The sequence below is a fragment of the Methylobacterium sp. 88A genome, from assembly GCF_000376345.1.
In the GTDB taxonomy this organism is placed as follows: Bacteria; Pseudomonadota; Alphaproteobacteria; order Rhizobiales; family Beijerinckiaceae; genus Methylobacterium; species Methylobacterium bullatum.
This window is the reverse complement of the sequence record NZ_AQVT01000001.1, coordinates 2691077-2746601: the sequence shown is the minus strand read 5'-3', so window position 1 is coordinate 2746601 and position 55525 is coordinate 2691077. Positions and strand designations below refer to the sequence as shown.

Genomic DNA, 55525 nt, shown 5'->3' with positions numbered 1-55525 from the left:
AGGTGCGCGACGTGCACCCGACCCATTACGGCCGCATCTGCCCGATCGAGACGCCGGAAGGCCCGAACATCGGTCTCATCAACTCGCTCGCCACCTTCGCGCGGGTGAACAAGTACGGCTTCATCGAGACCCCGTTCCGTCGCGTGAAGGACGGCGTGGTGACGAAGGAGGTCTCCTACCTCTCGGCGATGGAAGAGGCGAAGTACTACGTCGCCCAGGCCAACGCCCAGATGGACGAGAGCTTCAAGCTGACGGAAGACCTCGTGGTCTGCCGTCGGGCCGGCGACGTCATCGTCGTGCCGCCGGACCGCGTCGATCTCATGGACGTGTCGCCGAAGCAGCTCGTCTCGGTGGCCGCGGCGCTCATCCCGTTCCTCGAGAACGACGACGCGAACCGCGCCCTGATGGGTTCGAACATGCAGCGCCAGGCGGTGCCTCTGGTCCGCGCCGACGCGCCGTTCGTCGGTACCGGCATGGAAGCCGTGGTCGCCCGCGATTCGGGTGCCGCCATCGCGGCGCGCCGCTCCGGCATCGTCGACCAGGTGGATGCGACCCGTATCGTCATCCGCGCCACGGAAGAGGCCGATGCCAACAAGCCCGGCGTCGACATCTACCGCCTGCAGAAGTTCCAGCGCTCCAACCAGTCGACCTGCATCACGCAGAAGCCGCTGGTCCGCGTGGGCGAGCAGGTGAAGAAGGGCGAGATCATCGCCGATGGTCCGTCGACGGAGTTCGGCGAGCTGGCGCTCGGCCGGAACGTGCTCGTCGCGTTCATGCCGTGGAACGGCTACAACTTCGAGGACTCGATCCTGCTCTCCGAGCGGATCGTGAAGGATGACGTGTTCACCTCGATCCATATCGAGGAGTTCGAGGTGATGGCCCGAGACACCAAGCTCGGTCCGGAGGAAATCACCCGCGACATCCCCAACGTCTCGGAAGAGGCGCTGAAGAACCTCGACGAGGCCGGCATCGTCTATATCGGCGCCGAGGTCCACGCGGGCGACATCCTGTGCGGGAAGATCACCCCGAAGGGCGAGAGCCCGATGACGCCGGAAGAAAAGCTTCTGCGCGCCATCTTCGGTGAGAAGGCCTCGGACGTCCGCGACACCTCGCTCCGGGTTCCCCCGGGCGTCACCGGCACCATCGTCGAAGTCCGGGTGTTCAACCGCCACGGCGTCGACAAGGACGAGCGCGCCCAGGCCATCGAGCGCGAGGAGATCGAGCGTCTCGCCAAGGATCGTGACGACGAACAGGCGATCCTCGACCGCAACACCTATGCCCGCCTTGCCGGCGTCCTGATCGGCCAGTCGCCGATCGCCGGTCCGAAGGGCTTCAAGAAGGAGACCACGCTCAGCCGTGAGCTCCTGAACGAGTACCCGCGCTCGCAATGGTGGCAGTTCGCCGTCGTCGAAGACCGTCTCATGACCGAGATGGAAGCGATGCAGAAGCAGTACGACGAGTCGAAGAAGCGCCTTGAGCAGCGCTTCCTCGACAAGGTCGAGAAGCTGCAGCGCGGCGACGAGTTGCCCCCCGGCGTCATGAAGATGGTCAAGGTCTTCGTCGCGGTGAAGCGCAAGATCCAGCCGGGCGACAAGATGGCCGGCCGTCACGGCAACAAGGGTGTCGTGTCGCGGATCGTGCCGATCGAGGACATGCCGTTCCTCGAAGACGGGACGCATGCCGACATCGTGCTCAACCCGCTCGGCGTGCCGTCGCGCATGAACGTCGGTCAGATCCTGGAGACCCATCTGGGCTGGGCTGCCGCAGGTCTCGGCCGCAAGGTCGGGCTCGCCGTGGACGCCTATCTCCGCAGTAACGACATCGCGCCCCTCAAGGCGGAGATGGAGGCGATCTACTCGCCGTCGGAGCTGGAAGGCCTCTCGGACGACGACATGGCGGAGGCGGCCAACAACGTCCGCCGCGGCGTGCCGATGGCCACTCCGGTGTTCAACGGCGCCAAGGAAGCCGACATCGAGACGATGCTGGAGTTGGCCGGGCTCGACCGTTCGGCGCAGTCGACGCTCTACGACGGGCGCACGGGCGAGCCTTTCGACCGCAAGGTGACGATGGGCTACATCTACATGCTGAAGCTCCACCACCTCGTGGACGACAAGATCCACGCACGGTCGATCGGTCCGTACTCCCTCGTCACCCAGCAGCCGCTGGGCGGAAAGGCGCAGTTCGGCGGCCAGCGCTTCGGCGAGATGGAGGTCTGGGCACTGGAAGCCTACGGCGCGGCCTACACGCTGCAGGAGATGCTCACGGTGAAGTCGGACGACGTCGCCGGCCGCACCAAGGTCTACGAGGCCATCGTCCGCGGCGACGACACGTTCGAGGCCGGCATCCCCGAGTCCTTCAACGTGCTCGTCAAGGAAATGCGCTCGCTCGGCCTCAACGTGGAGCTCACCTCCTCGAAGAAGCTCGCGAACGACCAGCTCGACCCGCCCGCCGAGGCGGCCGAGTAAGACCACACCATACGCTCCCGCGCCGGCACCTCGCCGGCGCGGTCCGAGCGGGGAGGGGAAGCGCCTTCCGGGACGACGGCCAGCGGCGACCCGACCGGTCACTGCGCCGACCTCACGTTTTCAGCACGCGGTAGCCCCTCGGCGGAGGGTGCGCCCCGTCAGCAGGAGTTGATCCATGAACCAAGAGGTCATGAATCTTTTCAACCAGCAGGCTCAGCCCCAGAGCTTCGACCAGATCAAGATTTCGATCTCGAGCCCCGAGAAGATCCTCTCGTGGTCCTTCGGCGAGATCAAGAAGCCCGAGACGATCAACTACCGCACGTTCAAGCCCGAGCGCGACGGCCTGTTCTGCGCGCGCATCTTTGGCCCGATCAAGGATTACGAGTGCTTGTGCGGCAAGTACAAGCGCATGAAGTACAAGGGCGTCATCTGTGAGAAGTGCGGCGTCGAGGTCACCCTCGCGCGTGTTCGGCGCGACCGCATGGGCCATATCGAGCTCGCCGCTCCCGTCGCCCACATCTGGTTCCTGAAGTCGCTGCCCAGCCGCATCGGCCTGCTGCTCGACATGGCGCTCAAGGACCTCGAGCGCATCCTCTACTTCGAATCCTACTGCGTCATCGAGCCGGGCCTCACCCCCCTCAAGGAGCGTCAGCTCCTCTCCGAGGAAGAGTACCTGCGCGCCCAGGAGGAGTACGGCGAGGACAGCTTCACCGCCATGATCGGCGCCGAGGCCATCCGGCGCATTCTGCAGGAGCTCGACCTCGACGGGATCGCGAACTCGCTCCGCGAGGAGATCGCCACAACGACCTCCGAGTTGAAGCCCAAGAAGCTCCTCAAGCGCCTGAAGATCATCGAGGCCTTCCAGATGTCGGGCAACAAGCCCGAATGGATGATCCTCACCGTGGTTCCGGTGATCCCGCCGGACCTTCGCCCGCTCGTCCCCCTGGACGGCGGCCGCTTCGCCACGTCCGATCTGAACGACCTCTACCGCCGCGTCATCAACCGCAACAACCGCCTGAAGCGGCTGATCGAACTGCGCGCACCCGACATCATCATCCGCAACGAGAAGCGCATGCTTCAGGAGGCGGTGGACGCGCTGTTCGACAACGGCCGCCGCGGCCGCGTCATCACGGGTGCCAACAAGCGTCCGCTGAAGTCGCTCGCCGACATGCTCAAGGGTAAGCAAGGCCGCTTCCGCCAGAACCTGCTCGGCAAGCGCGTCGACTATTCCGGCCGCTCGGTGATCGTGGTGGGTCCGGAGCTGAAGCTGCATCAGTGCGGCCTGCCGAAGAAGATGGCCTTGGAGCTGTTCAAGCCCTTCATCTACGCACGCCTCGACGCCAAGGGTTTCTCCGCCACCGTCAAGCAGGCCAAGAAGCTCGTCGAGAAGGAGAAGCCCGAAGTCTGGGATATCCTCGACGAGGTGATCCGCGAGCACCCGGTGATGCTCAACCGCGCGCCGACGCTCCACCGCCTCGGCATCCAGGCGTTCGAGCCGAAGCTGATCGAAGGTAAGGCGATCCAGCTTCACCCGCTCGTCTGCGCGGCCTTCAACGCCGACTTCGACGGCGACCAGATGGCCGTCCACGTCCCGCTCTCGCTGGAAGCCCAGCTCGAAGCGCGCGTGCTGATGATGTCGACGAACAACATCCTGCACCCGGCCAACGGTCAGCCGATCATCGTGCCGTCGCAGGATATCGTGCTCGGCCTGTACTACCTGTCGATCGTCGCCGAGGGCGCCATCGGCGCCTTCGATCCGACCAACAAGAAGAACCCGATGCAGGGTGTCTTCGGCACCATCGGTGAACTCGAGCACGCCCTCGCGGCCAACACCGTGAAGCTGCACTCGAAGATCCGCTGGCGGTGGAACGGCATCGGCCCCGATGGCGAGCCGCTGACCCAGACCTACGACACGACACCCGGCCGCGTGATCCTGTCCACGGCCCTGCCGCTGCACAAGAAGGTGCCCTACGACGTCGTCAACAAGCTGATGACGAAGAAGGAGATCTCCGCGATGATCGACACCGTCTACCGCCACTGCGGTCAGAAGGAGTCGGTGATCTTCTGTGACCGCATCATGGCGCTGGGCTTCAACCACGCATTCAAGGCCGGCATCTCGTTCGGCAAGGACGACATGGTGGTGCCGGACAACAAGTGGCCGATCGTGGACGACACCCGCGCGCTGGTGAAGGACTACGAGCAGCAGTACAACGACGGCCTGATCACGCAGGGCGAGAAGTACAACAAGGTGGTGGATGCCTGGGCCAAGTGCTCGGACAAGCTCGCCGCCGAGATGATGCTGCGCATTTCCACCGTGCAGAAAGACGAGAACGGCGCCGACAAGCAGATCAACTCGATCTACATGATGAGCCATTCCGGTGCCCGTGGTTCGCCGGCGCAGATGAAGCAGCTCGCCGCGATGCGCGGACTCATGGCCAAGCCCTCGGGCGAGATCATCGAGACCCCGATCATCTCGAACTTCAAGGAAGGCCTGGACGTTCTCGAGTACTTCAACTCGACGCACGGAGCCCGTAAGGGCCTCGCCGACACCGCCTTGAAGACCGCGAATTCCGGCTACCTGACCCGCCGTCTCGTCGACGTGGCACAGGACGCCGTCATCCGTGAGGTCGATTGCGGCACCACCAACGGCATCAAGATGCGCGCCATCGTCGATGCGGGCCAGGTCGTGGCTCCGCTGTCGATCCGCATCCTCGGCCGCGCCACGGCCGAAGATCTCGTGGCTCAGGACGGTACGGTCATCGTCAAGACCAACGAAACGATCGAGGAGAAGCACCTGCCCGCCATCCAGGCGGCCGGCATCCAGGAGGTGAAGATCCGCTCGGTGCTCGTCTGCGCCACCAAGAGCGGCGTCTGCGCCACCTGCTACGGGCGCGATCTCGCCCGTGGAACGCCCGTCAATATGGGCGAGGCGGTCGGCGTCATCGCGGCGCAGTCCATCGGCGAGCCGGGCACTCAGCTCACCATGCGTACCTTCCACATCGGCGGCGCGGCGCAGATCGCGGATTCGTCCTTCATCGAGTCGAGCTTCGAAGGCACGATCAAGATCCGCAACCGGGCGCTCGCACGCAACACCGACGGCGATCTCATCGCCACCGGTCGTAACGTGGCGGTGGTCATCGTCGGCACCGATGGAGCGGAACGTGCGGTCCACCGCCTGCAATACGGCGCACGCCTGCGGGTGGACGAGGGCGACACCGTCAAACGCGGCCAGCGCATCGCCGAGTGGGACCCCTATACCCGTCCGATCATCACCGAGACCGACGGTATCGTGGCCTACGAGGATCTGATCGACGGTCAGTCGATCACCGAGACCACCGACGAATCGACCGGCATCGCCAAGCGCGTCGTCATCGACTGGCGTGGTACGGCCCGCACGGCCGACCTCAAGCCGGCCATGCTGGTGCTCGACCAGGACGGCAAGCCGATGAAGCTGCCGCGCGGCTCGGACGCCCGCTACTTCCTCCCGGTCGACGCCATCATCGGCTACGACCCGGGCGGCACGGTGAAGGCGGGCGACATCCTCGCCCGTGTCTCCACCGACTCGGCCAAGACCCGCGACATCACCGGCGGTCTTCCGCGGGTGGCGGAGCTGTTCGAGGCCCGTCGTCCGAAGGACGCGGCGATCATCGCGGAGAAGTCTGGCACGATCCAATTCGGGCGCGACTACAAGAACAAGCGTCGCCTGACGCTGACGCCGCATGACGGTTCGGATGCGGTCGAGTACCTGATCCCGAAGGGCAAGCACATCCACCTCCAGGACGGCGACGTCGTGGAGCTCGGCGACTACATCGTCGACGGCAACCCGGCGCCGCACGACATCCTGGCGATCAAGGGCGTGGAGGAGCTCGCTGCTTACCTCGTCAACGAGATCCAGGAGGTCTACCGGCTCCAGGGCGTGTCCATCAACGACAAGCACATCGAGGTGATCGTCCGTCAGATGCTGCAGAAGGTGGAGATCACCGATGGCGGCGATTCGGAGATCCTGACGGGCGACCAGATCGACCGGACGGAGCTTGCGGACATCAACGAGAAGCTGCTCGCCGAGAACAAGAAGCCCGTGGTGGGCGTGCCGGTGCTGCTGGGCATCACCAAGGCGTCCCTGCAGACGAAGTCGTTCATCTCGGCGGCCTCGTTCCAGGAAACCACCCGCGTCCTCACCGAGGCGGCCGTCAACGGCAAGGTCGACCATCTCGAGGGCTTGAAGGAGAACGTCATCGTCGGCTCGCTCATTCCGGCGGGCACTGGGTCGATGGCAGCCGACATCCGCGCCGTGGCGCGGCGTCGCGACGCCATGATCCTGCAGCAGAAGGCAGCGGAGAGTGGCGCCCAGCCCCTCAGCGAATTGCCGCCTGCCGCCGAGTGATCTTCGACGACAGCGTTCGGAAGGAACAAAAGGGCGGCCAGCGATGGCCGCCCTTTTTCGTTGCGCTAATCCATCTTGCCGATGCCAGGACGAAGTAAATTTCCCGGCGGAAAGCCCTCGGGAATCGCCATCGCGGCCGCCTTCCGGCCCGTGCTCATGACCTTGATCCGATGCGGCGAACCTGCCATCCATCGCTTCTACGGGGCGACCGACTCCGCAGCGGGCCAATAATCGGGCGTTAACCGCCGGTCAGACCAAACTTTATCGTGCTTCGGGATTGACGTTCCGCCATCCCCCGCATAGAAGCACGCCACTCCGGCACAACAGCAGGACATAGCGAGTCGCGACCCTCGGGCCGAAAGACAATCGCTAATCCGGTTCCGGCACTCACATCGACTGACGTCCTTGTCAGATCAGTAGGTACGAGCGCGCTGCAAGGCGTGATCCTCTGCCGAACACGCGCCACGGGTCCTCACCGATCCATGGCGCATATTCGTTTTGCGGATCTTCTTATCGAGATCCGCGACAGCCTGGAGACAGGCTGCCTCGTGAAGCCGAACATGGGATCGCGTCTCAGCGGTCCGAATGAAGAGGGCAGAGTATGCCGACGATCAACCAGCTGATCGCGCAGCCGCGTAAGGCGCAGAAGAGCCGCAACAAAGTGCCGGCGCTCGACGCCTGCCCGCAGAAGCGTGGCGTTTGCACCCGCGTCTACACGACGACGCCGAAGAAGCCGAACTCGGCTCTCCGTAAGGTCGCCAAGGTCCGTCTGACCAACGGTTTCGAAGTCATCGGGTACATCCCCGGTGAAGGTCACAACCTTCAAGAGCACTCCGTGGTCATGATCCGCGGCGGCCGCGTGAAGGATCTTCCCGGTGTTCGCTACCACATCCTGCGCGGCGTGCTCGACACGCAGGGCGTCAAGGGTCGTAAGCAGCGCCGCTCCAAGTACGGCGCCAAGCGCCCGAAGTAAGAATTTCGCTCATCCCGTAAGGATGTCGCCGACCTCCATGAGGTTCAGGTGGCCTGCGCGGGGTGGTTTCAAGACCTTGATTTATAGACGGAGCGAGCGATGTCCCGCCGCCATTCTGCTGAAAAGCGTGAGATCATCCCGGACGCCAAGTACGGCGACATCGTGCTCACCAAGTTCATGAATTCCATCATGTACGAGGGCAAGAAGTCGATCGCCGAAGGTATCGTCTACGGCGCGTTCGACATCGTCGAGAACCGCGCCCGTGCGAACCCGATCGAGGTGTTCCGCGCCGCGCTCGAGAACGTCGCTCCGGCGATCGAAGTGCGGTCCCGTCGCGTCGGCGGCGCGACCTACCAGGTCCCCGTCGAGGTTCGCACCGAGCGTCGTCAGGCTCTTGCGATCCGCTGGCTCATCCAGGCCGCCCGTGGCCGCAACGACCGCACCATGGTCGAGCGCCTCTCGGCCGAACTCCTCGATGCCGCGAACAACCGTGGCAACGCGGTCAAGAAGCGGGAAGACACGCACCGCATGGCTGAAGCCAACCGCGCCTTCTCGCACTACCGCTGGTAAGCGGCCCCGGACCCTTTCAGGAGCAATCCGATGCCCCGCACGCATGCGATCGAGGACTACCGTAATTTCGGCATCATGGCTCACATTGATGCTGGAAAAACCACGACCACTGAGCGGATCCTCTACTACACCGGCAAGTCCCATAAGATCGGCGAAGTCCATGACGGCGCCGCGACGATGGATTGGATGACGCAGGAGCAGGAGCGTGGCATCACGATCACCTCCGCCGCGACCACCTGCTTCTGGCGCGACAAGCGCCTGAACATCATCGACACGCCCGGCCACGTGGACTTCACCATCGAAGTGGAGCGCTCGCTTCGCGTCCTCGACGGCGCCGTCTGCGTGCTCGACGGCAACCAGGGAGTCGAGCCTCAGACCGAGACCGTCTGGCGTCAGGCCGACAAGTACGACGTTCCGCGCGTCGTGTTCGTCAACAAGATGGACAAGATCGGCGCCGACTTCTTCAAATGCGTCGCCGACATCATCGACCGCGTCGCCGGCAAGCCCGTCTGCCTGCAGCTGCCGATCGGCGCCGAGACGACCTTCAAGGGCGTCATCGACCTGATCAAGATGAAGGCCATCGTCTGGACGTCCGAGAAGCTCGGCGCCGATTTCTCGGAGACCGAGATCCCGGCCGACCTCGCCGATCAGGCTGCCGAATACCGGATCAAGCTCGTCGAAGCCTGCGTCGAGATGGATGACGATGCCATGTCGGCCTATCTCGACGGTGTCGAGCCGGATGCAGAGACGATGCATCGACTCGTGCGCACGGCCGTCCAGCGTCGCGCGTTCCATCCCGTGCTCTGCGGTTCGGCGTTCAAGAACAAGGGCGTTCAGCCCCTGCTCGACGCCGTCGTCGACTACCTGCCGTCTCCCGCCGATCGCGGCGAGATCAAGGGCCTCGACTTCAAGACCGAGGAAGAGACCGTTCGTCATCCGTCCGACAGCGATCCCTTCTCGATGCTGGCGTTCAAGATCATGGACGACCCGCATGTCGGCACGATCACGTTCTGCCGTGTCTACTCGGGCAAGGTCGAATCCGGCGCCAACGTCATCAACTCGTCGCGCGACAAGAAAGAGCGTGTCGGCCGCATGCTTCTCATGCATGCCAACAACCGCGAAGACGTGAAGGAAGCCTTCACCGGCGACATCGTGGCTCTGGCTGGTCTCAAGGAAACTCGTACCGGCGATACGCTGTGCGATCCGAAGGACGCCGTCATCCTCGAGAAGATGGAGTTCCCCGAGCCCGTCATCGAGATCGCGGTCGAGCCGAAGTCCAAGGCCGATCAGGAGAAGCTCGGCATCGCTCTCGCCAAGCTCGCCGCGGAGGATCCGTCCTTCCGCGTTTCCACCGACCAGGAATCGGGCCAGACCATCCTTCGCGGGATGGGCGAACTCCACCTCGACATCAAGGTCGACATCCTGCGCCGCACCTACATGGTCGACGCGAATATCGGCCAGCCGCAGGTGGCGTATCGTGAGAAGCTGACGAAGCGCACCGAGATCGACTACACCCACAAGAAGCAGACCGGCGGTACCGGTCAGTTCGCTCGTGTAAAGTTCGTGGTCGAGCCGAACGAGCCGGGCAAGGGCTTCGAGTTCTCGTCGAAGATCATCGGCGGCACGGTGCCCAAGGAGTACATCCCAGGCGTCGAAAAGGGCCTCAACTCGGTGCTCGGCGCCGGCATCCTCGCCGGCTTCCCGGTGGTGGACATCAAGGTCGAGCTGATCGACGGCGCCTACCACGATGTCGACTCGTCGGCCCTGGCCTTCGAAATCGCCTCCCGTGCGGCGCTCCGTGAAGCCCTCCAGAAGGGCGGATCGGTCCTGCTCGAGCCGGTCATGAAGGTCGAGGTTGTCTCGCCGGAAGAGTATACCGGTTCGGTGATCGGCGATCTGAACTCCCGCCGTGGCCAGATCCAGGGCCAGGACATGCGTGGCAACGCGAACGTCATCAATGCGATGGTGCCGCTCGCCAACATGTTCGGCTACGTGAACCAGCTGCGCTCCTTCTCCCAGGGCCGCGCGAACTTTACGATGCAATTCGACCATTACGAAGAGGTGCCGCGCGGCGAGGCCGAGAAGGTCGTCGCGAAGTACGCTTAAGGCTTCCCGCCTTTTCCGGACCGCAGCAGCATCACCTGAAACACTGAGATTACGGAGGCTACGATGGCCAAAGAGAAGTTTGCCCGCACCAAGCCGCACTGCAACATCGGCACGATCGGTCACGTCGACCACGGCAAGACGTCGCTGACGGCGGCGATCACGAAGGTCCTGGCGGAGTCGGGTGGCGCGACGTTCACGGCCTACGACCAGATCGACAAGGCTCCCGAGGAGAAGGCGCGCGGCATCACGATCTCGACGGCCCACGTCGAGTACGAGACGGCCAACCGTCACTACGCCCACGTCGATTGCCCCGGCCACGCCGATTACGTGAAGAACATGATCACCGGTGCCGCCCAGATGGACGGCGCGATCCTGGTCGTGTCGGCCGCCGACGGCCCGATGCCCCAGACCCGCGAGCACATCCTGCTCGCCCGCCAGGTCGGCGTGCCGGCCCTGGTGGTGTTCCTCAACAAGGTCGACCTCGTCGACGACGAGGAGCTCCTCGAGCTCGTCGAGATGGAGGTGCGCGAGCTCCTCTCCAAGTACGACTTCCCCGGCGACGACATCCCGATCACCAAGGGCTCGGCCAAGGTCGCCCTCGACAACGGCGACAAGGCCGTCGGCCACGACGCCGTGCTGAAGCTGATGGAGTCGGTGGACGCCTACATCCCGCAGCCGGAGCGTCCGATCGACAAGCCGTTCCTGATGCCGATCGAGGACGTGTTCTCGATCTCGGGCCGCGGCACCGTGGTGACGGGTCGCGTCGAGCGCGGCATCGTCAAGGTCGGCGAGACCGTGGAGATCGTCGGCATCCGCGACACCCAGACCACCACGGTCACGGGCGTCGAGATGTTCCGCAAGCTGCTCGACCAGGGCCAGGCCGGCGACAATGTCGGCGTGCTCCTGCGCGGCACCAAGCGCGAGGACGTCGAGCGCGGCCAGGTCGTGTGCAAGCCCGGCTCGGTCAAGCCCCACACCAAGTTCAAGGCCGAGGCCTACATCCTCACCAAGGAGGAGGGCGGTCGCCACACCCCGTTCTTCACCAACTACCGGCCCCAGTTCTACTTCCGCACCACCGACGTGACCGGTGTCTGCGAACTGCCCGAGGGCACCGAGATGGTGATGCCCGGTGACAGCGTCACCATGGACGTCACCCTCATCGTCCCCGTCGCCATGGAAGAGAAGCTCCGCTTCGCCATCCGTGAAGGCGGTCGCACCGTCGGCGCAGGCGTCGTCGCAGCCATCAACGATTAAGTTCGGTACGCTCAGTCTGCTGGGATCGACAGAGGGGCGGGTCCTCGCGCCCGCCCCTTCTTAAGTCCCGCCAAGGTTTCAGGTCATGAACGGTCAGAATATCCGCATTCGCCTCAAGGCGTTCGATCATCGCATCCTCGATGCCTCGACCCGCGAGATCGTGTCGACGGCCAAGCGCACCGGCGCGACCATTCGTGGTCCGATCCCGCTTCCGACGCATATCGAGAAGTTCACCGTCAACCGCTCGCCGCACATCGACAAGAAGTCGCGCGAGCAGTTCGAGATGCGCACCCACAAGCGCGTCCTCGATATCGTCGATCCGACGCCGCAGACCGTGGACGCGCTGATGAAGCTCGACCTCGCCGCCGGCGTGGACGTGGAGATCAAGCTCTAAGTCCCGCGGGGATTTAGAGCTTACCGTAGAATCGCGCGAGGGAGACACCTATGCGCTCAGGCGTCATTGCACAGAAGGTCGGCATGACCCGCATCTTTACGGATGCTGGCGAACATGTCCCCGTGACAGTGCTTAAAATCGATCAATGCCAGGTGGTCGCCCACCGTACCGTCGAGAAGAACGGCTACGTCGCCCTTCAGGTCGGCGTCGGCAAGGCCAAGGTGAAGAACGTGTCGGCTGCCGAGCGCGGCCGGTTCGCGGTTGCCAAGGTCGAGCCCAAGCAGAAGCTCGCCGAGTTCCGCGTGTCCGAGGACGCGCTGATCCCGGTCGGTGCCGAAATCACCGCCGACCACTTCATCCCCGGTCAGTTCGTCGACGTGACGGGCACGACCACGGGTAAGGGCTTCGCAGGTGGTATGAAGCGCTGGAACTTCGGCGGTCTGCGCGCCACCCACGGCGTGTCCATCTCGCACCGTTCGATCGGTTCGACCGGTGGCCGCCAGGACCCTGGCAAGACCTTCAAGAACAAGAAGATGCCCGGTCACATGGGCGTCGACCGGGTCACGACCCAGAACCTGCGCGTCGTGCGCACGGATCCCGAGCGTGGCCTCATCCTCGTCGAAGGCGCCGTCCCCGGTGTCGCCGGCGGCTGGATCCAGATCCGCGACGCGGTGAAGCGCAAGCTCCCCGCCGACGTGCCGCAGCCGGGCAAGTTCCGTGAAAACGGTTCTTCCGCTGCTCCCGCCACCGAAGCTCCGGCTCCCGAGGCTCCCGCTTCCGAGGAGAACGCGTGATGAAGCTCGATATCACCACTCTCGACGGCGACGGCGCCGGGTCCATCGACCTGGACGAGACCATCTTCGGTCTCGAGCCCCGCGCCGACCTTCTCCAGCGCATGGTGCGCTGGCAGCTCGCCAAGCGTCAGGCCGGCACCCATGCGGTCAAGAACCGCTCGGACGTCAACCGTACGCGCAAGAAGCTGTACAAGCAGAAGGGCACCGGTAACGCTCGTCACGGCGCCGCCTCCGCTCCGCAGTTCCGCGGCGGTGGACGTGCCTTCGGTCCTGTCGTGCGCAGCCATGCTCATGACCTGCCCAAGAAGGTCCGCGCCCTGGCTCTCCGTCACGCCCTGTCCGCCAAGGTGAAGGCCGAGACGCTCATCATCGTGGACGACGTGACGCTCGCCGACGGCAAGACCCGTAACCTGGTCGAGCGCTTCGAGAAGATGGGCCTGTCCAGCGCGCTGATCATCAGCGGTGCCGAGGTCGACGTGAACTTCGGTCGCGCCGCCCGCAACATCCCGCAGATCGACGTCATGCCGGTCCAGGGCATCAACGTCTACGACATCCTGCGTCGCGACAAGCTCGTGCTGACGCGCGCAGCGATCGATGCGCTGGAGGCGCGATTCAAATGAGTGCCGATCCGCGCCACTACGACATCATCGTCTCCCCGGTCATCACCGAGAAGGCGACGAACCTCACCGAGCAGAACAAGGTCGTCTTCCGGGTTTCCCCGAAGGCTACCAAGCCGCAGATCAAAGAGGCGGTCGAGAAGCTGTTCGACGTCAAGGTCACGGGCGTGAACACGCTCGTCACCAAGGGCAAGAAGAAGATTTTCCGCGGGCTTCGCGGACAGCGTTCGGACGTGAAGAAAGCGATCGTGACCCTCGCCGAGGGTGAAACGATCGACGTCACGACCGGGCTCTGACACGAAAAGCGTTAGGATCAAGCCGATGGCCTTGAAGACATTCAAACCGGTCACGCCGAGCCTTCGCCAGCTCGTGCTCGTCGACCGCCGTGAGCTCTACAAGGGCAAGCCGGTCAAGAAACTCACCGAGGGCAAGTCGTCGTCCGGCGGCCGCAACAACCTCGGTCGCATCACCGTCCGCTTCCGCGGCGGTGGGCACAAGCGCACCCTGCGCAACGTCGATTTCAAGCGTCGCGAGCAGCTCGGCGTGGCCGCCACCGTGGAGCGGATCGAGTACGATCCCAACCGCACGGCGTTCATCGCGCTGATCACGTTCCCCGACGGCGTGCAGAGCTACATCCTAGCTCCCCAGCGTCTGTCGCCGGGCGACAAGGTGATCGCCGCCGAGCAGGTCGACATCAAGCCGGGCAATGCCGGCCCGGTCGGCAACATGCCGGTGGGCACGATCGTCCACAATGTCGAGCTGAAGATCGGTAAGGGCGGCGCGATCGCCCGCTCCGCCGGGAACTACGCTCAGATCGTCGGACGCGACCAGGGATACGTCACCCTGCGTCTGAACTCGGGTGAGCAGCGTCTGGTCCACGGCAATTGCTTCGCCAGTGTCGGTGCGGTGTCGAACCCGGACCACATGAACATCTCGCTCGGCAAGGCCGGCCGCAATCGCTGGCTCGGCAAGCGTCCGCACGTTCGCGGCGTTGCCATGAACCCGGTCGATCACCCGCACGGCGGCGGTGAGGGTCGTACCTCGGGCGGCCGTAACCCGGTCACGCCCTGGGGCGTGCCCACCAAGGGGAAGAAGACCCGGTCGAACAAGCGGACCGATGTCTTCATCCTCGCCAGCCGTCACAACCGCAAGAAGTAACCCTCATGGCACGCTCGCTCTGGAAGGGGCCGTTCATCGACGGCTACCTCCTCAAGAAGGCTGAGACCGCTCGCGGATCCAGCCGCAACGAAGTCATCAAGATCTGGAGCCGTCGCTCCACGATCCTGCCGCAGTTCGTCGGGCTCACCTTCGGTGTGCACAACGGACAGAAGCATATCCCGGTCTACGTGTCCGAGGAGATGGTCGGTCACAAGTTCGGCGAGTTCTCGCCGACCCGTACCTTCCACGGCCACGCAGCCGACAAGAAGGCGAAGAGGCGCTGAGATGGGCAAGCAAGCCACCCCCCGCGCGCTCCCCGAGAACGAGGCGAAGGCCGTCGCGCGCATGCTGCGCGTGAGTCCTCAGAAGCTCAATCTCGTTGCGCAACTCATCCGCGGTAAGAAGGTCGAGTCGGCTCTGGCCGACCTGGAATTCTCCCGCAAGCGGATCGCCCGCGAGGTCAAGAAGTGCCTCGAGAGCGCCATCGCCAATGCCGAGAACAACCATGACCTCGACGTCGACGATCTCGTCGTCTCCGAGGCCTTCGTCGGCAAGGCACTCGTGCTCAAGCGTTTCCACGCTCGTGCACGTGGCCGCGGCGCCCGCATCCTGAAGCCCTTCGCGAACCTCACCATCGTGGTGCGCGAAGTCCCGACCGCCGAAGCGGCGTGAGGAGGACCTGATGGGCCAGAAAGTCAATCCGATCGGTCTGCGGCTCGGTATCAACCGGACCTGGGACTCCCGCTGGTTCGCCCAGAAGGGTGAATACGCGAAACTCATGCACGAGGACGTCGCCATCCGCGCCGCCCTCATGAAGCAGCTGAAGCAGGCTGCCGTCTCCAAGATCGTCATCGAGCGTCCGCACCGGAAGTGCCGCGTCACCATCCACTCGGGCCGTCCGGGCGTGGTGATCGGCAAGAAGGGCGCGGATATCGAGAAGCTGCGCAAGCTCGTCGGCACCCTGACCAAGGCCGACGTGACGATCAACATCGTCGAGGTGCGCAAGCCCGAGATCGATGCCACCCTCGTGGCCGATTCGATCGCCCAGCAGCTCGAGCGCCGTGTCGCCTTCCGTCGCGCCATGAAGCGCGCCGTGCAGTCGGCCATGCGTCTCGGTGCCGAAGGCATCCGGATCAATTGCTCGGGTCGTCTCGGCGGCGCTGAGATCGCTCGTCAGGAATGGTACCGCGAAGGTCGCGTCCCGCTGCATACCCTGCGTGCGGATGTCGATTACGGCGTGGCGACCGCCTTCACGACCTACGGGACGTGCGGAATCAAGGTGTGGGTGTTCAAGGGCGAAATCCTCGAGCACGACCCGATGGCGCAGGACAAGCGCGCTCAGGAAGAAGGCGGCCGTTCGGGCGGACGTCGCGAGCGCGATGGCGAGGGTGGCCGCGAGCGCGGCCGGCGCGAACACGCCTGAGGCGTGATCGCGTACGCCCGTTAGCCATAGAAGGTGTTGAGAGGCTGCCATGTTGCAACCCAAGAAGACCAGGTTCCGTAAGCAGTTCAAGGGTCGCATCCACGGTGCGGCCAAGGGCGGCTTCGACCTCAATTTCGGGACGTTTGGCCTGAAGGCCATCGAGCCCGAGCGCGTCACCGCACGTCAGATCGAGGCGGCCCGCCGCGCGATCACCCGTGAGATGAAGCGCCAGGGCCGTGTCTGGATCCGGATCTTCCCGGACGTTCCGGTCACGGCGAAGCCCACCGAAGTCCGCATGGGCTCCGGTAAGGGTGCACCCGAGTTCTGGGCTGCCCGCGTGCATCCCGGACGTATCATGTTCGAAGTCGACGGCGTCGCCGAGGACATCGCCAAAGAGGCCTTGCGCCTCGGTGCGGCGAAGCTCCCGATCCGCACGCGCGTCGTTCAGCGCATCGCTGACTAAGGGGAGGGGATCATGAAGTCGTCACAGAGACAGTCGGATCTGGCCGCCCTGTCGCCCGATCAGTTGAACGATGAGCTGCTGAACCTGAAGAAGGAGCAGTTCAACCTGCGCTTCCAGGGCGCCACCGGCCAGCTCGAGAACGTCGCCCGCGTCCGTGAGGTCCGCCGCGATATCGCCCGCGTTCGCACTCTCCAGCGTCAGAAGACGCTGAAGTCCGCGCAGGCCTGAGGAGTACACCATGCCGAAGCGCGTATTGCAGGGCGTCGTCGTCAGCGACAAGGGCGAGAAGACCATCGTCGTGAAGGTGGAGCGTCGCTTCACCCATCCGGTGATGAAGAAGACCGTCCGTCGTTCGAAGAACTATCACGCCCACGACGAGACCAACATTGCCAAGGTTGGCCAGACCGTGTCGATCGAGGAATGCCGTCCGTTCTCGAAGACCAAGACCTGGAAGCTCATCGAAGGTGGCGCAGCCGCCGTGGAAGCACCTTCCGCCGAAGCGTGAGACCGATGCAGCTTTGTTAAAGCGGGCGCAGCTTCTGCGCCCGCTTTTTTGCGTTTTGTGCCTAGCCGGGAAGACCGAACGATTCACAGAGGCGCATGACTTCTTGTCGGGCGCCCAATCCGACTGATCGAGCGTCACCGAATCAGATGGCTTCGACCGCGAACACTTGCTCAAATCCGCCGAGCATTCAGTTCCGCTCTCCCACGCTCGTCATCAACGGTGCGAATCAGGATGGCTCCCGGCGTCGGATACGACCGGTCGGGCCTTTCGATGAAGACCCGTCCTGGATTGCCGTCTGCAGCGCAGCTGCGCGTCTTTGCTCTTGCGTCGCGCTTCCCTCTCTAGTAATAGGCCGTCCTTCGCGACATGCAAAAGGGTGTTCGCACCCTGGACCGCGGTGACCGCGCCGGCGTTGAGAAACGCCGAATGCGCGGTCCTTCTATATGAGCCGGGGACATCAGATCCCCATCAGACGTCGTCCGCCGGACAATACCGTCCGTGTGCGGAAACCCGTCTGAAACAAGGAAAGGTCACTCTCGTGATCCAGATGCAGACGAATCTGGACGTCGCCGACAATTCTGGTGCGCGTCGCGTGATGTGCATCAAGGTTCTCGGCGGGTCGAAGCGCAAGTATGCCGGTGTCGGCGATATCATCGTCGTCTCGGTGAAGGAGGCCATTCCCCGCGGCCGCGTGAAGAAGGGCGACGTCATGAAAGCCGTCGTCGTTCGCACCGCCAAGGAAGTGAAGCGCGCCGACGGATCCGTGATCCGGTTCGACAAGAACGCCGCTGTCCTGATCAACAATCAGAAAGAGCCGATCGGCACCCGTATCTTCGGACCCGTGCCGCGCGAGTTGCGCGCCCGGAACCACATGAAGATCATCTCGCTCGCTCCGGAGGTGCTGTGATGGCTGCCAAAGTCAAGAAGGGCGACAAGGTCGTCATTCTCACCGGACGCGACAAGGGTCGTTCCGGCGAGGTCATCCAGGTGATGCCGAAGGAAGACCGTGCGCTCGTGCGCGGGGTCAATCTGGTCAAGAAGCACCAGAAGCAGACGCAGAACCAGGAAGGCGGCATCATCTCCAAGGAAGCCGCGATTCATCTGTCCAACATCGCGATCGCCGACCCCAAGGACGGTCAGCCGACGCGCGTTGGTTTCCGCATTCTCGACGACGGCCGCAAGGTCCGGTTCGCCAAGCGCTCGGGGGATCTGATCGATGGCTGAGAAGAACAACGACGCGTACACCCCTCGTCTGCGCAAGCATTACGATGAGGTCGTCCGCCAGAAGCTGATCGAAGAGTTCGGCTACAAGAACCCCATGCAGGTTCCGGTCATCGAGAAGATCGTGATCAACATGGGCGTCGGCGAGTCCACCGCCGATTCCAAGAAGGCCACCGTCGCCGCCGGCGACCTTGCTCTGATCGCCGGCCAGAAGCCGGTCATCACCAAGGCCCGCAAGGCCATCGCGACCTTCAAGGTCCGCGAAGGCATGCCGATCGGCTGCAAGGTCACCCTGCGCAAGCACCGGATGTACGAGTTCATGGACCGCCTGATCACCATCGCGCTCCCGCGCGTTCGTGACTTCCGCGGCCTGAACCCCCGTTCGTTCGACGGCAACGGCAATTACGCGTTGGGCCTCAAGGAGCACCTGGTGTTCCCGGAGATCTCCTACGACAAGGCCGATGCCACCTGGGGCATGGACATCGTGATCCAGACGTCGGCTCGCACCGATGCCGAGGCACGCGCGCTCCTCTCGCAATTCCGATTCCCGTTCCGGCAGTAAGTGCTGAAAAGCGCTTAGACGCGGACACTGGAGAGAGACATGGCAAAGAAAAGCTCAGTCGAGAAGAACAACCACCGCAAGGAACTCGTGAAGCGGTTCGCCGCCAAGCGTAAGGCCCTCCTTGCCACGGCCAACAACGAAGGCCTCGAGATGGAGGAGCGCTTCGAGGCGCGCCTCAAGCTCGCGGAACTGCCCCGCAACTCGTCGGCGACCCGGGTCCGCAACCGTTGCGGCATCACGGGACGTCCCCGCGCTTTCTACCGCAAGATGGGCATCTCGCGCGTGGCGCTTCGGGAACTTGGCAATCGGGGTCTCATCCCCGGTCTGGTCAAGTCCAGCTGGTAAGGAGCAGACACCATGGTCAACGATCCCGTGGGTGATATGCTCACCCGCATCCGCAACGGTCAGATGCGCCGCCGCAACGTCGTTCAGACGCCCGGCTCGCGTCTCCGTGCGAGCGTTCTCGACGTCCTCAAGGCCGAGGGCTACATCCGCGATTACGCCACGACCGATTTCGGCAACGGCCGCACCGAGTTCTCGATCGAGCTCAAGTACTATGACGGCCAGCCCGTCATCCGCTCGATCCAGCGCGTCTCGAAGCCCGGCCGCCGTGTCTATTCGGCCGTGACCGAACTTCCCCGCGTCGCCGATGGCCTCGGCGTCACCATCGTGTCCACCCCGCAGGGCGTCATGGCCGACCACGAGGCGCGTGAGCGCAACGTCGGCGGCGAAGTGCTCTGCAAGGTGTTCTGATCTCGGACTTGGAGGAAAGGCAATGTCTCGCGTAGGCAAGAAGCCCGTTCCCGTCCCGTCCGGTGTGACGGCCACGGTGACCGGTCAGACGGTAACGATGAAGGGCTCCAAGGGTGAGCTCAAATATGTCGTCCCCAATGTGGTGGACGTGAAGTTCGAGGACGGTGCCGTTTCGGTGCTGCCCAAGAACCAGACCAAGGAGGCCCGCTCGCTGTGGGGCACCTCCCGGGCTCAGGTGGCGAACCTCGTCGAGGGCGTCTCCAAGGGGTTCGAGAAGAAGCTCGAGATCACCGGCGTCGGCTATCGTGCCGCCATGGCCGGCAAGGCCCTCAAGCTCTCCCTCGGCTACAGCCACGACATCGAGTACGAGATCCCCGTCGGGATCACGATCGCGGTGCCCAAGCCCACCGAGATCGTCATCTCCGGCATCGACCGGCAGGTGGTGGGACAGGTGGCAGCCGAGATTCGCGATTATCGCGGTCCCGAGCCCTACAAGGGCAAGGGCGTGCGGTACGCGGGTGAGTTCATCTTCCGCAAGGAAGGCAAGAAGAAGTAAGGGCCGGCCATCATGTCACGCAAAATCGATGCACTCGACCGCCGCAAGGCGCGTGTGCGCCGCGCGCTGCGGGCGGCGGCGAATGGACGGCCCCGGCTCTCGGTGTTCCGTTCCTCCAAGCAGATCTACGTCCAGGTCATCGACGACGCCGAGGGCAAGACCCTCGCCGCCGCCTCGACCCTCGACAAGGATCTCCGCTCGGGCCTGAAGACCGGTGCCGATACGGCAGCGGCCGCGGCCGTCGGCAAGCTCGTCGCCGAGCGCGCCAAGGCCGCCGGAGTCACCAAGGTGATCTTCGACCGTTCGGGCTACATCTATCACGGGCGCGTCAAGGCGCTCGCCGACGCCGCCCGCGAGGGTGGCCTCGAGTTCTAAGACCAGGCGGGGAGGGGCGGCACAGGCCGTCCCTCGGACAAGCTATCAAGCGAGCGGGCTCCGCCGCCCGCGTCAGTGAGACAGGATTCAAACATGGCACGTGAACGGGAAGGCGGTGGCCGCGGCCGCCGCGATGAGCGCGAAGAGCGCGACAGCGAATTCGTGGACAAGCTCGTCCACATCAACCGCGTCGCCAAGGTGGTGAAGGGTGGCCGTCGCTTCGGTTTCGCCGCCCTCGTCGTCGTTGGCGATCAGAAGGGTCGCGTCGGCTTCGGCCACGGCAAGGCGCGTGAAGTGCCGGAAGCCATCCGCAAGGCCACGGAAGCCGCCAAGCGCGGTCTCGTCCGCGTCGCCCTGCGCGAGGGCCGCACCCTCCACCACGACGTCTACGGACGTCACGGTGCCGGCAAGGTCATCCTGCGCGCCGCCCCCCAGGGTACCGGCATCATCGCCGGCGGCCCGATGCGCGCCGTCTTCGAGACGCTGGGCATGCAGGACGTCGTGGCCAAGTCGCTCGGCTCGTCGAACCCCTACAACCTCGTCCGCGCCACCTTCGAGGCGCTGAAGAACGAGGACAGCCCGCGCGCCGTCGCGGCCCGTCGGGGTCTCAAGGTGTCGACGCTTCAGGCTCGCCGTCGCGACGCCGATCCGTCCGACCTGTCCGAAGCCGCAGTCGCGTAAGGGGAGGGTGCAATGGCAACGAAGACTCTCCGCGTCGAGCAGATCGGCTCGCCGATCCGCCGCGAGGGCGATCAGCGTGCGACGCTGATCGGCCTCAAGCTCAACAAGCTGCACCGGGTGGCCACGCTGGAGGATACTCCCTCCGTGCGCGGAATGATCCGCAAGGTGCACCACCTCGTGCGCGTCCTCGACGACGCGGCCTGAGGGAGGGCATCATGAAACTGAACGAAATCCACGATAACGACGGCGCGACCAAGAATCGGATGCGCGTCGGCCGGGGCATCGGCTCCGGCAAGGGCAAGACCGCTGGTCGCGGCGTCAAGGGTCAGAAGGCCCGTACCGGCGTCTCGATCAAGGGCTTCGAAGGCGGCCAGATGCCGCTTCACCGTCGCCTGCCCAAGCGCGGCTTCAACAACCTGTATTCCACGGACCTGAACGAGGTGAACCTCGGTCGCGTCCAGCAGGCTGTCGATGCCGGCCGTCTCGACGCTTCGGCGGTCGTCACGGTTGAGTCCCTCGTCACCGCCGGAATCATCGCCCGTCCCCGTGACGGCGTGAAGCTGCTCGGCGTCGGCGAATTGACCGCGAAGCTCTCCTTCGAGGTCACCCGCGCGTCGAAGTCGGCGGTCGAGGCCGTCGAGAAGATCGGCGGCACGGTCAACGTCGCTTACGGTGCCGGCATCTCCACCCGCGGCAAGCCTGCCGCGGAATAAGTCTTCCGACGCCGCTGTTGCGTAGCGTCGGGGCAGACTTTAAGTCGAAGCTCTGAGCGGCGGCCCGTGCGACCTGCGCGTGGCCGCCGTTTCAGTTTGTTCGGGGGTGCTTCAACCCCCAATCTGGATCTATCTCAGGAACGGGTGCCATGGCCTCAGCCGCCGAGCAGCTTGCCGCGAACCTCAATTTCGGGGCCATCGCCAAGGCCGACGAGCTCAAGAAGCGCATCTGGTTCACGCTGGGTGCGCTCGTGGTGTTCCGCCTCGGCACCTACATCCCGATTCCCGGCATCGACCCCGAGCAGTTCGCGCGGAACTTCCAGCAGCAGGCCGGCGGCGTCCTCGGGCTGTTCAACATGTTCTCCGGCGGTGCCGTCGAGCGCATGGCGATCTTCGCCCTCAACATCATGCCGTACATCTCGGCCTCCATCATCATTCAGCTTCTCACCTCGGTGATCCCGAGCCTGGAGACGCTGAAGAAGGAGGGGGAATCCGGCCGGAAGGTCATCAACCAGTACACCCGCTATCTCACGGTGGTGCTGGCGCTGGTGCAGAGCTGGGGCATCGCCTTCGGCCTCCAGAGTTCGAGCGCCGCGATCGATCCCGGTCCGTTCTTCATCCTGTCCACCGTCATCACGCTCACGGGCGGAACCCTGTTCCTGATGTGGATCGGCGAGCAGATCACGTCGCGCGGCATCGGCAACGGCTCCTCCCTCATCATCTTCGCCGGCATCGTCGCGCATCTGCCCACCGCCATCGTGGGTGCGCTCGAACTGAGCCGGACCGGTGCGCTGTCCGCCGCCGTGATCCTGGGCGTCGGCCTGGCGGCCATCGTCCTCGTCTACTTCATCGTGTTCATGGAGCGGGCCCAGCGCCGGCTTCTCATCAACTACCCCAAGCGCCAGGTCGGCAACCGCATGTACGAGGGTCAGACCTCGTTCCTGCCGCTGAAGCTGAACACCGCCGGCGTGATCCCGCCGATCTTCGCCTCGTCGCTGCTGCTGCTGCCCGCCACCGTGGCGAGCTTCTCGGCCAATAACGGCGGCACCGGGGTGCTGGCCACCATCACGACCTATCTCGGCCATGGCCGGCCGCTCTACATGGTTCTCTACGCGGCGCTGATCATCTTCTTCGCGTTCTTCTACACGGCGGTCGTCTTCAATCCGCAGGAGACGGCGGACAACCTGAAGAAGCAGGGCGGCTTCATTCCCGGCATCCGTCCGGGCGAGCGGACCGCCACCTTCATCGACAAGGTGCTGACGCGCATCACGCTGATCGGCGCCCTGTATTTGACTTTCGTCTGCCTTGTGCCGGAGATCCTGGCCTCCTACGCATCGGCGAGCCTCGGATTCGGCGGCACCTCGCTTCTCATCGTCGTCTCGGTGACGATGGATACGGTGGCCCAGGTGCATGGACATCTGATGGCCCACCAGTATGAGGGCCTCGTGAAGAAGGCGAAGCTGCGCGGTGCCACCCGGCGCCGCTGAGGCGCCCCGGACGACGCCGAACGACCAGGACGATGCCGGCAGGCATCGTCTTCTCCGTGCCCTGAACGCCAGAACCCCAACGCCCGACGCGGCTACCGGACGAGGACAACGACGCTATGCGGATCATTCTGCTCGGACCACCTGGAGCCGGTAAGGGAACCCAGTCGGCCCGGATCGTCGAGCGTTTCGGCATTCCGCAGCTTTCCACGGGTGACATGCTGCGCGCGGCCGTGGCCGCCGGTACCCCCGTCGGTCTCGAAGCGAAGTCGATCATGGAGAGCGGTGGACTGGTTCCGGATTCCGTCGTGGTCGGGATCGTCGCCGACCGGATCGAGGAGGCGGATGCCCGACCCGGCTTCATCCTCGACGGGTTCCCCCGCACGGTGGAGCAGGCCGCGGCCCTGGACAGGATGCTGGCCGAGAAGAACCTGCAACTGGATACGGTGGTCGAGTTCGCGGTGAACGAGGAGATCCTCGTCGGGCGCATCGCCAAGCGCGCCGCCGAGACCGCAGCACGCGGGGAACCCGTCCGCAAGGACGATACGCCCGAAGTGTTCAAGACGCGCCTTTCCGCCTTCCGCGCGCAGACGGCGCCGCTCTCGGCCTATTATGCGAGCCTCGGCATGCTTCGGACCGTCGACGGCATGAAGCCGGTGGACGAGGTGACGAACGAGGTGATGGCTCTCCTCGAACCTCTGGCCAGCACCACCGCATCCTGAAATCGTCGACTCGGTGGTCGTTGACAATATCGTCGGGTCGCGCTAGCAGGCCCCTATTCGTCCATGCGTGATGGGTCTGGAGTGCCTTCGTTCAAAAGGCGCTGCGGGCCGATTTGTCGTTATGGGCGGCGCGCAGGGGCCGGCCTCCACCGGACGCGCGTGACACAGCAGGGCCGGACCGCAGCGTCCGAGCGCCCAATGGAGTGAGACCTTGGCCCGTATCGCAGGCGTCAACATCCCGACCAACAAGCGCGTCGTCATCGCGCTCCAGTACATCCACGGCATCGGCGCGAAGAAGGCCGAAGAGATCACCGGCAAGGTGGGCATCCCCGCCGAGCGCCGCGTGAACCAGCTGACCGACGCCGAAGTGCTGTCGATCCGCGAGACGATCGACCGCGACTACATCGTCGAGGGCGATCTGCGCCGTGAAGTGTCGATGAACATCAAGCGTCTGATGGATCTCGGCTGCTACCGTGGCCTGCGTCACCGCCGCAACCTGCCCGTCCGTGGTCAGCGGACGCATACCAATGCGCGCACCCGCAAGGGCAAGTCGAAGCCGATCGCCGGCAAGAAGAAGTAGTTTTATAAGATTGGGAGGCAGCTTTTCGCTCCGCCTCCCTTCTGTCCCGCCGGGTGGCCCGCTATCGGCAGCCCGTACGGCGGCACGGTCGTCCAGAGCCGCGCCGCCGACACCGCAAAAATCCCGAGCGCCTGGAATGACGGGCGCGCCTGAAGGACGAGACAAGAGACAATGGCCAAGGAAGCAACCCGCATTCGCCGCCGCGAACGCAAGAACATCGTGTCGGGCGTGGCCCACGTGAACGCCTCGTTCAACAACACGATGATCACCATCACCGATGCGCAGGGCAACACGATCTCCTGGTCGTCCGCCGGCGCCATGGGCTTCAAGGGCTCGCGCAAGTCGACCCCTTACGCCGCCCAGGTCGCCGCCGAGGACGCGGCCCGCAAGGCTTCCGAGCACGGCATGCGGACCCTCGAGGTCGAGGTGTCCGGTCCCGGTTCGGGCCGTGAATCGGCGCTCCGCGCGCTGCAGGCCGCCGGTTTCACCGTGACCTCCATCCGCGACGTGACGTCGATCCCGCATAACGGCTGCCGTCCGCGCAAGCGTCGTCGCGTCTGATATCGGTTCGTTGCTCGGCCCTCTGGTTTGAAAGCGGAGAAACGTGTGCCCGATGCCGTGAAGGCGCTCCCCGGCGTTCTACGCTGGAGCCTTGGCGATCTGACCGTCACCGTTCTGAATGACGGTTACCTTCAAGGCTCCCTCGATCTCGTCACCGGGATCGGGTCGGACGAGGCCGGCTCGCTTCAGGCGGCCGGCTTTCGTGCGCAGGCTCCTCGGATCACGCTCAACGCCTATCTGATCGAGACGCCCGGCCGGAAGCCGATCCTGATCGATTCGGGCATGGGTCATTTCGGTGGCGACACGCTCGGTCACATTCCGGCAGCACTCGCTGCGACGGGGGTCAGCCCGAGCGATATCGAGACGGTGCTGCTCACGCATCTCCATCCCGATCATGCCGGTGGCTTGATCCATAAGGACGGTTCGGCCGCCTATCCCAACGCGGAACTCGTCCTGCATCGGGCCGAGACCGCTCACTGGCTGGCGGACGACGCGATCTCACGGGCTCCCGAGGGAGCCCGGCCGTATTTCGAGAACGCGCGGAAGTCGGTGGCCCCCTATGCCGGCCGCGTGCGGACGATGACCGATGGTGAGGTCCTTCCGGGCATCACGGCGGTTCCCTTGCCGGGGCATACGCCGGGTCATACCGGCTTTCGCATCGTGTCGGGCTCGGCGTCCCTCCTGATGTGGGCGGATATCGTCCATCTGCCGGCGATCCAGTTCAAGCGACCGGAGGCCACGATGGTCTTCGACGTGGATCCGGATCGGGCGAGAGCGGTGCGCAAGCGGATGCTGGATGAGGTCTCGAGCGAGAGAACCTTCGTCACCGGCGGCCATCTGGAATTTCCGGCGCTCGGCTACGTGGCGCGGGAGGGCGGGGCCTACAGCTTCGTCCCGGAACTCTGGGTCGCGGCCCACTAACCGCCCGCCACTTCGCGGGCACATGATTTTCGAGACCGAGCCGTGCAAGGCGATGCGCGGGAAGGGCTCAAGGACCGACCACTGCAGTGGCTCGTGTCGGAAGTGCGAGAGGTAGGACCGTGGTCATACAGAAGAACTGGCAAGAGCTCATCAAGCCGAACAAGCTCCAGGTTTCGACCGGGCATGACCCCAAGCGGGTCGCCACCGTCGTCGCCGAGCCCCTCGAGCGCGGCTTCGGCACCACCCTCGGCAACTCCCTGCGCCGGGTTCTCCTGTCGTCGCTCCAGGGCGCGGCCGTGACCTCGGTCCAGATCGACGGCGTGCTGCACGAGTTCTCGTCGATCCCCGGCGTGCGTGAGGACGTCACCGACATCGTGCTCAACATCAAGACCATCGCGATCCGGTCGCAGACCGAAGCGCCCAAGCGCCTCACCCTGCGCAAGACCGGTCCGGGCACCGTCACCGCCGGCGACATCGCCGCCGTCGGCGATATCCAGATCCTCAATCCCGAACTCGTCATCTGCACCCTCGACGACGGCGCCGAAATCCGGATGGAGTTCACCGTCGCCACCGGCAAGGGCTACGTCCCGGCCGAGCGCAACCGCCCCGAGGACGCGCCGATCGGCCTGATCCCGGTGGACGCCCTGTTCTCGCCGGTCACCAAAGTGTCCTACCGCATCGAGACCACCCGCGAGGGCCAGGATCTCGACAAGGACAAGCTGACGATGACGATCGAGACCAACGGCGCCGTGTCGCCGGAGGACGCGCTGGCCTACGCTGCGCGCATCCTCCAGGACCAGCTCCAGGTGTTCGTGAACTTCGAGGAGCCCCGCAAGGAAGAGGCGCAGCCGCTCGCGCCGCAGCTCCCCTTCAACCCGGCCCTGCTCAAGAAGGTCGACGAGCTCGAACTGTCGGTCCGTTCGGCGAATTGCCTGAAGAACGACAACATCGTCTATATCGGCGACCTCATCCAGAAGTCGGAGGGCGAGATGCTGCGCACCCCGAATTTCGGCCGCAAGTCGCTCAACGAGATCAAGGAAGTCCTGGCCGCGATGGGTCTCCACCTCGGCATGGACATCCCCGGCTGGCCGCCGGAGAACATCGAAGATCTCGCCAAGCGCTTCGAAGAGCACTACTGAGACGGAGGCGAAGCCGCCTCGGGCCGAACCTTACGGGCGCATCCCGGCGCCGTTTGTTTGGTCGACACGTCGGGGGTTCGCGCAAACGCGAACTCCCAAAGAATCCCGCCGCGGGGTCATGCGGAATGAACAGTCCCGATCATGGGGCGCTCGGCCGTACCGTGGCACGGCGGCCAGATAAGCAAGGAACAGCCAGATGCGTCATGGATTTCGCGGTCGTCGCTTCAACCGCACCACCGAACACCGCAAGGCGATGTTCGCCAACATGTCCGCCGCGCTGATCAAGCACGAGCAGATCATCACCACGCTTCCGAAGGCCAAGGATCTGCGTCCGGTCATCGAGAAGCTCATCACGCTGGGCAAGATCGACAGCCTGCACACGCGCCGCCTCGCCATGTCGCAGATCCGCGACGAGGCCATGGTCCGCAAGCTCTTCGCCGTCCTCGGCCCGCGCTACAACGCCCGTCCGGGTGGTTATTGCCGCATCATGAAGGCCGGCTTCCGCTACGGCGACAACGCGCCGCTCGCCGTGATCGAGTTCGTCGACCGCGACGTGGATGCCCGTGGCCTGGATTCGGGTCCGTCGCAGGTCTCCGACGCGGCGTAAGCCTCGGCTCCCCCTATCCGACGGCAGAAAGGCGGCCCCTGGGCCGCCTTTTTTCTTGCCCGCGTCACCCGGACCATCGGCTCGGTCCCCGCACGAAACCTCCTGAGCGGAGGCACGGGGGCTCACCCTGGGGAGACGAGCATCCCCGACACCAGGGCGGCGAGATCGGCCGATTCGAAGGGCTTGCGCAGAACCGGCAGGTCCTCGGGGATCGGGATCGCCTCGGCATGGCCGGTCACGATGAGGATCGGGACGGTCGACCAGCGCCGCCGCACGATCTCGGCGAGTTCGACGCCCGTCATTCCGGGCATGGCGAGGTCCGCCACGATGAGGTCGAAGGAGGAGCGCTCCAAGAGGGCCACCGCCGCCGCCCCGTCCGCCGCTTCGGTCTCGGTGTAGCCGAAGGTGTTGAGAAAGGAGGCGGTGACGTGCCGGACTTCGGCATCGTCGTCCACCACGAGGATACGCGCCGGGCTCACGGCGCGTGGCGCCGTCGCGGCGGCGAGCGGCGGTCTCTCCTCGGCGAGGTCCGCGCGGGGGAGAAACACCTCGACCGTCGTGCCCTTCTCGACTTCGCTCGTGATGCGCAGCTTGCCCTGCGACTGCTGGGTGAGACCGAACACCATGGCGAGGCCGAGGCCCGTGCCCTGGCCCACCGACTTGGTGGTGAAGAACGGCTCGCAGACCCGCGCCAGGATCTCGGGCGGGATGCCCATGCCCGAATCGGTGATCGTCACGGTGACGTAATCTCCGGCCGTCAGGTCGGGATCGTCGGTCACCGTCACCGCGCCAGTGGCGATGGCGATCGATCCGCCGTCCGGCATGGCGTCACGCGCATTGATGCAGAGGTTGAGGATGGCGAGTTCCAGCTGGTCGGGATCGACCCGGGCCGCCGGATGGGCGGCGTCGAGGTCGGTGGTCACGCTGACGAGGCCGCCGAGGCTCCCGCCGAGCAGCACGTCCATCCCGGCGACGAGGGCGTTCACGTCCACCGACCGGGGCCGCAGGTCGCGCGCCCGGCTGAAGCTGAGGAGGCGCTTCGTCAAAGACGCGCCGCGCTGCGCGGCCTGCGTCGCGTTGGTGACCAGGCGCTGGACCCGCGGCTGATCGACGATCTTGGGGCCGACGAGTTCGAGGCTGCCCAGGATCGCGGTGAGAAGGTTGTTGAAGTCGTGGGCGATTCCGCCGGCGAGGGTGCCGAGAGCCTGCATCTTGTCCGACTGGCGCAGGCGTGCCTCCAGGTTCTTCTGTTCGGTGACGTCCCGCTCGATGGTGGCCAGGTGGGTGATGGCGCCGGCGGCACCGCGAATCGGCACGCGGGTGACGTGGCTCCAGCGCTCGGCGCCGACCGGTCCCTCGGCGGAGACCGTCTCGGAGATGCTTCCGCTCGCGATCGCGGCGCGGTCGGCTTCGCGCGCGGCGCTCTCACCGCTCGGCCCGCCTTCGATCTCTTCCCTGGTGCGTCCGAGGCACTCGGCGACGGTGTGGCCGAGTCGTCCGGCCTTGCGCGCGTTGAGGCGGACGAAGCGCCCGTCCTTGTCCTTGAACGCGATGGCGTCTTCCGCATTGTCGAGAAGCCCGAGCAGCAGAGCGCGCTCGGTGGCGAGCTCGCGGGCGAGGCTGTGGCGCTCGAAGGCCTGACGGACCGTGGAGCGCAGCAGGACGGGGTCCCACGGCTTGGTGACGTAGCCGGTGATGCCACCCCGGTTGAGCGCGGCGACGACGGCGCTCATATCGGCATAGCCGGTGAGCAGGATCGTCTGCGCATCGTGGAACGCCCGCGCCTCGGCCAGCATGACGTCGCCGGTCATGCCGGGCATCCGCTGATCGGAGAGGATGACGGCGATGTCCGGGCTCGCCCTGAGGATCTCGAGGGCCTCGGACGGCTTCGTCGTGGTGATGACCGTGTAATCGTCCTCGAACAGGTCTTCGAGGGCGATCAGGATGTCCGGCTCGTCATCGACGGCGAGGATCGTGCCTTTGACCATGTCTACGCTGCCTGCCGCGGAATGCCGATCACGAAACAGGCTCCCCCCCCTTCGGCCGTCTCCACGCTGAGCGAGCCGCTATGCGCCTGTACCACGCTGTATGCAATCGCCAGCCCGAGACCCGTTCCCGCACCCACGGGCTTCGTGGTGAAGAAGGGCTCGAATATCTTTTCCCGCAGGGTTTCGGGAATGCCGGGCCCGGTATCGCTGATACGGATCACGTCCGTCTCGGGCAATTCCTGGGTGACGATGGAGATGGTGCCGGATTCCGGCATGGCATCGGCGGCATTGCCGAGGATGTTCATGACGACCTGATTGAGAAGGGCGGGAGTGCAGTGGATCTCGGGCCGGCCCGAAAAGTCGCGTTCGACGGTAATCCGCGTCCCGAGCTTGTGCTGGATCAGGGCGAGCACCGTCTCGATCGATTCGGGAACGTTGACGAGGGTGCGCTCGCCTTCGTCGAGGCGCGAGAACTTGCGCAGGTTCAGGACGAGATCCTGGATGCGCGTGAGGCCCATACGCATGGAACCCACGCGGTCGCGGCACTTGGCGAGCGACCGGTGCGAGGCGAGTTCCGCCTCGGATTCCGCGATCTCGCCGAGCAGGCGCTCGACCGTGCCCTGATGCGCCAGGATGAAGGCGAGGGGATTGTTGATCTCGTGGGCGATGCCGGCGACGAGTTCGCCGAGGGACGCCATCTTGGCGGCCTGGACCAGCTTGGCCTGGGCATCCGTGAGCTTGCGGTTGGCGGTGGCGAGGTCCCGGTTGGCCTGTTCGAGGGCACCGGCCAGGGCGGCACGCGCCTCTGCCGCCTCGGCCTCGGCCCTTGCGCGTTCGAGCGCTCGCTCGCGGGCGCCGAACTCGCCGGCGATGCGGCGGTCGTCCTCCTCCAGCAGCTTGCGCCGGACAAGGCCCCTGACGCGGATGACGAGGACTTCGCCGTCGGCCTTCGAGACCACGTCGTCGGCCCCCGCCGCATAGGCTTCCACCAGGAAATCCTTGGCCGGGGCGCTGCCAGCGATGCCGACGAGGTGGAAGGTCGGCGCTCCCGCCTCCCGCGCCTCGATCCCCGCCGCCCGGCGCCGGTCGATGGCCCTGCACAACGCGAGGCCGTCATAGGCGGGGCCGAGGAGGTCGATGGTCACGCAATCGAAGGCGGCATCGGCCTCGTCGAGGGCGGCGAGGGCGGCGTCGTGGGTGGCGGCGGTACGGACCTCGTGGCCCTCATGGGCGAGAAGGCCGGCAAGGAAGGTCCGATAGGTAGCGCTGCCGTCGACCACGAGGACGCGGCCGCGCCGAAACGCCGAGACGCCCGGACCGTCGCCGGAGGCAGCGCCCCCCTGGCGCTCGCGCAGGAGGGCGCGGATGCGCAGGATCAGGATGTCCCGGTCGGCGGATTTCGCCACATAGGCGTCGGCGCCGCTCTCCAGCCCCTGGCGTTCGCCGTCGCGGGCGCCGGTGAGCATCAGCAGGGGCAAAGCGCGGGTGCGCAGGGACAGGCGAAGCTGGCGGGTGAACTCGTCGCCGTTCATGCCCGGCAGGTGGTGATCGGCCACGACGAGGTCGGGCAGGCGGGTGTTGAGATGGTCGAGGGCCATCTCCGCCGTTGGGCAGCGTTCCACCGAGAAACCGTGGCTCTCCAGGAGCAGGCGCAGTTCCAGGGCCTGCGTCTCGGAATCCTCGACGAGCAGGATCCGGGGCCGGGGGAGGGTACCGTCGGGACTGCCGATCCCGCTCATGCGAAGGGGTCCTTCGCCGCGAGGCCGGGCAGGGCGAGGCGGACGAGATGGGGAGCGACCTGGTCGAGGGGGAGGATCGCGGAGGCTCCCGAGAGGCGGATCGCCGCCGCCGGCATGCCGAACACCACGGCGGTGCTCTCGTGTTCGGCCACGGTCTGGGCACCGGCCTGGCGCATGGCGAGGAGGCCCGTGGCGCCATCCTCGCCCATGCCGGTGAGAAGGACGCCGATGCCGCGCGCCCCGGCATGGCGGGCCACTGAGGAGAACAGGACGGTGGCGGCCGGGCGCTGGCCGCCGACGGGCGCCGCATCCAGGAGGCGCAGGTGCCCGCCGGGCGCCCATTCGAGGTGCCGGTCACCCGGCGCCACATAGACATGTCCGGCCTCGGCCCGCTCGCCATCGGCGGCGAGCCTGACCGGGAGGGAGACGACGCCGTTCAGCCAGGAGGCGAATCCCTCCATGAAGGCCGGCCCCATATGCTGGACCACGAGTACGGGAAGCGGGAACCCATCGGGCAACCCGCCGATGACGCGGGCGAGGGCAGGCGGGCCGCCGGTGGAGGCGGCGATCGCCAGGACGCTGGCGGCGTTCGAGGCGGCCGGGGGCGCGGCGAGGTCTGACGGCGACAGGGGCGCGCCCCGGCGCCCGGCCCATTCCGACCCGATCGGCCGACGCCGGATCACCGGCACCTCGGCCATGATGCGCAGCTGCGTGCAGATTTCTGAAGAGACGGCATCGTAGCCGGCATGCGTCGTCGCCACCGGCTTTTCCACCACGGAGAGTGCGCCGGCGCGTAGCGCGTTCATGGAGATGCGCAAGGAGGAATCCTCCACCGAATCCGCGATGACGACGATGGGCGTCGGCTGCTCGGCCATGATCCGGCGCGTGGTCTCCAGGCCATCGATGCCGGGGAGACGGATATCCATCGAGATGACGTCGGGACGGGTATTGGGAAGCACCGCGAGGGCCTCCTCGCCGGACGCGACGGCGGCCACCACTTCGAGGCGCGGGTCGCGGCCGACGATATGGCGCAGGAGCTCGCGGACCACGAGGGAATCCTCCACCAGCATCACGCGCACGGGGGGGCCCCGCCTCGCCGCCGGAGGGGTCTCGATCGGTGTCTGCTCGGCGTCACTCACAACAATTGCCCGATCGTGTCGAGAAGCTGGCGCTGGTCGAACGTCTGTTTCGTCAGATAGGCGTCGGCGCCGAGAGAGAGCCCCCGTGCGACATCGTCGGCATCCCCCCGTGAGGTCATCAGGATCAGGGGAAGGCGGGCGAAGGCCTCGTCCCCCCGCAAGGCCTTCAGCAGCCCGAACCCGTCGAGGCGCGGCATCTCCACGTCGGCCACGACCAGATCCACCCGTTCGATGCCGGCGCGCAGGCGGTCGAGGGCGTCCTGCCCGTCGACGCAGACGACGACGCGGTAGCCCGCCGATTCCAAGATGCCCTTCTCCAAGGTTCGCGTGGTGATGGAATCGTCGACCACCAGGATCGTCGAACGTCGCGGGAGCGCGGCTGTTCCGGAGGGTTCGTCGATGGGCTCCGGCGCCGCATGGCTCGTCTCGCCCGCCCGGGCGGCCAGACCGTCGGGATCGAGGACGAGGACCGGCGTATCGCCCCCCAGGACGACGGTGCCCGAGATCAGGCGCGGATCGGCGCCGATGGGCGGTGCCGGCAGGACGAGAAGATTGCGGACATCGCGCAGGGCATCGATCCGCATCGCCCAGGACCGGCCGCCCGCGCGCATCAGCACCGCCGTCACCGGGCGGCCCTCGCTCGGGCGGTTGTCCTCGCTCGCCACCCCGATGAGGCCCGCCAGATCCACCAGGGGCAGGGACAGATCCTCGCTGCCCTCCCTCGGCAGACGGACCATGGTCCGGCCCATCACAGAGGAGAGGCTCGACCGGTCGAGGCGCAGGAGGCGCTCCACGCTGGCGCTCGGCAGGGCGAAGATCGCGGCGCCGACATCCACCAGCAGCAGGGTCCGCCGCGCCGCCGACAGCGGGAGATGCATGATCAGCGACGTCCCGGCCGGGACACGCGGTTCGAGCCGGACACTGCCGCCGAGACGCCGGACCGTGTCGGCGACGACGGACAGGCCGATGCCCCGCCCGGACAGGGTGTCGATGGCGGAGGCGGTGGAGAAGCCGGGTTCGAACACCAGGGCGAGGAAGGAATCGGGATCGCCGTCGACGCCACCGATCAGGCCGCGCGCCCGCGCCGTCGCCTCGATGGCGCGCAGGTCGGGCCCGCGCCCGTCGTCATGGATGCCGATGACGAGGCGGCCGCCGCGCACGGCGACGTCGAGGGTGATCGAGAGTTCGGGCGGTTTGCCCCGGCGTTCACGCTGCTCGGGCGGCTCCGCGCCATGGCTCAGGGCATTGCGCAGGGCGTGGAGGACCGGGTCCTTCAGCGATTGAAGCATGGCGCGGTCGACGGGAAGGTCGAGACCGCGCGTCACGACGTCGATCTCCCGGCCGGCCTCGCGCGCCATGTCGCGCAGCGCCCGGGGGAACGCGCCGAACACGGTCTCCGCCGGCACGAGGGCCAGTCGCTCGGCCTCCCGTCCGATCCGGGCGGCGGCGGCGTCCGCCGCGGCGATGGCGCCGGTGCGGATCCGGCCGAGCAGCGCGGCGTCGCGGGCGAGGGCGAGGAGCGCCGTCTCGAAACCGCGCAACTCCGCCCTGATGGCGTCGAGGCCGGACGCGTCCGCTCCGGGCTCGGATCGGCCCTTGCCGCTACGGGCTTCGCCGCCGCGAAGGGTTTCGGCCCCGCGAAGAGTCTCGGCCCGGCGGCCGAGGGCGGCGGCATCCCGCTGGAGCTTCGCCAGCCCCTCCGCCACAACGGATTCCGCGCCGAGCGCACTGGTCAGCTCATGCGAGGCCCGCGTCATCGCCTCCACCGCGTCGGCGGGCACGCGCAGGAGCGCGCCCGCATCGGCGGTGGGTTCGGCCGGGATCGGTGGAGGCTTCTGCGGCGGCGATGGCGCCGGGATACCGCCCGCAGACGAATCCGGCCGGGCCGGCAGCGGCTCGGCGGGAACCGGGGACGGGCCGGCAAGGCAGCGATCGAGGGACGCGAGCGCATCGGCCGGCATGGCCGGGTCCGCTTCGCCCTTGAGGGCCGCGACATAGGCCTCGATCCGGTCCAGCGCGAGGTGGACGGCCCCCGTCGCCTCGCGGTCGAGGGCGGCATCGCCCGCGACGATCCGCTCGAACAGGGTCTCGAGGCGATGGGCCACGGCCTCGACCCTGGGCAGGTCCACCGCCCGCGAAGCCCCCTTCAGGCTGTGCGCCCGGCGGAAGACGTCGTTCCAGTCGGGAGGGACGTTCCCGGCCGCACCGGCCGAGGAGACGTGTGCCAAGGCGGCGCGGATCGCATCGATATGCTCGCGATGTTCGACCTCGAAGGCCGCGAGGAGCTGCTGGCGGATATCCATCGGTCGGTTGCGCCCGGCCTCTCCCGTCAGTGCCGGTATCGGTCGGCGAGGGTCAGGAGCGCCTGGGCGAGTTCGGTGAGATTGGCGGAGGCCGCCTCGACCTCGCGGGTACCGGCGGCGGTCTGCTGGCTCGCCTGCCGGATGTTCTGGAGGGCGCCCATCACCTGCTCGATGCCGAGCTGCTGTTGGTTGGTGGAGGCGACGATCTGCTGGAAGGTCTGGACGCTCTCCTCGACCTTGGCGGTGATCTCCTCGATGGTCCGCTGGGTCGTGTCCGAGCGGGCCTTGCCGGTCATCGTGCGCTTGACCGCCTCCTCGGTGAGCATGACCGAGGTGTTGATGCCCCGCTGGATCTCCGAGAGGATGGTGCGCACCTGCGCGGTGGCCGCCTTGGCCTGATCGGCGAGCAGCTTCATCTCCGAGGCGACGACGGCGAAGCTCCGGCCGCTCTCGCCCGCCGCCGCCGCCTCGATCGCCGCGTTGAGCGCCAGCAGGTGGGTGCGCTCCGAGATGTCGTTGACGGTGGTGATGATCTCGCCGATCGCCTGGGTCTTCTCGCTCAGAGAGACGATGTTGCCGGCCACCGCCTCCGCCTGCTCGCGGATGGCGTCCATGGCCTTGGCCGTATCGGCCACGGCCCGCAGGCCGGCCCGCGAGATCTGCGCGGTGGATTGGGCGGTGGCGATCACCTCGCTCGCCCGCTTGCCGATCTGGGCGCCGGAATGGGTGATCTCGTCGACCGTGGCGGCGGTCTCCTGCACGGCCGCGAACTGCTCCTCGACGCTGGCCGCCTGTTCCTGGGCGGAGGCGCGGATCTCGGCGGCGGCGGCATTGAGGTCGGAGGTGGCCGCCCGGTTGGTGCGGGCGAGGTCGGCGAGGCCGGAGACCATGGTGTTCAGGGTCGATGCCAGGCGGCCGATTTCGTCGGAGCCGGTGCGCCCGAGCGTCCGCGTCAGGTCGCCCGACCCCACATGCTCGGCGAAGGCCATGACCTCTTCGAGGGGCTTGACCACGCCCCGGCTGATGAGGCCCGTGACCACGATGCTCAGGACGACGCAGAGAGCGAGGATGAGGCCGATGGAGATGAGGCTGCGCTCGTAGATGTCGCTGGAGCGGCGCTGTCCGGCATCGATTCCCTGGTCGAGCAGGTCGCGGGTGCGGTCGAGATCGCGCAGGAACTCGTCCTGGATGCGGTTGAGATCGTCGTTGCGGGCTTCCACCCCCTCGACGTCCTTGGCCAGGATGGCGGCGAGTTGCACCTCGCTGGCGGTGCGCAGCCTCCGGAAATCCGCCGCGGCGGCGCTGGCGGCCTCGCCGAGCCGCTTCCAGATCGCCGAGCGCTCGGGAGAGGGGGCCGTGGCGCCATAGCCGTCGGCGGTGCGGATGGTGTCGACCAGGATCGCTTCCGCCTCGGACGCCACGCGGCGCCAGGTATCGACGTTCGCGGCGATCTCGCCATCGGGGCGGTTGCGCATCAAAGCCGCGATGACGCCATTGCGGCGAAGGCTGCCGAGGTCGCGCGACTTGTTGCCGAGATCGTCGAGCTTGCGCGCGATGGTCAGGTCGCGCGTGACGATCGTCGCGGTGTTGTCGCGGACGGCTCCGATCTGGCCCAGCGCGTAGACGCCGAGCCCCACCATCACCAGGGTGATGGCGACGAAGCCGATGAGGATCCGTTTTCCGATCGAGATCGACACGCTGGGCGACGCTCCGAAACCGCTCGACGGGCAAGGCTCCGGGGGGAGCCTTGCCGTCAGCCTTGAGGAAGGTATCGCCGCAGGAGACGCGGCAGATCGATGACGACGAAGCCGGCCTCTCCGCCCTGATGGGCGGCCTCCGGGCCGGGAGCCGGTGCATAGCCCGAAACCGCATCCGCACCAAAGCCGCCCGTGAGAACCGGTTCGGTCGTGAGCGCGCCATCCACGTCCGCGACGGCGAGAACCCGGTCGACGGCGAGGGCCACGGGGGCGATGCCGCCGCGCAGGACGAGGATGTGGCCCGTCGCCGTCGAGGGCTCGGCCCGCGAAGAATCCGCCCGGGTAGAATCCGCCCGCGAGGGAAGCGGACGCGAGAGGGCGCCCGCGAGGCTGAGCACGCTGACGACGCGGCCGGAGAGGGCGATCAGGCCGAGGAGTTCCGGGGGCGCCCCCGGAACGGGCGTGTAGGTCCGCGCCGGCACCACCTGGACGACGGAGTCCAGGGGCAGCCCGTAGCGGTCGTCCCCGGCGGCGCAGACCAGGAACGGGCGGGTCGCCGCCCGATGGGCGATGTCGACGCCCCGGCGGGCGAGCGCGGCCGTGCGCTCGTCGAGCAGCCTCCGGATGCGCGGATCGTCTGTAGTGTCCCCTGTGGCCGGTGCGATCACGATACGGATGTCCTCATGCGCAGGCGGGCGTCCTCCACGCTTTCGACCAATCGTCCGGCGCTCAGCCCGTCGCCTTCGCGGAGCAGGGTGTCGGGCGGCTGGTCGCGGCCGAAGCGGACGGCGTTGTCGAACGCCCGGCGGGCCTCGGCCTCGCGTCCCTGGGCGCCGAGCAGCAGGCCGAGCTGGTAATGCGCCATCACGAAGGTGCGGTCGAGATAGAGCGCCCCGCGCAGGGCCCGCTCGGCCTCCGCCTCTCGGCCGAGGTCGTAGGCGAGAAGACCGTCGTAATAGTGCAGCCGCGCATCGGTGGGGGTGGTCAGGAGGGCCGCCTGAACCCTGCGCCACCCTTCCGCGATCTGACCGGAATCGGCGAGCGCCCGGATCGCGTCCAGCACCGCCTCGACATCCTCCGGCCCGGCCCCGTCGAGCGAGGGCGGGGGCGGGGGCGCGTCCGCGATGGGAGCGGGCATCGGGGCGAAGGCGGGAGGCGGGTCGGCCTCGGGCGCCGGAGGTTCGGGAACCGGTCTCGCGAAGGCGGCCGCCACGGTCTCGGGTGGCGGCGGCGGCTCGACGGGGGGCGCGGTCGTCGGCAGGCGGTAGGCCACCGTACCGGGGAGGTTCACCGGCTGCAGGGTGGCCGCGAAAGCCGGGTTCGGTTCGGCATGGCCGATCAGGAGCCAGCCGTCCGGAACGAGGCGATGGCCGAGGCCGCGCACGATGCCGACCACGGCATCGGCCTGGAAATAGATCAGCACGTTGCGGCAGAGGATGAGGTCGAAGCCGGCGAAATGCGACGGCGCCGTACCGTCGAGCAGACTCATCAGGTTCTGGTGCTCGAACCGCACCATCCGCCGGAATTCCGGCCGCAGGGTGAAACTGCCCTCGCGGGCGATCCCCGGCAGCGAGGGGCCGAGGACGAAGTAGCGCGCGTGTTCCTCGGGCGGCAGGGTGCGCAGGGCCCAGCGCCCGAACACCGCCGCGCGGGCCGTCCCGAGAGCCTCGTGGCTGATGTCGGTGCCGGTGATGGCGATCCGCCAGCGGGGCAGGTCGTCGCCGAGGAGCTCGTGGAGCAGGATCGCGATGGAGTAGGGCTCTGCCCCCGTCGAGCATCCGGCGCTCCAGATCCGCAGGGACTTCGTCTCTGCGCGCGCCGCGATCAGGCCGGGCAGGATCGTCCCGCGCAGGGCCGCGAACTGCTCGGCGTAGCGGAAGAAGAACGTCTCGCCGATGGTGATCTCGGCCTCGAGGGCGGCCCATTCCGCAGGACCGGTGGCCTCGGCGTCGAGATGGGCGAGATAGGCGGCGGAATCGGCCAGCCGGCACGCCTTGAAGCGCTTGCGCAGACGGTCGAAGAGCAGGTCGTCCTTGTCGGCGTAATAATGGTGCCCGGTCCGGGCGATCACCTTCGCCTTGAGGGCGGCGAAGGTCGGATCGCGTTCGGGGCCAGCCTTGGCCGGACGGATCATCGGGCGGCCGATCCGCTCATGAGGCGGTCGCGGCGTCGAGGCCGGACAGCCGCTCGGCCGCCGCGCGGGTGAGGGCATCGAGGCGGATGCGCTCCTCCTGCGTGAGGAGGCGGGCTAAGCTCAGCACGTCGACGCGGCCGCGCCCCCGCTCGAACCCGGCGACCACGCAGCCGTTGAGGCTGCGCGTCTCGTCCGCCGGCTGGATCTCGGAATCGGGAACGACGAGGAGGGCCTCGGCACGGTCGACGAGGAAAGCGGTGGAACGGGCCGCATCGAGGACGAGATGGCGGTCCACGTCATCGGGATCGGCCGCCGCCTCGCTCAGCCCGAGGAGGCGTGCGAGGTCGATCACCGGAACCGTGGCACCGCCGAGGTTGAGGAAGCCCGCGAGCATGCCCGCCGTGGCGGATTGCCGGTGCAGCCGGGGCAACGGCAGCACCTCGCTCACGCAGGTCCGGGCCAGGGCGCAGGCGGTGCCAGCCACGTCGAGGATCAGGAAGGCCGTCGTCGCGGTCGGGGGCATCGGTCCCGGAAGGCATGATGGGAGGTTCGCCCCAGATAGGACGATGCCGGAGAACCACGCAAACGGATTCGGTTTTCAGGGACCGGAGTTTTCGCTCCGCCACCGGTCCTACCGAGCCGGATCAGTCAGCGATACCATGTGGCGCGGCCGGGGGATGCGCGGCACTTTCCGGGGCGGCGCAGCAGGTCCGGTTCCGGCCGGCGGCCTTGGCCGCATAGAGGGCGGCATCGGCCCGCCGGTAGAGGTCGAACGGGTCCGTGGAGCCGCCCGCAGAGGGCAGGGCGCTGGCCACGCCGACGCTCACGGTGATCGCGCCCGCTTCGATCTCCGCCGACGGAACCGACAGGGTCGACATCCGCGCATGAACGCGCTCGGCCACGCCGAGGGCGGCGGCCCCATCGGCATTCGGCAGCAGCAGGACGAACTCTTCGCCACCGACCCGGCAGACGATGTCCCCGTCACGACGCAGGCTGGCGGACAGGCAGCGGCCGATGCCCTGAAGCACCCTATCGCCGACGGCGTGGCCATAGCGGTCGTTGTAGCGCTTGAAGTGGTCCGCATCGACCACGAGGAGCGAGAGCGGCGTTCCCTGAATGCTGGCGCTCGTCCACAGCCGGGCGACCATCTCCTCGAACGCGCGGCGGTTGGGCAATCCGGTGAGCATGTCGGTTCGAGACAGGCGCTCCAGTTCCGCCTGGATCGCGGCGCGGCGGCGCAGTTCCCGCCAGAACAGGAGGGAGAGGCCGATGGTCAGGCCGCACAGCAGAACCACGATGACGCTGATGACGAGGGCCTTCCCGCGCCACTCCGCCTCGATCTCGTAAGCCGACAGGGTGACGTTGAGGATGAAGGGAAGGTCGCCGATGCGGGTGAAGGCGAAATGCCGCTCGCTGCCGTCGCGGGGCGATGTCCCCACGAAGCTGCCGCTGCCCTCGCGCCGGAACCGTTCGAATGTCGGGGTCCCGGCGATGGAGCTGCCGATATCACTCTCTAGATAAGGATGGCGGACGATGCGCATGCCGTCGGAACGATACAGGTTGATCGCGCCATACGGGCCGAGACCGATGCGATCGAACAGCCTGTGGAAGTAGGACAGGCTCAGCGAGCCCAGCACGATGCCGCCGAAGGATCCGTCCGGCTTGTTGATGCGGCGGCTCAGGACCAGCACCGGCGTTCTCAACAGGCGCGAGACGACGGGAGGACTGATGTAGAGGCCGAGATCGGCCCGGGCCTTCTGCGCCTTGAAGTAGTCGCGATCGGAATTGTTGAGCTTGCGCGGCGTCACCGACGCGGCGTCGATGACGGTGTCTCCGTTCTCGTCGAGGACGAGCATCACCCCCATGTCCCGGGCGCTGGCGGCGCGGTCGAAGAGGATCAGCTGCCGCAATTCGGGGCTGACGTCTCGTACGCCCGGCACGTTCAGGCCGTCGACGACGCCCTGAATCGACAGGTCGATGATCTCGAAATTGCGGGCGATGTCGCGCTCGATGACCCGAAGCAGGTTTCGCGAGGTCTGCTCCGCCTTGTCCCAGGCGTCGCGCCGCATGTCGAGCAGCATCACCCCGGAGGTGATCAGCATGCCGATCGGCGCGAGAACACCGAGCACGATCCAGGTCCGGGCGGACCATGTGAACCGGCCGAGGCGAAGCTTGAGGCCCATGAACAGCCTGCGGCACGAACGTCTTCAGGTAGTCCGGGGTCTCGTGCGCTAGCCCCCGACCCTCAGTGCCTCAGCACCTAGTGCGCGATCCATAGGCAAGCAAACACTCAGGGTTTGAATCCGGGTGGACTGTCATCACGAGGATCGACGGCGTGACCTCACCGTGGCCGTGCGAGGCATTATCTTGCCTCGAACGGCGTTGACCGGCCCCTCGGACCTGTTTAAACAGGCCGGCACGAGTTTACGATTCGTCAGACCGACGAACGGCGAGGTTTCGGTTTTCCCATGCGGGTCATCCTTATCGTAACGGAAGCGCCACCGACCGGGCGGCCCTGATACAGGGGCCGTGATCCGGATGGTGGCGCATGCAGGGTCCTTCGGGACCCTTTTTTGTTGCCGCGACGAGACGTTTGACACTGGGTTCAATCAGGTTTTGAGGAGCAGGACGATGAGCGGCGAGGTCATGACCGGGGCCGAAATGGTCATCCGGGCGTTCCGGGATCAGGGTGTCGATACGCTGTTCGGGTATCCGGGCGGTGCGGTGCTGCCGATCTACGATGCCCTCTTCCACCAGGAAGAACTGAAGCACGTCCTCGTCCGGCACGAGCAGGGCGCGGTCCATGCGGCCGAGGGCTATGCCCGCTCGTCGGGCAAGGTCGGCTGCGTCCTCGTCACATCCGGCCCCGGCGCCACCAACATCGTCACCGGCCTCACCGACGCGATGCTGGATTCGATCCCCCTCGTCTGCATCACCGGCCAGGTCCCTACGCACCTGATCGGCACCGATGCGTTCCAGGAATGCGACACGGTCGGCATCACCCGCCACTGCACGAAGCACAATTACCTGGTCAAATCGATCGACGACCTGCCGCGCATCCTGCACGAGGCCTTCTTCGTCGCCTCGAACGGCCGGCCGGGGCCCGTCGTGGTCGATCTGCCGAAAGACATCCAGTTCGCGAGCGGGATCTACGAGCGCCCCACCCATAACGGCCACAAGACCTACCGCCCCGCCTTCAAGGGCGACGCGCAGGCGATCCAGTCCGCCGTCGAGCTGATGGCGAATGCCCGCCGTCCGGTCCTCTATACCGGCGGCGGCGTCATCAATTCCGGCCCGCACGCCTCGGCGCTCCTGCGCCAGTTGGCGGAGGTCACCGGCTTTCCCGTCACCTCGACCCTGATGGGTCTGGGCGCCTTCCCGGCCTCCAACCCGCAGTTCCTGGGCATGCTCGGCATGCACGGGACCTACGAGGCCAACCTCGCCATGCACGAATGCGACGTGATGGTCTGTATCGGCGCGCGGTTCGACGACCGCATCACCGGCCGTCTCGACGCGTTCTCGCCCTTCTCCAAGAAGATCCACATCGACGTCGACGCCTCCTCGATCAACAAGGTGGTCAAGGTCGATATCGGCATCGTCGGCGATTGCGGCTCGGTGCTGGAAGACATGCTCGCGGCCTGGAAGGCCCTGCCCAAGCGTCCCGACCAGGGCCGCTTCGACGAGTGGATGGCCAAGATCCGCACTTGGAAGGCGCGGGACTGCCTCGCCTATTGGCCGTCGGGCACGATCATCAAGCCGCAATACGCGGTGCAGCGGCTCTATGAGGCCTGCAAGGACCGGAAGACCTTCATCACCACGGAGGTCGGCCAGCACCAGATGTGGGCGGCGCAGTACTTCAAGTTCGACGAGCCGAACCGCTGGATGACCTCCGGCGGCCTGGGGACCATGGGCTACGGCCTGCCCGCGGCCATCGGCACCCAGTTGGCCAATCCGGACGGTCTCGTCATCGACATCGCCGGCGAGGCCTCGATCCTGATGAACATCCAGGAGATGTCGACCGCCGTGCAGTATCGCCTGCCGGTCAAGATCTTCATCCTGAACAACGAGTATATGGGCATGGTGCGCCAGTGGCAGGAGCTGCTGCACGGCTCGCGCTATTCGCAGAGCTATTCGGAAAGCCTGCCGGACTTCGTCAAGCTGGCGGAGGCCTACGGCGCCAAGGGCATGCGCTGCGACAAGCCGGGCGAGCTCGACGGGGCGATCGCCGAGATGCTGGCCCATGACGGCCCGGTCATCTTCGATTGCATCGTCGACAAGAAAGAGAACTGCTTCCCGATGATCCCGTCGGGCAAGGCGCACAACGAGATGCTGCTCTCCGACTACCTCGGCGAGACCGGAATGGACCTCGGCGACGTGATCTCCGAGGAAGGCAAGATGCTGGTCTGACCGACGGCACGGAGGAGAGACGTCATGAACGCCATGAACACGCACTACCCCGATGCCGGTCGGGTCGAGCCGATCAACCGGCACACCCTCGCGGTCATCGTGGACAACGAGCCGGGCGTCCTCGCGCGGATCGCGGGGATGTTCTCGGGACGCGGCTACAACATCGAGAGCCTGACGGTGTCAGAGACCGAGGTGGCGCGCCACATCTCGCGCATCACCATCGTCACCGCCGGCACCGATGCGGTGATCCAGCAGATCAAGGCTCAGCTCGACCGGCTCGTGCCCGTGCACCGGGTCGTCGACCTCACGCTCCAGGGCAAGGCCCTCGAGCGTGAGCTCTGCCTCGTCAAGGTGGCGGGTACCGGTGAGCACCGCACCGAATCGCTCACCCTCGCCGCCGCCTTCGGCGCCAAGACCCTGGACGCGACCCTGAACTCCTTCGTTTTCGAGGTCACCGGGACCACCGAGGAGATCGACCGCTTCATCGGCCTGATGACGGTGATCGGCCTCGTGGAAATCTCCCGCACGGGCATCGCGGCCATGGGGCGTGGTTCGGAAGCGATGTGAGGCTTTTTCGCCGACGGTGATAAGGTGCCGGAGATGTGCCGGGGATGATGCGATGAGAGCGAGGCTGGAACGGAGTGGGGACGATTTCGTCCTCTCAGTGACCCGAGAGGACGTGCGGAAGCTCGGTCTCGTCGAGGGGCAGGAAGTGGACATCGATCCGGTGCCTGCCCCCCTCGCGCCTCCGCCCGCCCGCCGTTACGTCAACGGGTTCCCCGTCTTCACGATGGCGGAAATGGCTGCGGAGATGAGGAGACTCGGGCCTGATTTCGAGCCTCCGACCGTCGATTGGGGACCGGATGTCGGTTCCGAAATCATCAATGATGACGATCCCCGCTGATCGGCCGCATGAGCCGGGTGACCTGATCCTCGTCGATCTCGACCCCGTTCTCGGAACCGAGCAACGCGGAAAGCGACCGGTCCTCATTATCTCGACCCTGGAGATGAACACGCTGACCCGGCGGATCATCATCTGCCCGGTCACCCGCAATCGCGATCCCTGGCCGACGAAAGTCTTTTTGCCGGAGGGGTTAGGCGCTGACGGCGCAGTCCTCGCCGATCAGGTCCGCTCGATCGACCGCAGAGCGCGCATCCTCCGCTCCCTCGGGACAGTCCCCGATCCCATACTCGCGGAAGTCCGCGCCAAGGTGGCAGCGTTGATCGGCTTGCAATTCGATAGTGAGACCGAGGAAAGCTCAGCTTCATGACCACCCTCTACTACGCCCCCGGCGCCTGCTCGCTCGCCTCCCACATCGCCCTCGAGGAAACGGGAGCGCCCTACGAGACCGTGCGGCTCGACCTCGCCAAAGGCGACCAGCGGGCGGCCGAGTATCTCGCCGTCAACGAGCGCGGCCGCGTGCCGGCGCTGGTCGAGGACGAGTGGGTGCTCACCGAGAACACCGCCATCCTGCGCCACATCGCGCGCAGTCATCCGCAGGCCGGCCTGTGGCCGCAGGCGCCCCGCGATCAGGCGCGGGTCGACGAATGGCTGGGCTGGCTCTCCACCGGCCATCACATCGCCTACGCGCATATCCGCCGGGCCGAACGCTACACGAGCGACGAGACGGCCTTTCCGGGCATCCAGGCCAAGGGGGTCGAGACCTGCGGCGACCTCTTCACCATGACCGAGGTCAAGCTCTCCAACGGCGGCTGGGCCGTCGGCGAAGCCTACAGCGTGGCCGATCCCTACCTGCTGCTGTTCTGGACCTGGGGCCGCGGCCCGGCGCTCGGCTTCGACATGGCGGAGCGTTTTCCCCATTGGACCGCGCATGCCCGCGCCATGGCGGCGCGGCCCGCCGTGCAGGCCGTGTTCGCCCGAGAAGGCCTCAAACTGCCCGAATAAGGTGCGGCAAGGGTCACGCCGCCTCTTGTTCGGGACGCAAAACCGGACTATGCCGCCGCGTACCGTACGGTACGGTACTGGTTGTCTGGAAGCATGAGCGCGACGGTCGCACGCGACGAGACGGGGCAGGAGGCCCCCTCGGCCCGCCAACAGGCGGTGCTCGATGCCGTGCTCGCTCTCCTGGTCGAGGAGGGCGACCAGCTCACCATGGACGCGGTCGCCCGCCGGGCGAGCTGCTCGAAGGAAACCCTGTACAAATGGTTCGGGGACCGGGACGGTCTCCTGACCGCTACGGTGCGCTGGCAGGCCTCGCGCGTCCATGCGGGGCGCGACGCGGCGGGCGTGCTCGATGCGGCGACCCTGCGGGAGCGCCTGCTCGATTTCGCCGTGACCTGGCTCGATGTGATCGCGGGCCGCACCTCGGTGGTGCTGAACCGCATCGCCATCGCCCATGCCGGCTCGCGCAAGGGCAACCTCGGCGCCATCGTGCTGGCGAACGGGCGGCTGGCCATCGGCGGGCGGGTCAAGCCCGTGCTGGACGCGGGCCGCGCGGCCGGGCTCCTCGCCTTCGAGGACGGCGAGACCGCCTTCCGGACCTTCTTCGGTCTGGTCGGGCGCGACATCCAGATCCGACTTCTCCTCGGCGACGCGCTCGACCTCGACGCCGCCGAGATCCGACGCGACGCGATCCGCGCCGTCGACCAGTTCCTGGCCCTCTACGGCCAGGCCCGACCCTGACACCCCACGCGAAGAGGACATTCAACCATGCGGGTCTATTACGATCGTGACGCCGACCTCAACCTGATCAAGGGCAAGAAGGTCGTCATCGTCGGCTACGGCAGCCAGGGCCATGCCCACGCCCTCAACCTGCGCGATTCCGGCGTGAAGGGCATCGTCATCGCACTCCGCGAAGGCTCGGCCACCGCCAAGAAGGCGGAGCACGAGGGCTTCACGGTGATGAACGTCGCCGACGCCGCCCGCCAAGCCGACGTCGTCATGATGCTGACCCCGGACGAACTGCAGGGCGACATCTACAAGGAGTCGCTCGAGCCGAACATGAAGCAGGGCGCCGCCCTCCTGTTCGCCCACGGCCTCAACGTCCACTTCAACCTCATCGAGCCCCGCAAGGATCTCGACGTGCTCATGGTCGCCCCCAAGGGCCCCGGCCACACCGTGCGCGGCGAGTACCTCAAGGGCGGCGGCGTGCCGACCCTGATCGCCATCGCGCAGGACGCTTCCGGCAACGCGCACGATCTCGGCCTGTCCTACGCTTCGGCGAACGGCGGCGGCCGCGCCGGCATCATCGAGACCACCTTCAAGGAAGAGTGCGAGACCGACCTGTTCGGCGAGCAGGCCGTGCTGTGCGGCGGCCTCGTCGAGCTCATCAAGGCCGGCTTCGAGACCCTGGTCGAGGGCGGCTACGCTCCCGAGATGGCCTATTTCGAGTGCCTCCACGAGGTGAAGCTCATCGTCGACCTCATCTACGAGGGCGGCATCGCCAACATGAACTACTCGATCTCCAACACCGCCGAGTACGGCGAATACGTCACCGGCCCGCGCATCGTCACGAGCGAGACCAAGGCCGAGATGAAGCGCGTGCTGGACGACATCCAGTCGGGCAAGTTCACCCGCGACTGGATGCTGGAGAACAAGGTCGGCCAGACCTCGTTCAAGGCCACCCGCGCCAAGCTCGCCCGTCACCCGATCGAGGAAGTCGGCTCGAAGCTCCGTGGCATGATGCCGTGGATCTCCGAGAAGGCCCTGGTCGACAAGTCCAAGAACTGATTTTTTGTGATGGGCGGCCGGGCTTCGCTCGGTCGCCCCATCGCGGAGAAAGCCGGCCTCGTGCGAGCGGGGCCGGCTTTTCCGTATGCGCCTGTCCGCGACGGCCGCCTCACCGGGGCGCGAGAGTGGCGGGTCGCCTGTTGTGCTCGGACAGATTTCCCGCGATCATGCTCCATAACGGTCGCCCATCTGAGAGCGGCCGAAGGTTGGAGGACACCCATGGCTTCGCTCTATTACGACGAGCATCGCGCGCTTCAGGAAGAGTACAACACCGTCAAGCTCGCCGAGCGCCTCGACACCGGCTGGGTGCATGACGAGATCGGCCCCGACGAGGCGGCGTTCATCGGCAGCCGCGACATGTTCTTCCTGTCCACGGTCGATCCCGACGGCATGCCCACCGTCTCGTACAAGGGCGGCAGCACCGGCTTCGTGAAGGTGCTCGACGCCAACACGCTGGTCTTCCCCGGGCTGGACGGGAACGGCATGTGGTACTCGATGGGCAACATCGAGGGTCAGTCCAAGGTCGGGCTGCTGTTCATCGATTTCGAGACCCCGCACCGTGTCCGCGTCCAGGGCCACGCCCGGATGCTGCGCGACGATCCGCTGATGGCCGAGTACACCGAGGCCAAGTACCTCGTGAAGATCGAGGTGACGAAGGCCTGGGTCAATTGCCCGCGCTACATCCACAAGTACCAGAAGGTGTCCCAGAACAAATACGTGCCGCGCCCCGACAAGGAGACGCCGCTCGCCCTCTGGAAGCGTCTCGACATGGTCGGCGACGTGATCTCGGACGAGGACAAGGCGCGGGTCGAAAAGGAAGGCCAGCTCGCCCTGCCGGAATACGAGGCACGGGTGGCGCGCGGCGAGAGCTGAAGCCCGGCCGAGCACCGTCCCGGCCATCGCATCCGGGGCGGTGCGCCAAGCAGGTTCGCGTCGGCAAGCCAACGCTTCACCTCGCTTAGGCCGTTGAAGTATCGCAGGTTTTAGGACGCAAAACCGGTGACCACTTTTGCGAACCTGCTTAGTCCTCCCGGCGGGCGACGATGAAGACCCGCGGGAAGGCGAGCAGGCGTCGCCCGTCGCTGCGCGGCGGATAAGCCTCATCGATCGTCGTCGCATAGGCAGCGAGGAACCCGGCCGTGTCCTCGGGGTCCAGCGGGTCGAGGAAGGGCCGGAGCCCGGTCGCCCTGACCCATTCGTCGATGGCGGCGGCATCCGCCATCGGGTGGTGATAGGCGGTGCGCCAGACATCGACCCCGGCCGCGAGCGGCGCCAGCAGGTCGTAATAGCCGGGCGGCTCCAGCATCCGCCCGAGCCGCCCGGCCACGGCCGGATCGCCGATGGCCCCGGCCCAGGGACCGGCACCCGCCACCTCGCGCATCAGGCGGTGCGAGGGCTCGGCGAGGTTGTCGGGCATCTGCACGGCGAGCACGCCGCCGGGTGCCAGGAGGCCGAGGAGCCGGGGCAGGAGCACCGGGTGGTCGGGCAGCCATTGCAGCACGGCGTTGGCGTAGATCAGGTCCGGCGCCCGCTCGGGGATCCAGGTCGCCGCATCGGCCAGCGCGAAGGCGAGGCCGGGCAGGCGGCTCCTCGCCCGCTCCAGCATCGCCGGTGAGGTATCGAGGCCGATCACCTCCGCTTCGGGAAAGCGTGTGGTGATGAGCGCGGTGGAATTGCCGGGGCCGCAGCCGAGATCGTAGACGAGGCGGGGGGCTTCGAGCGGCACGCGGGCCAGGAGCTCGGCCGCCGGACGGGTGCGCTGGTCCTCGAAGCGGGTGTAGAGGGCGGGGTTCCAATCGGCCATCGTGGGTTTCCCCTATCCTGGGGGACGGGCGAATGATCGCCCCGGCGTCCTATCAGTCATCGTCGATCCGCACGCGTCTCGCCGACGCGCGCGGAGTTGCTCAGGAAACGGCCCGCAACCGCGGCCCGCGGCGGACGAAGCCGACGATGTCCTTCACCGCATCCAGCGTCGGGGCCGCGATGGCCTCGGCGCGCTCGGAGCCGTCGGCGAGGACGGAGTCGATATAGTCGGTATCGGCCACGAGACGTTTCATCTCGGAGGCGATCGGTGCCAGCGTCTCCACCGCGAGCTCCACCAGCGCCCCCTTGAAGGCCGAGAACTGGGCGCCGCCGTAATCGGCCAGCACCTCGTCGCGGGTGACGCCCTTCAGCGCCGCGAAGATGCCCACGAGGTTGTCGGCCTCTGGCCGCGCGGCGAGACCGGCCGTCTCGGAGGGCAGGGGCTCCGGATCGGTCTTGGCCTTGCGCACCTTGTTGGCGATGGTATCCGCCTCGTCGGTGAGGTTGATGCGCGAATTGTCGGAGGGGTCCGACTTCGACATCTTCTTGGTGCCGTCCCGCAGGGACATGACGCGGGCGGCCGGGCCGCCGATCAGCGGCTCGGTGATCGGGAAGAAGCCCGAGCCCGCATCGTGCCCGTGGGCGGAGATCGACTCGGAAAAGTCGTTGTTGAACTTCTGGGCGATGTCGCGGGTCAGTTCGAGATGCTGCTTCTGGTCCTCGCCCACCGGCACGTGGGTGGCGCGGTAGGCCAGGATGTCGGCGGCCATCAGCACCGGATAGGCGTAGAGCCCGACGCTCGCGTTCTCCCGGTCCTTGCCGGCCTTGTCCTTGAACTGGGTCATGCGGTTCAGCCAGCCGAGGCGGGCGACGCAGTTGAAGATCCAGGCGAGCTCGGCATGGGCCGGCACCTGGCTCTGGTTGAAGACGATGCTGCGCTTCGGGTCGATGCCGGCGGCGAGGAAGGCGGCCGTGACTTCGCGGATCTGGCCCTTCAGGGCGGCGGGGTCCTGCCACAGGGTGATCGCGTGCATGTCGACGACGCAGTAGAGGCACTGCGCCTCGCGCTCCTGCATCTCCACGAAGCGCTTGATGGCGCCGAGGTAATTGCCGAGATGCAGGTTGCCCGTGGGCTGGACGCCCGAGAACACGAGCTCTGTGAACGCGGTCATCGCGCGTGGTTCCTATGGCGTGATGGCGAGGGAGGAGCCGACGCTCGGATCAGGGCACCGACGTTTGCGTTCTGAACGGCTCACCATGGGTGGTCAAGGTGCACGGCTTGGCGGCACTCGGCGCACCGAACCCAAAAATGGTCGAACTTTCGTACGCAATTTGGTATCGAAGCTAGATCGCCTCGGACATTCCAGCGAGGCGGCAGGTGGTGAGGTGGCGAATGGAAGCTCAGTTGCAGAGTGTCATGGCCGATGTGGCGGTGAGTGTGTCGGAGCTGAAGAAGAGTCCGACATCGGTGATGACCCGTGCCGATGGAGCACCGGTGGCGATCCTGAACCACAACCGCGTCATGGGCTACATGGTCCCGCCGGAGACCTTCGAGGCCATGATGGACGCCATCGACGACGACGTGCTGGCGGCCATCGTGAAAGCCCGCTCCGGCGAAGTGCCCGTGCGGGTCACCCTGGATGCCCTTTGAACTCCAGTTTCTGCCGTCCGCGCTCAAGGAATGGCACAAGCTCGGCGAGACGCTCCGGGGTCAGTTCAAGAAGAAGCTGGCGGAGCGTCTGCTCAACCCGAGGGTCGAAGCGGACAAGCTTCGCGATGCCGACCTGAAGGATTGCTACAAGATCAAGCTGAGGTCGGCGGGTTATCGGATGGTCTACCGGGTGGATGATACCACGGTCACCGTGACGGTGGTGGCGGTGGGAAAGCGGGAGCGAAGCGCCGTGTACGGAGCCGCCAAGCGGTAGCGCCGCCGCTACCGCCTAACTCCGCTCCCGCGCCTGCCCGGTCGGGCAGATGTCCAGCAGCACGCACCTCCCACACGCCGGATTGCGGTGGTGGCACACGGCCTGCCCGTGGAGCATCAGGATCTCGTGGTTGTCGTAGAGATCCTGCGCGCTCCACTCCGCCGGAAGTTGCGCCCGCAGGATCGGATGCGAGGGACCGACATCGATTTTTGGGCCGATGAGGCCGGTGCGTTGCGCCACCCGGTGGTGGTGGCTGTCCACCGGCAGGGCCGGCATCCGCAGCAGGCTGAACGAGAGCACCGCCGCGCTGGTCTTTGGGCCGACGCCCGGAATCGCTTCGAGCCACGAGCGCGCCGCGTCGACCTCCATCTCCTTCAGGAAATCGAGGGAGAGGGCGCCGTGACGCTCGGCCACCGCCGCCAGGACGGCACGGATGCGGGGGGCCTTCAGTTCCGGCCAGGTCACGCCGGAGATCGTCGCCTCGATCTCCGCCACGGGCGCGTCCACGAGGTCGGACCAATCCGGGTAGCGTGCCCGCAAAGCCTTGAAGGCGCGACCGGAATCGGCGTTCCGGGTCCGGTGGGAGAGAAGCGAGGAGACGAGCTCGCTCAGCGGGTCGAGGCTGTGGAAATACGGAATCGGGCAGCCGTAGACGGGGCAGAGCCGGCGGTGGATCTCCAGCGCCTTGTCACTGAGGCTCGCGTCGGCGAGGTCAACGGAGCGCCTGGTCTGCCGGGGGCTGGGGCCGGCGAGGTCGTGCCCGGATGCGATGGCCATGACAGGCGAATCCCCGGCGAGTCCGGGCGGTTCCGCCGGACCCGAGCCCTACCGGGTGCGACACAGAATCGTGCCTTTGAAACCCGCGGCCTTGCGCCACCCCCGCCGACATGACACGTTCGACCCGTCAGCGAATGACGCAGCGGGAGAGCCCAGGCCGGTACGAACCGGTCATGGCGCCGACGGAGCAACCACCCCCGGAAACTCTCAGGCACAATCACCGCTTCGTTTTGACAATCTGGAGAGAGGCGCCTTCGCGGGCGTCCACCGAAGGAGAAATCCTGGTCCCTCGCGGGTCGGGAGAAGCTCTCAGGTAACCGTGACAGATGGGGGCAACCGGACCACTCGATCGAGTGTCCGGGGACGTTCTGTCATGGGATGACCAGATGCCGCTCGACGCTTCCAGCACACCGCTTCACGCGCTCCACCTGCGCCACGGCGCCCGCATGGTGCCTTTCGCGGGCTATGCGCTGCCGCTGCATTATCCGGCCGGCCTGATCGCCGAACATCTGCACACCCGCAAGGCGGCCGGCCTGTTCGACGTGTCGCATATGGGCCAGATCCGGCTGAATCCGGGTCCGGGCGGCATGGCGGACCTCGCCCGCGCCCTCGAAACCCTCCTGCCCATCGACGTGCTTGGGCTGGCGCCCGGCCGGCAGCGCTACGGTTTCCTCACCGATGAGACCGGCGGCATCCTCGACGACCTCATGGTCGCGCGCCTCGACGACAGCCTGATCCTGGTCGTCAACGCCGCCAACAAACTCGCCGACGAGGCCTATCTCCGCGCCCATCTCACCGGCCTGTGCGAGATCGCGGTGCTGCCCCGCGCGCTCCTCGCCCTCCAGGGGCCGCTGGCAGAAAAGGCCCTGGCACGGCTCGCCCCCGAGACCGCCGCCATGCGCTTCCTCGACGTGAAGTGGGTGGACCTCCTCGGCGCGTCCGCCCTCGTCAGCCGCTCCGGCTATACCGGAGAGGACGGGTTCGAGATTTCTCTCCCCGAGGATGCCGCGGATGCGGTCGCCGAGGCATTGCTGCAGGACGAGGACGTGGAGCCGGTGGGGCTCGGCGCCCGCGATTCCCTGCGGCTGGAAGCCGGCCTGTGCCTGCACGGAACCGACATCGACCCGGCCACCAGTCCCGTTGAGGCCGGTCTGACCTGGGCGATCCAGCCGGTCCGCCGCAAGGGCGGGGCGCGGGCGGGCGGGTTTCCCGGCGCCACGCGCATCCTCGGTGAGATCGGCGACTGTCCCGCGTCGCGGCGCGTCGGCCTGCTGCCGGAAGGCCCGACCCCGATACGGGGAGGGGCCGCGCTCGTCGCAGAGGAGGCCGGCGAGGCCATCGGCCGGGTCACCTCCGGCGGCTTCAGCCCCGTCCTCAAGGCGCCCATCGCCATGGGCTACGTCCCCGCCGCCCTGTCGACGCCCGGCACCCGACTCTTCGCGGAAGTGCGCGGCCGGCGACTGCCGGTCTCGGTCGTGACGCTTCCCTTCGTACCGGCGCGCTTCAAGCGCAGCTGAATCCCGGCCCCCGGCCGTCTTCCCCACACCACCTGTTCACGGAGCGCATCATGCTGAAATTCACGGACGAGCACGAGTGGCTGGCCATCGAGGGCGATGTCGCCACCATCGGCATCACCACCCATGCGGCGGAGCAGCTCGGAGACCTCGTCTTCGTCGAACTCCCCAAGGTCGGCGCCAAGCTGGTGAAGGGTGAGGCCGCGGCGGTGGTGGAATCGGTCAAGGCCGCCTCCGACGTGTTCGCCCCGGTCTCGGGCGAGGTGACGGAGGTCAACGAGGCCGCCGTGTCGGACCCGGCCAGCATCGGCACCGACCCGCAGGGCGCGGGCTGGCTCTACCGCCTCCGCCTCGACGACGTCGCCTCCCTCGACGGATTGATGGACGAGGCCGCCTACGCTGAGTTCGCGAAGTAGCGCCCAATCCACCCTCCCCCTCTGCGGGGGAGGGTGCCTGCGGAGCAGGCGGGAGAGGGGGCGACCTCTTCGGACAACGCGCTCCCCTCTCCCGACCCGCATCCGCGGGCCACCCTCTCCCGCAGAGGGGAGAGGGACGCGCACAGCCGTCAATTGCACCTCCGAGGCCCATCATGCCCAACGATCGCTACGACCCTTACGATTTCGCCAATCGCCGCCATATCGGTCCGACCACCGCCGAGATCGCGGCGATGCTGGCCGTGATCGGCTCCGAGAGTCTGCACGGCCTCGTGGACGAGACCCTGCCGCCGGACATCCGCCAGGAAGAGCGAATCGATTTCGGCACGTCGCTCACCGAGCGCCGGGTGCTCGAACACATGCGCGGCATCGCCGACAAGAATCGGCTTCTCGTCTCGCTCATCGGCCAGGGCTATCACGGCACCACGATGCCGCCGGTGATCCAGCGCAACATCTTCGAGAACCCGGCCTGGTACACGGCCTATTCGCCCTACCAGCCGGAGATCAGCCAGGGCCGGCTCGAGGCGCTGCTGAACTTCCAGACCCTGGTCTGCGACCTCACCGGCCTCGACATCGCCAATGCCTCGCTTCTCGACGAGGCCACGGCGGCGGCGGAGGCCATGGGCATGGCCTCGCGCATCGCCGGCAACGGCAAAGGCAACGGCAAGTCCGCCTTCTTCGTCGACGGCGAGTGCCTGCCCCAGACCATCGCCGTGCTGAAGACCCGCGCCGCGCCGCTGGGCTGGGAGATCGTCGTCGGCGATCCCGCCACCGACCTCGACCCCGCGCAGGTCTTCGGCGCCATCTTTCAGTATCCCGGCGTCTGCGGCGCCATCCACGACTTTTCGGAGGTCATCGCCCGGCTGCACGAAGCCGGCGCGGTCGCCGTGATGGCCGCCGATCCCCTGGCCCTGACCCTGCTGAAGCCGCCGGGCGAGATGGGGGCCGACATCGCCATCGGCTCCATGCAGCGCTACGGCGTGCCCATGGGCTATGGCGGCCCGCACGCGGCCTATCTCTCCACCCGCGAGGCGCACAAGCGCACCCTGCCGGGCCGGCTCGTGGGCGTCTCCGTCGATGCGCGGGGAAACCGCGCCTACCGCCTCGCCCTGCAGACCCGCGAGCAGCATATCCGTCGCGAGAAGGCGACGTCGAACATCTGCACCGCGCAGGTGCTGCTGGCGGTCATCGCCGGCATGTACGCGGTGTTCCACGGCCCGCGCGGATTGAAGGCCATCGCCGCCCGGGTCCACCGCGACGCGGTGCGCCTCGCCGAAGGGCTGGAGAGTCTCGGCTTCACCGTCGAGCCGAAGGGTTTCTTCGACACGATCACCGTGGAGGTCGGCGCCTTCCAGGGGCTGATCCTGCAGAACGCGGTGAAGAACGGCGTCAACCTGCGGACAGTGGGCGCGGACCGCATCGGCATCACCGTCGACGAGCGCACCCGGCCCGATATCGTCCAGGCGGTGTGGCGCGCCTTCGGCGGCGAGCATCTCACCTACGACGAGGCTTGGCCGAACCAGCGCCTGCCGAAGGCGAATCTGCGCACCTCGGCGTATCTCACCCACCCGATCTTCCACATGAACCGGGCCGAGAGCGAGATGACGCGCTACATGCGCCGCCTCGCGGACCGCGACCTGGCGCTGGACCGGGCGATGATCCCGCTCGGCTCCTGCACGATGAAGCTCAACGCCACCGCCGAGATGCTGCCGATCTCCTGGCCGGAATTCTCGGAGATCCACCCCTTCGTCCCGGCGGATCAGGCGGAGGGGTACCGGGAACTCCTGCGCGACTTCTCCGACAAACTCTGCGCCATCACCGGCTACGACGCGATCTCGATGCAGCCGAATTCCGGCGCGCAGGGGGAATATGCGGGGCTGCTCGCCATCCGCGCCTATCACCTCGCGCGGGGGGAGGCGCACCGCAAGGTCTGCCTGATCCCGTCCTCGGCGCACGGCACCAACCCGGCCTCGGCCCAGATGTGCGGCATGAG

At 66.7% G+C, this 55525-nt stretch carries 59 protein-coding genes and 1 riboswitch (2 of these 60 cut by a window edge); of the genes, 47 read left to right on the top strand and 12 right to left on the bottom strand.

What is annotated here, in order from left to right:
* The 34 genes from rpoB to rplQ all read left to right on the top strand — a co-directional run.
* Window positions 1–2465: the 3' portion of a DNA-directed RNA polymerase subunit beta gene (rpoB, locus tag A3OM_RS0113175; RefSeq protein ID WP_018044237.1), read on the top strand. It extends 1660 nt beyond the left edge of the window; only the last 2465 of its 4125 coding nucleotides appear in the window; its start codon lies beyond the left edge, outside the window; its stop codon occupies window positions 2463–2465.
* 175 nt (window positions 2466–2640) lie between these two features.
* On the top strand, window positions 2641–6849 hold the full coding sequence (gene rpoC / locus A3OM_RS0113170; RefSeq protein WP_018044236.1) for a DNA-directed RNA polymerase subunit beta': 4209 nt from the start codon (window positions 2641–2643) through the stop codon (window positions 6847–6849).
* A 601-nt stretch (window positions 6850–7450) separates the two neighbouring features.
* On the top strand, window positions 7451–7822 hold the full coding sequence (gene rpsL / locus A3OM_RS0113160) for a 30S ribosomal protein S12 (protein WP_018044234.1): 372 nt from the start codon (window positions 7451–7453) through the stop codon (window positions 7820–7822).
* A gap of 99 nt (window positions 7823–7921) precedes the next feature.
* Window positions 7922–8392, top strand: a complete 471-nt coding sequence (gene rpsG / locus A3OM_RS0113155; protein ID WP_018044233.1) for a 30S ribosomal protein S7 — start codon at window positions 7922–7924, stop codon at window positions 8390–8392.
* Between the two features lie 30 nt (window positions 8393–8422).
* Window positions 8423–10498, top strand: a complete 2076-nt coding sequence (gene fusA / locus A3OM_RS0113150) for an elongation factor G (protein ID WP_018044232.1) — start codon at window positions 8423–8425, stop codon at window positions 10496–10498.
* A 63-nt stretch (window positions 10499–10561) separates the two neighbouring features.
* Window positions 10562–11752, top strand: a complete 1191-nt coding sequence (tuf, locus tag A3OM_RS0113145) for an elongation factor Tu (RefSeq protein ID WP_018044231.1) — start codon at window positions 10562–10564, stop codon at window positions 11750–11752.
* A gap of 85 nt (window positions 11753–11837) precedes the next feature.
* Window positions 11838–12146, top strand: coding sequence for a 30S ribosomal protein S10 (gene rpsJ, locus A3OM_RS0113140; protein ID WP_018044230.1), 309 nt, complete (start codon window positions 11838–11840; stop codon window positions 12144–12146).
* A 50-nt stretch (window positions 12147–12196) separates the two neighbouring features.
* Window positions 12197–12940 (top strand): 50S ribosomal protein L3, encoded by a 744-nt coding sequence (rplC, locus tag A3OM_RS0113135; protein WP_018044229.1) that lies wholly within the window; start codon window positions 12197–12199, stop codon window positions 12938–12940.
* Entirely contained in the window at window positions 12940–13560 is a 621-nt protein-coding gene (rplD, locus tag A3OM_RS0113130) for a 50S ribosomal protein L4 (RefSeq protein WP_018044228.1), read from the top strand. The genes rplC and rplD overlap by 1 nt, the downstream gene beginning before the upstream one ends.
* Window positions 13557–13853, top strand: coding sequence for a 50S ribosomal protein L23 (locus tag A3OM_RS0113125; protein ID WP_018044227.1), 297 nt, complete (start codon window positions 13557–13559; stop codon window positions 13851–13853). The genes rplD and A3OM_RS0113125 overlap by 4 nt, the downstream gene beginning before the upstream one ends.
* Window positions 13854–13878: 25 nt before the next feature.
* Window positions 13879–14715 carry a 50S ribosomal protein L2 gene (rplB, locus tag A3OM_RS0113120; protein WP_018044226.1) on the top strand — a complete coding sequence of 279 codons (837 nt, stop codon included), beginning with the start codon at window positions 13879–13881 and terminating at the stop codon, window positions 14713–14715.
* 5 nt (window positions 14716–14720) lie between these two features.
* On the top strand, window positions 14721–14999 hold the full coding sequence (rpsS, locus tag A3OM_RS0113115) for a 30S ribosomal protein S19 (protein ID WP_018044225.1): 279 nt from the start codon (window positions 14721–14723) through the stop codon (window positions 14997–14999).
* Between the two features lies 1 nt (window position 15000).
* The gene (gene rplV / locus A3OM_RS0113110) at window positions 15001–15387 is read left to right on the top strand and encodes a 50S ribosomal protein L22 (protein WP_018044224.1); all 387 of its coding nucleotides are present in this window, start codon (window positions 15001–15003) and stop codon (window positions 15385–15387) included.
* Between the two features lie 10 nt (window positions 15388–15397).
* Window positions 15398–16138, top strand: coding sequence for a 30S ribosomal protein S3 (rpsC, locus tag A3OM_RS0113105; RefSeq protein ID WP_018044223.1), 741 nt, complete (start codon window positions 15398–15400; stop codon window positions 16136–16138).
* Between the two features lie 49 nt (window positions 16139–16187).
* Complete coding sequence (gene rplP, locus A3OM_RS0113100) at window positions 16188–16601, top strand: 50S ribosomal protein L16 (protein WP_018044222.1); 414 nt, start codon at window positions 16188–16190, stop codon at window positions 16599–16601.
* Between the two features lie 12 nt (window positions 16602–16613).
* Window positions 16614–16829, top strand: coding sequence for a 50S ribosomal protein L29 (gene rpmC / locus A3OM_RS0113095; RefSeq protein ID WP_018044221.1), 216 nt, complete (start codon window positions 16614–16616; stop codon window positions 16827–16829).
* A gap of 10 nt (window positions 16830–16839) precedes the next feature.
* The gene (rpsQ, locus tag A3OM_RS0113090) at window positions 16840–17106 is read left to right on the top strand and encodes a 30S ribosomal protein S17 (RefSeq protein ID WP_018044220.1); all 267 of its coding nucleotides are present in this window, start codon (window positions 16840–16842) and stop codon (window positions 17104–17106) included.
* A 538-nt stretch (window positions 17107–17644) separates the two neighbouring features.
* On the top strand, window positions 17645–18013 hold the full coding sequence (gene rplN, locus A3OM_RS0113085) for a 50S ribosomal protein L14 (RefSeq protein ID WP_018044219.1): 369 nt from the start codon (window positions 17645–17647) through the stop codon (window positions 18011–18013).
* Window positions 18013–18330, top strand: coding sequence for a 50S ribosomal protein L24 (rplX, locus tag A3OM_RS0113080; RefSeq protein WP_018044218.1), 318 nt, complete (start codon window positions 18013–18015; stop codon window positions 18328–18330). Before rplN ends, rplX begins: the two co-directional genes overlap by 1 nt.
* Window positions 18323–18889 (top strand): 50S ribosomal protein L5, encoded by a 567-nt coding sequence (gene rplE, locus A3OM_RS0113075; protein ID WP_018044217.1) that lies wholly within the window; start codon window positions 18323–18325, stop codon window positions 18887–18889. The genes rplX and rplE overlap by 8 nt, the downstream gene beginning before the upstream one ends.
* Before the next feature lie 39 nt (window positions 18890–18928).
* Window positions 18929–19234, top strand: a complete 306-nt coding sequence (gene rpsN / locus A3OM_RS0113070) for a 30S ribosomal protein S14 (RefSeq protein ID WP_018044216.1) — start codon at window positions 18929–18931, stop codon at window positions 19232–19234.
* A 12-nt stretch (window positions 19235–19246) separates the two neighbouring features.
* Window positions 19247–19642 (top strand): 30S ribosomal protein S8, encoded by a 396-nt coding sequence (rpsH, locus tag A3OM_RS0113065; RefSeq protein ID WP_018044215.1) that lies wholly within the window; start codon window positions 19247–19249, stop codon window positions 19640–19642.
* Between the two features lie 22 nt (window positions 19643–19664).
* On the top strand, window positions 19665–20198 hold the full coding sequence (gene rplF / locus A3OM_RS0113060; RefSeq protein ID WP_018044214.1) for a 50S ribosomal protein L6: 534 nt from the start codon (window positions 19665–19667) through the stop codon (window positions 20196–20198).
* A gap of 12 nt (window positions 20199–20210) precedes the next feature.
* Window positions 20211–20573: a 50S ribosomal protein L18 gene (gene rplR, locus A3OM_RS0113055; RefSeq protein WP_018044213.1), complete on the top strand. Its 363-nt coding sequence runs from the start codon at window positions 20211–20213 to the stop codon at window positions 20571–20573.
* Window positions 20574–20666: 93 nt separating this feature from the next.
* Complete coding sequence (gene rpsE, locus A3OM_RS0113050) at window positions 20667–21254, top strand: 30S ribosomal protein S5 (RefSeq protein ID WP_018044212.1); 588 nt, start codon at window positions 20667–20669, stop codon at window positions 21252–21254.
* A gap of 12 nt (window positions 21255–21266) precedes the next feature.
* A complete protein-coding gene (rpmD, locus tag A3OM_RS0113045; RefSeq protein WP_018044211.1) occupies window positions 21267–21458 on the top strand; it encodes a 50S ribosomal protein L30 in 192 nt (63 codons plus the stop codon).
* Between the two features lie 11 nt (window positions 21459–21469).
* Window positions 21470–21967 (top strand): 50S ribosomal protein L15, encoded by a 498-nt coding sequence (gene rplO, locus A3OM_RS0113040; RefSeq protein ID WP_018044210.1) that lies wholly within the window; start codon window positions 21470–21472, stop codon window positions 21965–21967.
* A 149-nt stretch (window positions 21968–22116) separates the two neighbouring features.
* Window positions 22117–23454: a preprotein translocase subunit SecY gene (secY, locus tag A3OM_RS0113035; RefSeq protein WP_018044209.1), complete on the top strand. Its 1338-nt coding sequence runs from the start codon at window positions 22117–22119 to the stop codon at window positions 23452–23454.
* A 116-nt stretch (window positions 23455–23570) separates the two neighbouring features.
* A complete protein-coding gene (locus A3OM_RS0113030; protein ID WP_018044208.1) occupies window positions 23571–24173 on the top strand; it encodes an adenylate kinase in 603 nt (200 codons plus the stop codon).
* A gap of 211 nt (window positions 24174–24384) precedes the next feature.
* Window positions 24385–24753, top strand: a complete 369-nt coding sequence (gene rpsM, locus A3OM_RS0113025; RefSeq protein WP_018044207.1) for a 30S ribosomal protein S13 — start codon at window positions 24385–24387, stop codon at window positions 24751–24753.
* 171 nt (window positions 24754–24924) lie between these two features.
* Window positions 24925–25314, top strand: coding sequence for a 30S ribosomal protein S11 (rpsK, locus tag A3OM_RS0113020; protein WP_018044206.1), 390 nt, complete (start codon window positions 24925–24927; stop codon window positions 25312–25314).
* Between the two features lie 45 nt (window positions 25315–25359).
* The gene (locus A3OM_RS0113015; protein ID WP_018044205.1) at window positions 25360–26235 is read left to right on the top strand and encodes an MBL fold metallo-hydrolase; all 876 of its coding nucleotides are present in this window, start codon (window positions 25360–25362) and stop codon (window positions 26233–26235) included.
* A 119-nt stretch (window positions 26236–26354) separates the two neighbouring features.
* Window positions 26355–27374 carry a DNA-directed RNA polymerase subunit alpha gene (locus A3OM_RS0113010; protein ID WP_018044204.1) on the top strand — a complete coding sequence of 340 codons (1020 nt, stop codon included), beginning with the start codon at window positions 26355–26357 and terminating at the stop codon, window positions 27372–27374.
* Window positions 27375–27570: 196 nt separating this feature from the next.
* Complete coding sequence (gene rplQ / locus A3OM_RS0113005) at window positions 27571–27981, top strand: 50S ribosomal protein L17 (RefSeq protein WP_018044203.1); 411 nt, start codon at window positions 27571–27573, stop codon at window positions 27979–27981.
* 122 nt (window positions 27982–28103) lie between these two features.
* On the opposite strand, the gene A3OM_RS0113000 is transcribed toward rplQ, so the two are convergent.
* The 9 genes from A3OM_RS0113000 to A3OM_RS0112960 all read right to left on the bottom strand — a co-directional run bounded on the left by A3OM_RS0113000 (window position 28104) and on the right by A3OM_RS0112960 (window position 41164).
* Complete coding sequence (locus A3OM_RS0113000; protein WP_018044202.1) at window positions 28104–29969, bottom strand: response regulator; 1866 nt, start codon at window positions 29967–29969, stop codon at window positions 28104–28106.
* 2 nt (window positions 29970–29971) lie between these two features.
* Complete coding sequence (locus A3OM_RS0112995; protein ID WP_018044201.1) at window positions 29972–31708, bottom strand: response regulator; 1737 nt, start codon at window positions 31706–31708, stop codon at window positions 29972–29974.
* Window positions 31705–32778, bottom strand: a complete 1074-nt coding sequence (gene cheB / locus A3OM_RS0112990; protein WP_043764710.1) for a chemotaxis-specific protein-glutamate methyltransferase CheB — start codon at window positions 32776–32778, stop codon at window positions 31705–31707. The genes A3OM_RS0112995 and cheB overlap by 4 nt, the downstream gene beginning before the upstream one ends.
* A gap of 65 nt (window positions 32779–32843) precedes the next feature.
* The gene (locus A3OM_RS0112985; RefSeq protein WP_018044199.1) at window positions 32844–35150 is read right to left on the bottom strand and encodes a response regulator; all 2307 of its coding nucleotides are present in this window, start codon (window positions 35148–35150) and stop codon (window positions 32844–32846) included.
* 26 nt (window positions 35151–35176) lie between these two features.
* A complete protein-coding gene (locus A3OM_RS0112980) occupies window positions 35177–36847 on the bottom strand; it encodes a methyl-accepting chemotaxis protein (RefSeq protein ID WP_018044198.1) in 1671 nt (556 codons plus the stop codon).
* Window positions 36848–36903: 56 nt separating this feature from the next.
* Window positions 36904–37515, bottom strand: coding sequence for a chemotaxis protein CheW (locus tag A3OM_RS0112975; protein WP_018044197.1), 612 nt, complete (start codon window positions 37513–37515; stop codon window positions 36904–36906).
* Window positions 37512–38981 carry a protein-glutamate O-methyltransferase CheR gene (locus tag A3OM_RS0112970; RefSeq protein ID WP_018044196.1) on the bottom strand — a complete coding sequence of 490 codons (1470 nt, stop codon included), beginning with the start codon at window positions 38979–38981 and terminating at the stop codon, window positions 37512–37514. Before A3OM_RS0112970 ends, A3OM_RS0112975 begins: the two co-directional genes overlap by 4 nt.
* Before the next feature lie 16 nt (window positions 38982–38997).
* Window positions 38998–39504: a chemotaxis protein CheW gene (locus A3OM_RS0112965; protein WP_018044195.1), complete on the bottom strand. Its 507-nt coding sequence runs from the start codon at window positions 39502–39504 to the stop codon at window positions 38998–39000.
* A gap of 121 nt (window positions 39505–39625) precedes the next feature.
* Window positions 39626–41164, bottom strand: a complete 1539-nt coding sequence (locus tag A3OM_RS0112960) for a sensor domain-containing diguanylate cyclase (RefSeq protein ID WP_018044194.1) — start codon at window positions 41162–41164, stop codon at window positions 39626–39628.
* A gap of 448 nt (window positions 41165–41612) precedes the next feature.
* On the opposite strand from A3OM_RS0112960, the gene A3OM_RS0112955 reads away from it, so the two are divergent.
* The 8 genes from A3OM_RS0112955 (at window position 41613) to A3OM_RS0112920 (ending at window position 47952) form a co-directional block, all read left to right on the top strand.
* Window positions 41613–43388 carry an acetolactate synthase 3 large subunit gene (locus A3OM_RS0112955; protein ID WP_018044193.1) on the top strand — a complete coding sequence of 592 codons (1776 nt, stop codon included), beginning with the start codon at window positions 41613–41615 and terminating at the stop codon, window positions 43386–43388.
* Between the two features lie 24 nt (window positions 43389–43412).
* Entirely contained in the window at window positions 43413–43955 is a 543-nt protein-coding gene (ilvN, locus tag A3OM_RS0112950) for an acetolactate synthase small subunit (RefSeq protein ID WP_018044192.1), read from the top strand.
* Window positions 43956–44007: 52 nt separating this feature from the next.
* Complete coding sequence (locus A3OM_RS0112945) at window positions 44008–44292, top strand: hypothetical protein (protein ID WP_018044191.1); 285 nt, start codon at window positions 44008–44010, stop codon at window positions 44290–44292.
* Entirely contained in the window at window positions 44273–44659 is a 387-nt protein-coding gene (locus tag A3OM_RS0112940; RefSeq protein ID WP_018044190.1) for a type II toxin-antitoxin system PemK/MazF family toxin, read from the top strand. The genes A3OM_RS0112945 and A3OM_RS0112940 overlap by 20 nt, the downstream gene beginning before the upstream one ends.
* Window positions 44656–45294: a glutathione S-transferase gene (locus A3OM_RS0112935; protein WP_018044189.1), complete on the top strand. Its 639-nt coding sequence runs from the start codon at window positions 44656–44658 to the stop codon at window positions 45292–45294. The genes A3OM_RS0112940 and A3OM_RS0112935 overlap by 4 nt, the downstream gene beginning before the upstream one ends.
* A gap of 93 nt (window positions 45295–45387) precedes the next feature.
* Entirely contained in the window at window positions 45388–46032 is a 645-nt protein-coding gene (locus A3OM_RS0112930; RefSeq protein WP_018044188.1) for a TetR/AcrR family transcriptional regulator C-terminal domain-containing protein, read from the top strand.
* A 27-nt stretch (window positions 46033–46059) separates the two neighbouring features.
* A complete protein-coding gene (ilvC, locus tag A3OM_RS0112925; RefSeq protein WP_018044187.1) occupies window positions 46060–47079 on the top strand; it encodes a ketol-acid reductoisomerase in 1020 nt (339 codons plus the stop codon).
* Between the two features lie 219 nt (window positions 47080–47298).
* Window positions 47299–47952: a pyridoxamine 5'-phosphate oxidase family protein gene (locus A3OM_RS0112920; RefSeq protein WP_018044186.1), complete on the top strand. Its 654-nt coding sequence runs from the start codon at window positions 47299–47301 to the stop codon at window positions 47950–47952.
* Between the two features lie 148 nt (window positions 47953–48100).
* Here the strand turns inward: A3OM_RS0112920 and tam are convergent, their stop codons facing one another.
* Together tam and trpS are read right to left on the bottom strand one after the other, a co-directional pair.
* On the bottom strand, window positions 48101–48883 hold the full coding sequence (gene tam / locus A3OM_RS0112915) for a trans-aconitate 2-methyltransferase (protein ID WP_018044185.1): 783 nt from the start codon (window positions 48881–48883) through the stop codon (window positions 48101–48103).
* A gap of 100 nt (window positions 48884–48983) precedes the next feature.
* Complete coding sequence (trpS, locus tag A3OM_RS0112910) at window positions 48984–50054, bottom strand: tryptophan--tRNA ligase (RefSeq protein WP_018044184.1); 1071 nt, start codon at window positions 50052–50054, stop codon at window positions 48984–48986.
* A gap of 233 nt (window positions 50055–50287) precedes the next feature.
* Here trpS and A3OM_RS0112905 point away from each other — a divergent pair, with 233 nt between their 5' ends.
* Entirely contained in the window at window positions 50288–50533 is a 246-nt protein-coding gene (locus tag A3OM_RS0112905; RefSeq protein ID WP_026176002.1) for a type II toxin-antitoxin system Phd/YefM family antitoxin, read from the top strand.
* On the top strand, window positions 50523–50807 hold the full coding sequence (locus A3OM_RS0112900; RefSeq protein ID WP_018044182.1) for a type II toxin-antitoxin system RelE/ParE family toxin: 285 nt from the start codon (window positions 50523–50525) through the stop codon (window positions 50805–50807). Before A3OM_RS0112905 ends, A3OM_RS0112900 begins: the two co-directional genes overlap by 11 nt.
* 15 nt (window positions 50808–50822) lie before the next feature.
* Here the strand turns inward: A3OM_RS0112900 and A3OM_RS0112895 are convergent, their stop codons facing one another.
* Entirely contained in the window at window positions 50823–51584 is a 762-nt protein-coding gene (locus tag A3OM_RS0112895) for a (Fe-S)-cluster assembly protein (protein WP_018044181.1), read from the bottom strand.
* Between the two features lie 228 nt (window positions 51585–51812).
* Window positions 51813–51920: riboswitch (glycine riboswitch) on the top strand.
* Window positions 51921–51970: 50 nt separating this feature from the next.
* Between A3OM_RS0112895 and gcvT the strand changes: the two genes are divergently transcribed.
* The 3 genes from gcvT to gcvP form a co-directional block, all read left to right on the top strand.
* Window positions 51971–53101, top strand: a complete 1131-nt coding sequence (gcvT, locus tag A3OM_RS0112890) for a glycine cleavage system aminomethyltransferase GcvT (RefSeq protein WP_018044180.1) — start codon at window positions 51971–51973, stop codon at window positions 53099–53101.
* Between the two features lie 50 nt (window positions 53102–53151).
* The gene (gene gcvH, locus A3OM_RS0112885) at window positions 53152–53514 is read left to right on the top strand and encodes a glycine cleavage system protein GcvH (protein ID WP_018044179.1); all 363 of its coding nucleotides are present in this window, start codon (window positions 53152–53154) and stop codon (window positions 53512–53514) included.
* A gap of 173 nt (window positions 53515–53687) precedes the next feature.
* Window positions 53688–55525: the 5' portion of an aminomethyl-transferring glycine dehydrogenase gene (gene gcvP, locus A3OM_RS0112880; RefSeq protein ID WP_018044178.1), read on the top strand. The gene runs 1021 nt beyond the window's last position; the window shows 1838 of its 2859 coding nt (coding positions 1–1838); the start codon lies at window positions 53688–53690; its stop codon lies off the right edge, out of view.

What these genes read in the sequence shown, in the direction of transcription:
- rpoC (WP_018044236.1), top strand. Translation starts at nt 2,641, where the DNA reads ATGAACCAAGAGGTCATGAATCTTTTCAACCAGCAGGCTCAGCCCCAG.
- rpsL (WP_018044234.1), top strand. Translation starts at nt 7,451, where the DNA reads ATGCCGACGATCAACCAGCTGATCGCGCAGCCGCGTAAGGCGCAGAAG.
- rpsG (WP_018044233.1), top strand. Translation starts at nt 7,922, where the DNA reads ATGTCCCGCCGCCATTCTGCTGAAAAGCGTGAGATCATCCCGGACGCC.
- fusA (WP_018044232.1), top strand. Translation starts at nt 8,423, where the DNA reads ATGCCCCGCACGCATGCGATCGAGGACTACCGTAATTTCGGCATCATG.
- tuf (WP_018044231.1), top strand. Translation starts at nt 10,562, where the DNA reads ATGGCCAAAGAGAAGTTTGCCCGCACCAAGCCGCACTGCAACATCGGC.
- rpsJ (WP_018044230.1), top strand. Translation starts at nt 11,838, where the DNA reads ATGAACGGTCAGAATATCCGCATTCGCCTCAAGGCGTTCGATCATCGC.
- rplC (WP_018044229.1), top strand. Translation starts at nt 12,197, where the DNA reads ATGCGCTCAGGCGTCATTGCACAGAAGGTCGGCATGACCCGCATCTTT.
- rplD (WP_018044228.1), top strand. Translation starts at nt 12,940, where the DNA reads ATGAAGCTCGATATCACCACTCTCGACGGCGACGGCGCCGGGTCCATC.
- A3OM_RS0113125 (WP_018044227.1), top strand. Translation starts at nt 13,557, where the DNA reads ATGAGTGCCGATCCGCGCCACTACGACATCATCGTCTCCCCGGTCATC.
- rplB (WP_018044226.1), top strand. Translation starts at nt 13,879, where the DNA reads ATGGCCTTGAAGACATTCAAACCGGTCACGCCGAGCCTTCGCCAGCTC.
- rpsS (WP_018044225.1), top strand. Translation starts at nt 14,721, where the DNA reads ATGGCACGCTCGCTCTGGAAGGGGCCGTTCATCGACGGCTACCTCCTC.
- rplV (WP_018044224.1), top strand. Translation starts at nt 15,001, where the DNA reads ATGGGCAAGCAAGCCACCCCCCGCGCGCTCCCCGAGAACGAGGCGAAG.
- rpsC (WP_018044223.1), top strand. Translation starts at nt 15,398, where the DNA reads ATGGGCCAGAAAGTCAATCCGATCGGTCTGCGGCTCGGTATCAACCGG.
- rplP (WP_018044222.1), top strand. Translation starts at nt 16,188, where the DNA reads ATGTTGCAACCCAAGAAGACCAGGTTCCGTAAGCAGTTCAAGGGTCGC.
- rpmC (WP_018044221.1), top strand. Translation starts at nt 16,614, where the DNA reads ATGAAGTCGTCACAGAGACAGTCGGATCTGGCCGCCCTGTCGCCCGAT.
- rpsQ (WP_018044220.1), top strand. Translation starts at nt 16,840, where the DNA reads ATGCCGAAGCGCGTATTGCAGGGCGTCGTCGTCAGCGACAAGGGCGAG.
- rplX (WP_018044218.1), top strand. Translation starts at nt 18,013, where the DNA reads ATGGCTGCCAAAGTCAAGAAGGGCGACAAGGTCGTCATTCTCACCGGA.
- rplE (WP_018044217.1), top strand. Translation starts at nt 18,323, where the DNA reads ATGGCTGAGAAGAACAACGACGCGTACACCCCTCGTCTGCGCAAGCAT.
- rpsN (WP_018044216.1), top strand. Translation starts at nt 18,929, where the DNA reads ATGGCAAAGAAAAGCTCAGTCGAGAAGAACAACCACCGCAAGGAACTC.
- rpsH (WP_018044215.1), top strand. Translation starts at nt 19,247, where the DNA reads ATGGTCAACGATCCCGTGGGTGATATGCTCACCCGCATCCGCAACGGT.
- rplF (WP_018044214.1), top strand. Translation starts at nt 19,665, where the DNA reads ATGTCTCGCGTAGGCAAGAAGCCCGTTCCCGTCCCGTCCGGTGTGACG.
- rplR (WP_018044213.1), top strand. Translation starts at nt 20,211, where the DNA reads ATGTCACGCAAAATCGATGCACTCGACCGCCGCAAGGCGCGTGTGCGC.
- rpsE (WP_018044212.1), top strand. Translation starts at nt 20,667, where the DNA reads ATGGCACGTGAACGGGAAGGCGGTGGCCGCGGCCGCCGCGATGAGCGC.
- rpmD (WP_018044211.1), top strand. Translation starts at nt 21,267, where the DNA reads ATGGCAACGAAGACTCTCCGCGTCGAGCAGATCGGCTCGCCGATCCGC.
- rplO (WP_018044210.1), top strand. Translation starts at nt 21,470, where the DNA reads ATGAAACTGAACGAAATCCACGATAACGACGGCGCGACCAAGAATCGG.
- secY (WP_018044209.1), top strand. Translation starts at nt 22,117, where the DNA reads ATGGCCTCAGCCGCCGAGCAGCTTGCCGCGAACCTCAATTTCGGGGCC.
- A3OM_RS0113030 (WP_018044208.1), top strand. Translation starts at nt 23,571, where the DNA reads ATGCGGATCATTCTGCTCGGACCACCTGGAGCCGGTAAGGGAACCCAG.
- rpsK (WP_018044206.1), top strand. Translation starts at nt 24,925, where the DNA reads ATGGCCAAGGAAGCAACCCGCATTCGCCGCCGCGAACGCAAGAACATC.
- rplQ (WP_018044203.1), top strand. Translation starts at nt 27,571, where the DNA reads ATGCGTCATGGATTTCGCGGTCGTCGCTTCAACCGCACCACCGAACAC.
- A3OM_RS0113000 (WP_018044202.1), bottom strand. Translation starts at nt 29,969, where the DNA reads ATGGTCAAAGGCACGATCCTCGCCGTCGATGACGAGCCGGACATCCTG.
- A3OM_RS0112995 (WP_018044201.1), bottom strand. Translation starts at nt 31,708, where the DNA reads ATGAGCGGGATCGGCAGTCCCGACGGTACCCTCCCCCGGCCCCGGATC.
- cheB (WP_043764710.1), bottom strand. Translation starts at nt 32,778, where the DNA reads ATGCTGGTGGAGGATTCCCTCGTGGTCCGCGAGCTCCTGCGCCATATC.
- A3OM_RS0112985 (WP_018044199.1), bottom strand. Translation starts at nt 35,150, where the DNA reads ATGGATATCCGCCAGCAGCTCCTCGCGGCCTTCGAGGTCGAACATCGC.
- A3OM_RS0112970 (WP_018044196.1), bottom strand. Translation starts at nt 38,981, where the DNA reads ATGATCCGTCCGGCCAAGGCTGGCCCCGAACGCGATCCGACCTTCGCC.
- A3OM_RS0112965 (WP_018044195.1), bottom strand. Translation starts at nt 39,504, where the DNA reads ATGCCCCCGACCGCGACGACGGCCTTCCTGATCCTCGACGTGGCTGGC.
- A3OM_RS0112960 (WP_018044194.1), bottom strand. Translation starts at nt 41,164, where the DNA reads ATGGGCCTCAAGCTTCGCCTCGGCCGGTTCACATGGTCCGCCCGGACC.
- A3OM_RS0112955 (WP_018044193.1), top strand. Translation starts at nt 41,613, where the DNA reads ATGAGCGGCGAGGTCATGACCGGGGCCGAAATGGTCATCCGGGCGTTC.
- ilvN (WP_018044192.1), top strand. Translation starts at nt 43,413, where the DNA reads ATGAACGCCATGAACACGCACTACCCCGATGCCGGTCGGGTCGAGCCG.
- A3OM_RS0112945 (WP_018044191.1), top strand. Translation starts at nt 44,008, where the DNA reads ATGAGAGCGAGGCTGGAACGGAGTGGGGACGATTTCGTCCTCTCAGTG.
- A3OM_RS0112940 (WP_018044190.1), top strand. Translation starts at nt 44,273, where the DNA reads ATGATGACGATCCCCGCTGATCGGCCGCATGAGCCGGGTGACCTGATC.
- A3OM_RS0112935 (WP_018044189.1), top strand. Translation starts at nt 44,656, where the DNA reads ATGACCACCCTCTACTACGCCCCCGGCGCCTGCTCGCTCGCCTCCCAC.
- A3OM_RS0112930 (WP_018044188.1), top strand. Translation starts at nt 45,388, where the DNA reads ATGAGCGCGACGGTCGCACGCGACGAGACGGGGCAGGAGGCCCCCTCG.
- ilvC (WP_018044187.1), top strand. Translation starts at nt 46,060, where the DNA reads ATGCGGGTCTATTACGATCGTGACGCCGACCTCAACCTGATCAAGGGC.
- A3OM_RS0112920 (WP_018044186.1), top strand. Translation starts at nt 47,299, where the DNA reads ATGGCTTCGCTCTATTACGACGAGCATCGCGCGCTTCAGGAAGAGTAC.
- tam (WP_018044185.1), bottom strand. Translation starts at nt 48,883, where the DNA reads ATGGCCGATTGGAACCCCGCCCTCTACACCCGCTTCGAGGACCAGCGC.
- trpS (WP_018044184.1), bottom strand. Translation starts at nt 50,054, where the DNA reads ATGACCGCGTTCACAGAGCTCGTGTTCTCGGGCGTCCAGCCCACGGGC.
- A3OM_RS0112900 (WP_018044182.1), top strand. Translation starts at nt 50,523, where the DNA reads ATGCCCTTTGAACTCCAGTTTCTGCCGTCCGCGCTCAAGGAATGGCAC.
- A3OM_RS0112895 (WP_018044181.1), bottom strand. Translation starts at nt 51,584, where the DNA reads ATGGCCATCGCATCCGGGCACGACCTCGCCGGCCCCAGCCCCCGGCAG.
- gcvT (WP_018044180.1), top strand. Translation starts at nt 51,971, where the DNA reads ATGCCGCTCGACGCTTCCAGCACACCGCTTCACGCGCTCCACCTGCGC.
- gcvH (WP_018044179.1), top strand. Translation starts at nt 53,152, where the DNA reads ATGCTGAAATTCACGGACGAGCACGAGTGGCTGGCCATCGAGGGCGAT.